This is a genomic window from Sphingobacterium sp. GW821-FHT03E03, assembly GCF_059420745.1.
Window position 1 is genome coordinate 1 of sequence record NZ_JBWKUH010000034.1, and the last position, 52,421, is coordinate 52,421.

Below are 52,421 nucleotides of genomic sequence, written 5' to 3' on the forward strand. Positions count from 1 at the left end.
CCCTTTATCTAACCGCATTTTAAGCGATACAAGCCCTTTGCAGACAACAAGAGCAGCAAGCATGGCTCAAACCAAAAGATGTCTTAAAAACCTTAAAAAATGGGTATACTCCAATCAGCTAGCACGGAGCAAACGATCATCAGCAGCTATCTACCAGCTTGTGTTGCCCCCCACCCTTACGCTAACGACATTTTATAAGTGGTACAAGCCCTTTGCAGACAACAAGAGCAGCAAGACATAGCTTAAACCAAAAGATGTCTTAAAAACCATAAAAAACAGATCTAATCCAAAACAGCTTGTACAGAGCAAACGATCATCAGCAGCTATCCACCAGCTTATGTTGCCCCCCACCCTTACGCTAACGATATTTTATAAGTGGTACAAGCGCTTCATGTGCAGCACCACCAGATTTACCACATGAAAAAACAGCCAGGAAATAATTAGAAAAGACAAAACAAACTATCCTGCAGCAAAATAACACCCTCTAAATAAACAGAAAAATCACATGTATAAAACACAATTCAAATCATAAATTCCAAACAAAAGTGAAAACTACCGCAGAAACTTTAAACACAGAAACATCCAAACAATCTTACTTCTTGTTATCTTTGCTGTACTACATAATTCATTATATGCATAATTATTCCGCTGAAGACAGTTTATTTATACAGATCGAGATCAAGAAAATAAGAAAAGCCCGTAACAATGCCATCGCAGTTTTTATGGTATTTTTTCTTCTCTGCTTTGCTATCTCGTTATATGTTTTTTCGGACAGGTGGCTGGATACTCCAGACAAGTGGACTGTTTACCATAGCCCCACCATATCTCTTTACACAATATTTCTATTCCCTACTATACTATTTACTGGATTAAGTTGGGCCTTGTCTATCAAAAACCAGAAATATATCAGTGCATTACAGCAGCTCGACAGCCATGACTTAGATATCTATCGACTGTACACAAGCATACTTCCTCAGCGATATGCAGCCATTGCGCCCTACATTTTCTGTAAAAATGAACTTATATTCTTTCCTCTTTTTGGAAGTAAAAAGATTCCAATCAATCAGATCAAACGCATAGAAACAAAATGTGTTCATAATTATCGCGACCCATACAGCTACCACATCTATTTTTATAACGATGCTACAAAAATCATCTATCAGACAATAATGCACCAGATAGATGCCTTCGATTTTCTACAGAAACAGCTTCTGGAGGAAAATCCCAATCTAACGATCATCGCACGAAATCAGATACCCTCGTATTTGAGAACAAAAGACAAGCCTACACACTATTAATTTATTATATGGAAAGTTATTCGTCCAACAAAAGTTCATTTTTACAAACGGAGATAAGGAAAATCTGCAAAGTCCGCAATGCCATTATTGGACTATTTATAGCGATGTTTCTTTTTTGCTATGGCTTCTTCTTTTATGTTTTTTTGGATAAGTGGACAGCTGCTTCAGATAAACTGGCATTTTTTTACAAGTCCCTCCCGCTCTTGAGTACATTGTTCGTCTATTTCGGCGTATTATTCGGCGGGCTCAGCTGGGTCGTTTATTCCAAAAATCAAAAATTTATTATTGCCCTACGAGGTCTCAATAGTCGTGACCTTGCTATTTATCAGCGGTACACCCGAAGACTTGTCCGCATCTATGCAACTATTGCGCCGTACCTTTTTCAGGAGCATGAACTTGTATTTTTTCCTTTTTTTGGAAGTAAAAAAATTCCAATCAATCAGATTCACCGTATAGAGACCAAGATTATACAGAATCACCGTGGCCCGAATAGTTTCCGCGTCTATTTTTACAATGAATTCACCAAGATTCATCAGGTGACAATGAACCAAAGAGGTTCATTCGATTTTCTACAGGAACAGCTTTTAGAAGAAAACCCGAACCTCAACATCATTGCGAGAAACCATTAAACACCTCACACACAGTCTACATTTAAAAAGCAATCCTCCACCCTACCCTTCGAGATAGCGGCTATAATCTCCTGACTCGGCAACCAGCTTGATGATATGGTTACGCTCTTCGAGAAACCGCCTCATATAACCTGTAAGGAAAGACCATTCGGCAAACCGCCCCAAAGGCCCTAGGGGCGCCTTAAAATTAAACACATCCCGCATCAGCACCGTACCATCAGCCTGCTCTTCGAAAAGATGCTGATGATCCATCGACTGAAATGCCCCCTGTATCATTTTGTCTTCGAAAAAATAGGGTTTTTCCATTTTTGCGATCCGCACCGTCAACGTTTGATATACACCCAGATGTTTTGCCCGCCACTGAACGGTCTGTCCGGCTTCGATCAGTCCACTGGTCACACCTGCGATCGCCTTCTCATTTGTCTTCCCAGTCGAATACATGTGTAAGTCTATACTGCGGGCCAGATCAAAAACTATCCCTATTGGTGCATTTACAGTGGTGTCTAATACAATTGTTGGCATAAAATCTTGCTATCGATGAATTCGGAACAAATTTCGTAAAAAACATGAATTTCTTAGGAAAGAGTCTAACAATTATCTAATTTAACCCTCCAATCTAATATCAATAACAAGAAGGCTATGATCACATTGCTTCCATTTGAAGAAGCTGACTTTGACCGCTTCAAATCCTGGATCAGATCTCCAGAAGAACTCCTGCAGTTCGCAGGTCCCTATTTTTCATTTCCAGTGACTGACGAACAATTAAAAAAGTATATTGACGATCCCAAACGCCGTCCCTATAAAATTGTCAGTACAGAAACACAAAACGTTATCGGGCATTGTGAATTGAACTTTGAAAGAAGTATACCACGATTATCCCGCATATTGATTGCTGACAATACCGAAAGAAATAAGGGCTATGGTAAGAAAACTATCAATGCGATGCTGAAACTGCTCTTTGTTGATAACAGTTACGATCAAGCGGATTTAAACGTTTATGACTGGAACACGAACGCAATAAAATGTTATGAGGGGGTAGGGTTTCAGATCAATGAAGGCGCCACAACTGAAACGTCAATCGGTAATGAAACCTGGAAGGGCCTGAATATGCAAATCACCAAATCAAACTGGCTAGCCAAAACACAATGAAGAAGAAACGTTTTTTTAAGAAAGCCTTTATTACCCTGACCTTGATCGCTGCTCTGCTCGGCTATTATGCCTGGCAGATCGAACCACACTGGGTCAAATTCGAACAGCTAAAACTCCCCATAAAAAACCTTCCTAGCAGCCTCGAAGGCAAAACGCTCGTTCAGATTTCGGACATCCACATCGGCGACTATGTCAGTAAAGAATTTATCAAAAACAACTTCACGAAAGTTGGTATAACAGATCCGGACATTATTGTTTACACAGGCGATTTTGTCCGATTGGTCCACAATGCCCTCCCACTCGCGGATCTCGACGAAGTCATGCAATTAGCCCCAAAAGGAAAACTACAGACATTGGCCATCTTGGGAAATCATGATTATGGAAGAGCTTTTGGAGACAGTGCTGCAGCGGATTCAATCACTACACTGCTAAAAAAGTATCATATTACTGTTTTAAGAAACGAAAGTGTGAATATAAATGGTCTACAGCTCTATGGTATGGACGACTATTGGGGAACAAACTTTGACCCTGTAAAAACTATGCAGAAGTACGACCGTAACCAAGCGAGCCTTATCCTCTGCCACAACCCCGATGTTGCTGATCTGGATGTATGGAATGGCTATGAAGGGTGGATTTTATCAGGCCATACACATGCCGGGCAAGTACGGATCCCATTCTGGGGTTCACCTATTATCCCCGTCTCAAACAAAAACTACGATCAGGGTATTAAAAAACTACCGGGCAACCGAACCCTTTACATCAACAGGGGCCTCGGTCATAGTATCCCCGTCCGCTTTAATGCACGACCAGAAATAACGGTTTTCACCTTAACAAAGGGCTAACATCAGGGATACGGCCAAGTTTAACGCTTCCATAAACACCTTATGCAATTAAATTAGGTATGGGTAAAAAGCAACCGCTATTGTTTGCCGATAGTCTTCCAGTCCATCCGATTCAAATCGACCGCCCAATACCGCAAAACTCGAATACCAGAAATCTGATATAATAAACATCTGACGTACAAAGCCCTTCAGAATGGCTATTGGTATATCCTGTCTAAACATTCCCAATTTGGAGTAGTGCTCAAAGAGGGAAATAAACTGCTCCTCACGTCGTGCAACAAGAGTCCGGTAGGCATCCCCAATAGCGGGTATCCAAGTACAGATCTCGACGAAATTGGCAAAAATAAACTTATACTTATTGATCAACAGATAAGAGCCCTCCGTAAATTCCTGCAATAACTCCTGAAATCTGGCATCTTTCTGATCAAATAAAACCACCATTTCATCATAGTCCCGCTGGAGCTGCTCAAAAATAGTAAAGATAATATCTTCTGTATGCTTGAAGTGATAATGGAGATTGCCAGCACTAATACCCATTTCCTGCGCAATCTGTCGTGTCGTAACGGTACGTATTCCTTCTCGATTATATACCCCTAACGCTTCCACTACAATTTTTTCTTTCGTATTCATGACACAAAATTAGAACAATTGTTCTAATTTTGTGTCATGAATGATAAATTAAGATAATATGAAAGACGAAAAGAAAGAAAGTTGGCTAAAAAATCAATATCTAGATCTAAAGCAGACGCTTATTCCGGCCCATCCAAATGATGGCCCCTGGAAAAAATTCGGCAAACAGACAGCTTTTTTTATGTTTTTAACGTTGATGGTATGCGGAGCAATAGCTATGTTGATCGCCATTTCCTTTGCGCATTAGTAAAGAATCTTTTTGACGGTATATTTATTTTTTATTGGTTATGCTGGTTCTTTATTCGATTTACACGGCTACAGCATTTTCCTATTCCATTTTTAAACAGCTGGCTTACGGACCTTGTCTTTGTCCCTATTATTGTTCATGTCGCATCTATTACAGGAAGCTTTCTATTCAATAAAGGAAAACCGCATGGATATCCATTGCACCAAATCTGGTTTATATCGGCTATTGTATCACTCTTGTTTGAGTACGTGATGCCTAGCTACACAGACTACAATACGGGGGATACCTATGACATCATTGCTTATTTTATGGGAGGACTATTTTACTTTTTATTCCATCAGCCCCGTTATATCAGAAAAAGTTCCTATGGAACCAATCATGTGACTTGCAGCCAAAATTAAATTACAGCTGATAAAATACGTTCTGGAACAGTATAGCATATACGTTCAGAAAAGTTCCTGCTCAAAATCCCAACAGAATATCTTATTGGTAAACAGACCTTCAAATGGCAAAAGTATATCCTATAATTGGAAATTGTACCGATATTGTAATTAATTAGCAGATATAGGTCACATGACAAGAATCAAAACCAAAAGAACATGTAGTAATGGGCACAGCTTCTATAAGAGTACAGATTGCCCAACATGTTCAATATGCGAAAAGGAAAAGAAACCTGAAGATGGTTTTCTAGCTCTTTTGGGTAGCCCCGCTAGAAATGCGCTATTAAACCATGGTATAGATCAACTTGAAAAGCTAACTCAGTACTCGATGAAGGACCTACTGAAGTTCCATGGCCTTGGAAAGGCTTCCTTGCCGCTGTTAAGTCAGGCTTTAATGGAAAAGGGATTAAAATTTAAGGAGTAAGTGTCCCAAGGATTTTTCTATCAGATAATAACAAAAAAATAAGCCCTCGATTGGCTTCCATATAGTTTCTCGCTACTTAGAAGTGCTTGAGGGCTTTATTATTCAACGCTTTTAACACAAGCGGAATCTTCGTTTACTAGTACTCGATCAAAACTTCAGTTACCTGAGCGCCTTGTTTTGCGCTTTTGAATTTAAACTTAACTTTCTGATTCAGATTCAATTTCTGTCCAACAAGACGATCATTGAAATAAATAGATTGTTGAGTCTCATTATCTCTGATGAACCCATAATTGGAGTCGGTATTGTAATGAACAACTTTTCCAAAAGAATAGTCATCTTGGTGGTTCGAAGACATACTTGGACTCTCCCCTTCTTTCAATTTGATCGCAGGTCTGTCTGAGATATTCCCATGTTCATCAACATAAGCAAACAGTTCTTCCAAAGATTTTCCTTTGTCATTATTTGTTTTGTTGAATTCTTTTTTCTCAATTTTTTGTTGTTTTTTGAGTAATTTCTTTTTTTCTCGTTCTTTTTTGTTAAATGTAATTTGGCTTTTGCTCATTCAATATGGATTAAAATAAAATGTTCCCGAGGAGATGTCGGACCTTTAGAGCTTCGTTGAAAAGATAAAAATGCGAGGTGTTCTAAGGAGATAATTGCAAAGGTACGAAAAAAATAGGAAAAATCAACGATATCCGATAATACATCTAACAGCCACCACAACCTAAATTCGGAGAAGCTCCGACTACCATGATAACAGACATATAGTCCACATAGCAACACAAAATTTGAGCGTTTTTATAAAACAAAAATATCTTTTGGACGTTATTTTGAAAAAACACTATGGAAGTAAAAAATATTGAAAGAGATGACCGAGGTAATTTCATTGCTGAGGTGGAAAATAATGAAGCTGGGATTTTGGAATATACCTGGCAGAGTGAGTACGAGTTTTCCATAGACCATACCGAGGTCTATGACGAATATAAAGGGATGAGTGTCGGTAAAAAGCTTGTTCTTGAGGCCGTAGATTATGCCCGGAAAAACGATGCCAAGATTGTTCCGAACTGTCCTTATGCAAAATCAATTTTTGACAAAACAATTGCCTTTCAGGACGTACTAGCATAAAAAAAACCATTTTATCACTGGGACAAAATGGTTTTTATTTTTGACAACTGTATTAGACTAAGCTACAATATTGATTATTTTCCCTTTTACAAAAATAATCTTCTTAATTGGCTTACCGTCCAGGTGTCTCTGTACATCTGCATGTGTCTTGATCGTTTCTTCAACAGTTTGTTGATCTAAATCCAATGCAAGTGATAGATTGAACTTCATTTTACCATTGAAAGAGACCGGATATGCAAATTCAGACTCGACTAGATATTCTGGTTTGAACGTAGGATAAGTTGCCTGAGAAAGTGTACCTGCCTCATGCCCCAATAAGTTCCACAATTCCTCCGTAATATGTGGTGCATAAGATTGAAGAACGATAACAAGTTGCTCCAATATCTGGCGTTTATTGCATTTCAAATCGGTCAATTCATTCACACAGATCATAAAGGCCGAAACAGAAGTGTTGAACGAGAAACGCTCGATATCATCTTCCACTTTCTTAATAATCTTATGTAAAGCTTTAAACTCGGCTTTTGAAGGCTCTTCATCCGATACATTAAAATTACCTTCGGCATCGTGAAACAAGCGCCATACTTTCTTTAGAAACTTGTAAACACCTTCGATACCATTCGTATTCCATGGTTTGGCTTGCTCCAATGGTCCCAAAAACATTTCGTAAAGACGTAAGGTATCAGCGCCGTACGTCTCAATGATATCATCTGGATTAACGACATTGAATTTCGACTTGGACATTTTCTCCACTTCACTACCACAGATGTATTTGCCGTTTTCCAAAACAAATTCAGCGTTCGCAAAATCAGGTCTGAAATTTTTGAATTTTTCTAAATCCAAAACATCATTTGATACGATATTAACATCTACATGCAAAGGAATTGTATTGTAATCATTTCTCAAGCCATAGGACACAAATTGATTAGTTCCTCTGCCCTCTTCATCGAGTACACGGTAGACAAAATTTGAACGTCCTTGAATCATACCTTGATTGATCAATTTTCGGAATGGTTCTTCCTCATTATGATAGCCAAGATCTTTTAAAAACTTATTCCAAAAACGTGAATATAACAAGTGACCTGTAGCATGTTCTGAACCACCAATATATAAATCAACAGCTTTCCAGTAATCAACAGCTTCTTTTGAAGCAAAGTTACCCTCATTCTTTGGATCCATGTATCTGAACCAATACCATGAAGAGCCTGCCCAACCTGGCATTGTACTCAACTCATATTCATATTGATCCTCATATTTCCACTCTTTAGCACGCCCTAAAGGAGGTTCTCCAGACTCTGTTGGCAAGTATTTATCAACCTCAGGCAATAATAAAGGTAGTTCTTCTTCTTTAATAAGATATGGTAGACCATTTTTAAAGTAGACTGGTACAGGTTCGCCCCAATAACGTTGACGACCAAAAATCGCATCGCGCATACGGAAGTTGATCTTCGCTTTACCTAATTTCAATTCTTCCAGCTTCGCAATCAGCGCAGGCACAGCCTCCTGATAGGTCATACCGTTAATAAAATCAGAATTGATGTATTTTCCATCCTTATTCGGATCAGCCTCTTCTTCAATCTGCTGTGTATCCGAAATCGGAATAATTTCTAAATTAAAATGCTTGGCAAAAACATAATCACGTTGATCGCCACTAGGTACAGCCATAACCGCTCCTGTTCCATATCCTGCCAAAACATAATCTGCAATCCAGATCTGCACATCACGGCCTGAAATAGGATGTTTAGCAAATGAACCTGTAAAGGCTCCCGATACTGTTTTGGTATCGGCCATACGATCTAGTTCAGATTTTTTTGATGTTTTCTCAATATAAGCTTCAACTTCAGCTTTTTGTTCGGCTGTCGTCAACGATGCAACCAACTCATGTTCAGGCGCTAAAACGACAAATGAAACACCGAAAATAGTATCCACACGGGTTGTAAAAACTTCAATAGCAGCACGCAACTGTGGAACTGGGAATTTGACAGAAGCACCAACGGATTTTCCGATCCAGTTACGTTGCATTTCTACCAAAGGCTCTGGCCAATCAATGCTATCCAAACCTTTTAACAGGCGATCAGCATAGGCGGTGATACGCATTGACCATTGCATCATCTTCTTTTGCTCCACAGGATAGCCACCACGTTCAGACACGCCGTTAATCACCTCATCATTAGCCAATACTGTCCCTAAAGCCGCACACCAGTTGACTGTACTCTCACGTAGATAAGCAATACGATACTTTAACAACTCACGTTGTTGTTTTTCTTCATCAAAAGATTTCCATTCTTCCGAAGTGAATTCTAATACATCTTCGTCAGAAACAGCCTGAACAGCAGCAGAACCATTTGTAGAAAATTTCGTAATCAATGTGTCAATGGGTTCAGCTTTATCCGTTTCTTTATTATACCAAGAACCGAATGATTTCATAAAAATCCACTGCGTCCATTTATAGTATTCAGGTTCAGAAGTCCGAACTTCTCTACTCCAATCATAAGAGAAACCTATATTGTCCATCTGCTCGCGGTAACGATTGATATTTGCCTCGGTTGTAACAGCAGGATGTTGACCCGTTTGGATCGCATATTGCTCTGCAGGAAGTCCAAAGGAATCATAACCCATTGGATGCAGTACATTGAAGCCTTTCAGTCGTTTATATCTTGAAAAGATATCCGAAGCAATGTATCCGAGTGGATGACCAACATGTAGTCCTGCCCCAGATGGATAAGGAAACATATCCAACACATAGTATTTTGGCTTCTGATGCGCATCTGATGTTTTATATGTTTGATGATCCGCCCAAAACTTCTGCCACTTTTTCTCTAATGATTTGTGATTATACTCCATTTTTGTTCGTAAGGAATTTTTATGACTTGCGAAATTACGATTTTAATACTGAAATGTGATAAAAGTTTTGTAGTTTGAACAATAAATTCTAGTATTGAAAAGTTATTTAAACATAGGTAGAAAACTAAATTCGAATTGATTTTTATCAAAGTAATTACAAGATAAATTCGAAATCTTCCGCTCAATTAGTTACTTTCGCAAATAAATTTTTGCTTATTATGTCAGAATACGAATTAAGCACACAAAAAAGAAAAACAAAGTCTGTATATGTATCCACAGTTATCAGTATAGCACTGGTGCTATTGGTAACAGGTATGTTAGGCTTATTATTGGTGCACGCTAAAAATCTTTCAAAGTACGTTAAAGAAAACATTGTCCTGAATGTCATTGTAAATGATGGCACCAGTGAAGGCGATGTGCTTTCTTTGCAAAAAGATCTTGAAAAAGACCCTTATGTCCTTCGCTCAGTGTATATCAGCAAAGAAATTGCTGCCAAAAACCTGAAAGAAGATCTTGGTGAAGATTTTGTACAGTACCTTGGGCACAACCCATTATTGCCATCATTGGATGTCTATATGAAGGAGAATTATGCTAATACGGATAGCATCAAGACTTTCATCGAAAAAATCTCTAAAAACAATAAAATAAAAGAGGTTGTCTATCAGGAATCATTGATTGATATGGTCAATAAAAACGTACGTATCATCGGTATGATTGTTTTGGCCTTTGCTGTTATTTTATTGATCATCGCTGTGGCCTTAATTAACAATACCATACGTTTGGCTATTTACTCGCAGCGTTTCTTAATTAAAAGCATGCAATTAATTGGTGCAACCAAAAACTTTATTCGTAAACCTTTTATCACTTATGGTATTATCCATGGTTTACTAGGTTCACTGATTGCGATTCTACTATTGATATTGACGCTCAAATTAGCACAACAACAAATACCTGAATTGGTCTTTTTACGCAACTGGTTTGAGTTTGCGATCATCTTCTTAGGTGTCATCTGCATCGGAATTTTAATCTCAGGGCTTAGTACCTACTTCGCTGTAACGAAATATTTAAAAGCTCAATCTAACGACTTATATAGATAAAAATGGCTCAAATAAAGAAATCTACGGAATCTGTAAATAAAGGTTCCTTCGTATTTTCAAAATTAAATTATCAGCTTTTTATAGCTAGCTTGGTTCTTGTAGTCATTGGCTTTGCGCTGATGTCTGGTGAAACTGATATCTATAGTTTTACCAAAATCACTTTAGCGCCAATTGTAGTCGTCCTCGGCTTTGCATTGGGATTTGTAGCGATCCTGTATCGCCCCAAAACAACTAAAACTGAAGAATAATCTTATTAAAAACTGATGTCTATTATTGAAGCTATAATCCTTGCTATCATCGAAGGATTAACGGAGTTTTTGCCTGTCTCCTCTACAGGTCATATGATTATAGCAACTGCACTGATGGGTATTCAACCCTCAGCCTTTGTTAAATTATTTACGATTGTCATTCAATTGGGAACGATTTTATCAGTTCTCGTCTTATATTACAAGCGATTCTTTAAATCGCTTTCATTTTACTATAAGTTGGTGATCGCTGCTATTCCTGCATCGGTACTTGGATTACTTTTCAACGATTTTATCGATTCACTTTTGGAAAGCCCACTGATGGTTGCGATTATGCTGGTAATCGGCGGTGTTGTCCTGCTCTTTGTCGACAAATGGTTTAATAAACCTACTGTTGAAGATTCGGACAACGTCTCTTACAAGCAGGCCTTTATGATCGGTGTATACCAATGTCTGGCTTTGATCCCCGGCACATCCAGATCTGCTAGTACCATCATCGGTGGTATGGCCGAAAAATTAACACGTAAAGCAGCCGCAGAATTTTCATTTTTTCTGGCTTTGCCGATGATGTTTGGCGCTTCAGCTGTTAAACTCTTGAAATTCTTCAAAGAAGGAAATACATTTACAGGCGAAGAGCTTAATCTTCTTATTGTAGGTAACCTCATTGGTTTTGTTGTCGCAATTGTTGCAATCAAATCTTTTATTGGATTTTTAACCAAATATGGTTTTAAGGCCTTCGGATGGTATAGAATAGTTGTTGGGGTTGTTATTCTCGTACTACTTCTTTCGGGGCATAGTTTACAAATTATCTAATTTTTTTTCATGGAAAACATAGAGGTTGGTGAAAATTCAGCAAGGTTTAATTTTGCTGAAGGTGAAATGTTGTTGATTGATAAACCTTTAACATGGACAAGTTTCGACGTTGTTGGGAAAGTCAGAAACTCACTGAAACCATTAAAATTAAAAGTTGGCCATGCAGGCACATTGGATCCCTTAGCAACGGGATTGCTAATTGTCTGCACTGGTAAGTTGACAAAAAAGATCGACAGCTATCAGGCTGAAGACAAAGAATATACAGGTATAATTACATTGGGCGGAACCACTCCCTCCTATGACCTAGAAACCGAAATTGATGAGCTATTCCCTATCGATCATATTACCGAACAGATGATCTTTGATGCGGCAAAGACCTTTGAAGGCGACATACAACAGTTTCCTCCAGCGCATTCTGCCATAAAGATCAATGGTGAACGTGTCTATGCAAAAGCTCGTCGTGGTGAAGAGGTTGAAATAAAATCCCGCCAGGTACGGATCAATCGCTTTGAAATTGAGAAGATTGAACTTCCTAATGTGTATTTTCGCATTTCTTGCTCAAAAGGCACCTACATCAGATCATTAGCATACGACTTTGGAAAAGTATTACATAGTGGATCCCATTTAAGTTCCTTAAGACGTACCAAAAGTGGTGATTATACGATTGAAAACGCTTGGAATCTTGAACAGCTTATCGCCGAAATAAAAGGTCATAAGGAAATCATTAAATAAACCCATCGGTGCACTTTATTGATTCTTTATCTTATTTTTGCAAAAAATCCAATAAATGAAAATCTACAGAAGTTTAGAAGATTTCTCCCCCGTTGAAAATGCAGTAGTTACCATTGGTACTTTTGATGGTGTTCATATTGGCCATCAAAAAATATTAGTCCACTTAAAAGAGGCTGCTCAAAAAATTAACGGCGAAACCATAATACTTACTTTTTTCCCTCATCCACGGTTAATTATTAATCCAGATGATGATAGTTTACGTTTAATAAATGATATTGAGGAAAAAGTAAGCCAACTCAGCAAGGTTGGTATTGACCATCTTATCATTATCCCCTTCTCCCGAGATTTTTCCAATCAAACTCCTGAAGAATATATTAGCAATGTGCTTGTAGGTAAATTGGGTACTAAAAAAATCGTTATCGGATATGATCACCATTTTGGAAAAGATCGCAAGGGTACATTAGGCGATCTGGAACAGTTTGCGTCCATATTCGACTATAGTGTAGATGAGATCCCAGAACAGGATATCAATGATATCGCAGTCTCTTCCACACGTGTGCGTGAAGCACTCATTAAAGGTGATATCAAAACAGCCAACCTATATTTAGGTTATCCTTTTGAGTTAACGGGAACCGTGATCCGAGGGGATCAAATCGGGCGTACCATCGGATTTCCTACAGCCAATCTACAAGTGCATGAACCGCATAAATTAATTCCTGCTTATGGTATATACGCAGTAGAGGTTTATATATACAATCACATCCAGAATATTACTACAGGCGAGTATAAAGAAGAGAATCCTATTTCTATCGCTAAAGGTATGGGATATATTGGCACAAGGCCCACGGTTGACGGAATGAATCGTGCGATTGAAATCAGTCTATTTGATTTTGATCAGGATATCTACGGCAAGACACTTCGGGTTAAATTCCTGCACTTTATCCGTCATGATGAACGTTTTGACTCACTAGAGGAAATGAAAGCGCAAATCAAAGCAGATGAGATAGAAATAAGAAGTCTTATTGGATAATAACCTAAGGGCGCAGTTAAAAAGAAGAGGCGGGAATTCCCGCCTCTTCTTTTTTTATACCTATCTTATTCTTTGTATCCTCATTGCTCCCGCATAATCTTATTTATTGTCCCTAAGCCCTTTTAATCGGTCACGCTTTAGTCTCTCAGCATTATTATACCAGAAATGAGCAAAATACCAGCTGTAGTTTTTTTAGACTAGAAGTGCTTCGATGCCAAGTCGGTAACTATCTAACCCAAAACCACAGATTACCCCCTTACAGTTTTTCGCCAAAAAGGAATGATGCCGGAATTCCTCCCGTTGATGAACATTGCTGATATGAACTTCAATAACCGGAGTCTGAACAGCAGCAATAGCATCTCCAATGGCAATAGATGTATGGGTATATGCTCCAGCGTTCATGACGATGCCATCATACTCAAAACCGACCTCATGAATTTTATCAATTAACTTTCCCTCAGAATTACTCTGATAATACTCCAATTGAACTGCTGAAAAACGTGTCTTTAATTCCTCAAAATAACTCAAGAAATCTTGACTTCCATAGATTGACTTTTCCCTAACACCCAATAGATTTAAGTTTGGGCCATTTAATACAAGGATTTTTTTCATCGGTATTTAGTGATTGATTCAATATTATCTATTCGATTATGCCTTCAAACTACCCCAGTAGCATCGGTTACATTTTAAACGATATTAAAATGAATATATTAAACAAAAAACATCATGATTATACATTCCTTTATACGGCTTGAATAATCATGATGTTTTCATAAGCTGTAATGCTCAAATATATAAAAACTTCCTATAAATCATTATAGATCGCTCTAAAGCTTGAACGAAGTCCAAATGTGACCACCCCCGATTTATTCACGACAGGTGTGTCGTACTGTGCTTTAGCATAGCGTTGCATGTACCCCAATTCTAAACGAAGGTTATATTTAGGATTTAGTACATATGCTGCTTTCGCATCCGCATAATAGATATTATTTTTTATACCTTGCGCGATATGGTTTCCATACATATTTGGGATGGTATTATAAGATTGAAAGATATTTCCGCCCATATTAGTTCCATCAGGCAGATCCAATCCGTTTTGTGTATACATTCCTTGTAAAGAAAAGTCCCATCTGTCCCATGCATAGTTTACGAGACCAACCAACTCCCTAAAGTTAGCACCTTTTGGGTGCGCCAATGGTTCGGCATTGTTGCTATAATTTGAATAGGATTTAAAGTGTGCATACGTATAAGGTCTAGCCGTATTATACTCTGCAAGGAAGTTTAGGTTTTTGACACCAAACATATCATAGCCCCTTACCCCTAACTGCGCACCCCACTTGTTATGTGCATAACCATTACCCGCAAAAAATTCCTTCGCTGTAAATTCTCCTAATAAAAACTGACCATAAACCGTCAGGTTATAAGGTAATTTATACTTTGAAGTGGCCCCCAAGAACATTTTATCCGGTGAAGATCGACTATTACTTTCAACGGGACGTATAAAGATAATCGGACTTATATAACTGAAGTCAAATCCTCTTCTTCCAGCGTCATCCTGGGCTGCCCAAACAACAGACTGGAAAAACCCAACAGATAATTTATTGGTCACATTCCAATCCAAATATTGGAATGCTCCCCATTTCTTGCCGTCACCCAGACGCTCATAATTTTGTCCTTCCACTGAATAATCCCCAGTCATATTTCTTCTTGGATGTGTCGGATCATTCATGTAAGCCCAAATGGATGTATACTGTACATTGCCGATCGTACCGGTCAGCTTCAGATGTGCATAATTAGATGAAAAGTCAGAAAGCAGCATCGAGCGGTAACCATCTCCAATAAAGTTTTTATCGTATGCTATAGTCGCTTGAATATACTTGTGCGCATCGTAGGTCATACTTGCAGTCGCATACATCCAGTCCATTTTATTTTTCGACTGAAATTTGGTATTTCCCTGACCGGGAATTACTTTATTCGCGACAATATAATCATCCAAATACTTTGGAAAAACAGCTTGGCTTTCAAAGGCCGATGAATTAAAGGTGAATTTATTACCCACATTCAATCCCACTTGAAATCCTCTGCCATTCATCCATGTACGACGTTTATCACCCTGCATATCTTTTCCAATATACATATCCGGCAAAAAGTCCGCATAGAACGTGTAATCGTCTTTTTCGACTTGAACCAAATGTTCATTAAAGATCTTACGCATGAACCAATTTGAGGAGGAAACCGGTTTATTGGATTGAATCGAGTCAAATTTGGCCAACAACAAAGAATCCTTGATGACGAATGGTTTAGCTGTTGTGTGCATTCTCGTCTCGGTAGAATAAACGACATCGTTCATTTTCTGATAGAAATGATACGAATAAGGCTGACTTTTAATTTGTCCAAAACCTGCGAACGAGACACCTACCCCGATGCCTGCCAGCACAATTCGAAGTAAATTATTTTTTTTTGATATATTAAGCCCCATAAAATTATTTCAAAGATTATTTCTTCTAGCAAAATGCATTCCTAACTGCAAATTAACCGAATAAAAATGACTTTATTAACATGCGTAGTCAATTTTATAATGCTAAATCGTATTTGCTGTTCGTTATATTCAAAAATATTTATATCTTGCATCCTAGTAAATAACCTTGTATAACAAAAAATCAGCCCTAATAAGCATGAAACGCAGAACATTTATCCAAAACGCAACCTTATTGACAGCAGGTGCATTTGCAAGCAAATTTTCTTTTGCTCAGGAACATTCTTTTCCTACTGTACGCACAGCCAAAGAAAAACGGCTTTTTTCAAGTAAAGTAATTGAAGATGCCATTACAGAGTTTCAAAAAAATGTCAAAAACAAGGAACTGACCTGGTTATTTAACAACTGCTTTCCAAATACATTGGATACGACTGTATTCCCGTATGTTCAAAATGGCAGAAACTATACCTACGTTATTACAGGGGATATAGATGCAATGTGGCTACGTGACAGTAGCGCACAGGTATGGCCCTATCTTCCTTTCATGAAAAAAGATAAAAAATTGCAGGATCTCATTGTCGGCTTAATACAAAAACAAAGTAAATGCATCAACATTGATCCTTATGCGAATGCTTTTTATAATGACCCAACAAAAAAAGGTGAATGGTTCAGTGACCACACAAGCATGAAACCCGGAATCCACGAACGAAAATGGGAAATTGATTCGCTATGTTATCCTATTCGACTGGCTTACCATTACTGGAAGGAAACAAATGACAGTAGTCCATTTAACGAGGAATGGCTAGAGGCTCAGCACAAGATCTATCAAACTTTTGTTGAACAGCAACGTAAAGATAATTTAGGACCCTATAAATTTGAGCGTACCACGGCAAGGGGTTCAGACACACTACAAGTAGATGGTTATGGCTATCCTGTAAATCCGGTAGGTTTGATCTGCTCAAGCTTTAGACCTTCGGATGACTCGACTATTTTTTCTTTCCTGATTCCTTCCAACCTATTTGCGGTTGTCAGTTTGAGACAATCAGCAGAAATTCTTAAAAAGGTTAAAAACGAACAGACGCTTTCTGCAAAAATGGAATCACTAGCGAATGAAGTTGAGGCTGCCGTCAATAAATATGGAATTATAGATCATCCAACCCTGGGAAGAATATATGCGTTCGAAGTAGATGGTTATTCAAGCCATCTCATGATGGATGACGCAAATATCCCTAGTTTATTAGCTCTGCCCTATTTAGGTGCAGTCAATCTCAATGACGAAGTCTATCAGCGTACACGTAATTTTGTTCTGTCCGACAAAAACCCTTTCTTCTTTAAAGGTACAGCAGCCGAAGGTATCGGGGGGCCGCATATTGGCCGCGATATGATTTGGCCAATGTCCATTATTATGCGCGCACAGACTTCGACAAACGATGAGGAGATCCGCAATTGCATCAAAACTTTAGTTAGTACGCATGGTGGTACAGGTTTTATGCATAAATCCTTCCATAAGAATGATCCGAAAAAATTCACCAGACATTGGTTTGCCTGGACCAATACATTATTTGGCGAATTAATTTGGAAAATATATAAAGAGAAACCATCTTTGCTTCAGTAAAACTGAATCTTATAACGCAATGTTATAGGTGGATGTAACTTATAGCATTGCGTTATGGATAATACACTGACTTCTGGTCCTATTGGAATTTTCGACTCCGGCTATGGCGGCCTTTCTGTATTTAAGGAAATTCAGCAGCTCCTTCCTCAATATGATTATATTTATTTGGGTGACAATGCACGTGTGCCCTATGGCACCCGGCCGTTTGAGACCGTATATAATTACACCAAGCAATGTGTATTTAAATTGTTTGATTTTGGATGTAATCTCGTTATCTTAGCCTGTAACACAGCCTCGGCAAAGGCGTTGAGAACAATTCAACAAAACGATCTTCCCCCTGGAAAAAAAGTGCTTGGGGTCATCAGACCAACAACTGAAATCATCCATAATTATACGAAAACAAACAAGATCGGTATCCTCGCAACAACTGGAACAGTAAAATCTGAATCCTATAAGATCGAGATACATAAATTTAATCCGGAAATTGAGGTTTTTCAACACGATTGCCCTTTTTGGGTTCCTCTGGTTGAAAATAATGAGATCAATACAGAGGGGGCGCATTATTTTGTCCAAAAAGATATCCATGAACTGTTACAGAAATCCGATCAAATAGATACCATTGTATTGGCGTGTACCCATTACCCCTTATTATTACCCGTCATCGAAAAATACGTTCCAAAAAATGTCAATATTATTTCCCAAGGACCTATCGTTGCGAAAAGTCTACAGGAATACCTTCACCGTCATACGGAAATAGAGACATACTGTTCAAAAAATAGTCAGTTGGCCTTCTATACCACAGACGATCCCAGGGATTTTGAAAGCAAAGCAAAAATATTCTTCGGAAAACATGTAGATGCTAGTCATATCACTGTTTAAAAATAAAAAGCTGCGAATTTTTAAAACTTTTGTCGTTTACTTTTCGTTATTCTAGGTAAAGGAGCGTACAATGAAAAAGAATTATGTAACCATTGCATACAATCAAGAGACACAGCATTGTGAGTCAAAAGAGTTTTCGACTTTGCAGGAAAGTGCGGACTATTTTAAGACTTTTGAAACATCTGCTCAACCAAATTATATTCCGGTATGTGTCTATAATATAAGCACAAATGCACTACTAGAGGTAAGCGATTATTATGTCAATAAAGACAAAGAATTACAACAGATACTGACTCACTGTCTGAACACCCCCTAATTTCCCCTTAAAAATACCCAGCAAAAATAGATGAAATTATTATCCCGCCTCTCCTTTCTTAGGCTTATGGCCGGATGTCGATAAATTTATTACATTATATCGGGCAGCATTTCATTAATTTTTAATATCTTCAAACGAACAATCAGACCAAAAAAACAAGTCATTAATAATGAAAAACAAACTGACAATAAGCCTTTTAACGATATCACTTGGCTTGACCGCCTGCAATTCCAATCATGCAAATTCAAACTCCGGTTCAGATAGCACAGCTAACCCTACGGATACCACAAGCTATCCACCGGTAGAAACGCAAAAAGCAAATTCGGACTACAAACCTGCATTTGCTGGGCAGACCAGAATTGCTGGTGCTAAAACGACTACAGCTTTCGAGGGTAAAGTTATAGCTGAGGGACTAAAGTCTCCTTGGGGTATTGTAGCGCTACCAGATGGCAGACTGCTAATCACAGAGAAAGAGGGCGATATGCGTATTGCAAGTGCTGATGGCAAATTAAGCGAACCAATCAAAGGTATACCTGCAGTCAATACAAGTGGTCAAGGTGGTTTACTCGGATTGAGGCTCGATCCGAATTTTAGCTCCAACCGTATGGTCTACTGGGTATTTGCGGACAACACCCCAGCAGGAACGTTAACGGCTGTTGCTAAAGGCAAGCTCTCTGCTGATGAAAAATCATTTGAAGAGGCTAAGGTTATCTATCAAGCTACTCCTGCTCATAAAGGTAATCTCCATTACGGGGGACGTATCGTTTTTGACAAAGAAGGAAATATTGTTTTTAGTACCGGAGAACGTTCCGATTTAGAGACAAGACCCTTGGCTCAGGATCTGAATGCTGCCCTGGGTAAGATTTTGCGCATTACAAAAGATGGACAACCTGCATCGGGCAACCCATTTATCGGAAAAGCAAATGCACGACCAGAAATCTACAGTTATGGACATCGTAATCCGCAGGGGCTTGCTTTCCATCCTGAAACTGGTGATTTATGGGAAACTGAGTTTGGTCCACGTGGTGGGGATGAGCTTAACAAAATCCAGGCAGGCATCAACTATGGCTGGCCAACCATAACTTACGGAATTGAATATAAAGGGGATAAAGTTGGCGCAGGAATACAGCAAAAAGAAGGACTTGAACAACCAGTTTATTATTGGGACCCTGTGCTCTCTCCAAGTGGAATTACATTCTATACTGGACAAAACATTCCTGAATGGAAAAACAACCTCTTTATTTGCGGTTTAAGTAGCACGCATATTGCCAGAATTATTTTGAAAGATAATAAGGTTGTTGGCGAAGAACGTCTATTAGGCAGTGAAGGACAGCGGTTCAGAGATATTACACAAGGGCCGGATGGTGCCTTATATGCCATTACTGATCTTGGCAGACTATATAAAATAGATAAAAAGTAAATAAAAAAACAGCGATGTCCGAAAAGGTCAGACATCGCTGTTTTTTTATTCGTATCCCCTACAATTTTTCTTCAAACATCGACTAAGCTGTGGGTCGTCTTTACTTTTGGAAAGCTTCCTCAATGATGCTTTCAGGGAATTTAGCCATTAACCCTTTAGTTGAAACTCGCGTTTTCCTCTATTTTCTCAATTTTATTACTCCCATTACAAAATACTAAATCACAAAAAGTCACTGGGCACAATCTAAAGTTTGGCTCGATTATTGATCTAATATAATCGAAACAATAAAATATTATATGGTAAAAAAAGAAAAAATGAAAAAATTATTAGAAATTAACCCCTTATCATTCTATGTGACCAACTGGGGATTTATCAACAACACCGAACCAAAAAGAACGCGCAAAACCAACCAACCCTCTCCGAAAAATTAAGCGTTCTCCTCCAAACAATTTCAATCAAATTTATTAAAATCATCTGCTGATATCCTCCATACGGATATTAAGTAAGAGATTTATTCTTTTACTTATTCCGTAATTAGAGGATATCAAATTATGCAAAATAAATTGCCAATAAAATCACAATAACGATACAGGCTATCATGATGTATTTATTCAATTGGCTATTTTTCTCTCCTTCATCACTTTTATAGTGATAATCACGTTTATTCGGCAAATTCATAAGTCTGTTTTTATTAATGATGAAGTTACGGACTTTTTTCCATATTATTCATGATGATAAGGTTCACCTTTCATAATTGAAAACGCCCGATAGAGTTGTTCTGTAAAGAATAAACGGATCATCTGATGCGAAAATGTCATTTTTGACAAGGACATTTTGGAACTGGCACGGTCATAGATCTTTTGATCAAACCCGTATGGACCACCAATAATAAACACCATATGTTGCACACTATTGATCATCATTTTCTCCAAATAAGCAGAAAAATCCAAAGAGCGAAACTCTTTACCAAACTCATCCAGTAGTATGACCATATCCTGTGGCTGTAATTGTTTTAAAATCAATCCGGCCTCTTTGTCTTTCTGCTGCTCCTCAGAAAGACTTTTGCTATTTTTAATGTCCGGTATCACAACGATATTAAAGTTGACATAGAACTTTAGTCTTTTGATGTATTTGTCGATTCCTTCGATCAAGTATTTATCATCTGTCTTTCCAATACAAAGTAACGTTATTTTCATAGTATCAATCAAGTTCCCAAAGTTCCGATTTTATTTAAAATATACGTAAACAAAAAGCCACAAAACAATAAACAAAGATATTCGTTTAGTTATAGAACATTTATTTTCGCAACATATGCACAAAAACCAAATTTTAGTATGAAAAAAAATAAATCAATCTTTCTTATTGCCTTAAGTTTAATTAGCTTTCGAAGTTTCAGCCAGGAAGCTCCTACGGATACCACTAAAACATGGACAATCAAAGGTGAAAACACTTTTTTGATCAACCAGAGTTCCTTCTCCAATTGGGCCGCAGGGGGTGTCAATTCATTTTCGGGAAATCTTACATTAAATTATGATTTCAATTATAAGAAAGACAAATGGTCTTGGGATAACAAAGTATTAGCTGCCTATGGTTTAACTTTCCAAAAGGAATCGGACTGGCGCAAAAATGATGATAGATTAGTATTGAATAGCTTACTGGGACATAAAGCCTCAGAATATTGGCTGTATACCTTTTTTCTGAACTTTAACACACAATTTGCGGATGGATTTGATTATACTAAAACTCCCAAAAAGCCAATATCGCGGTTTTTAGCACCCGCATACTTAAGCTTTGGGCCGGGTTTTGCCTACAAAAAATCTGACAACTTGAGATTTAATCTTTCACCTGCGGCAGTAAGATTCGTTTTTGTCAATGACACCCTCCTTTCTACGAGATACGGACTGGATGCGGGTAAAAAAGTAAGAACTGAATTCGGCGCATCTTTTGATGCCTATTATAAAGTAAACCTAATGGAGAATGTTTCCTTTGAAAATATCTTAAAACTTTATTCAAATTATCTGGATAAACCGCAGAATATTGACATAGACTATACCGCAAATCTCTTCATGAAGGTCAATAAGTTTATCACTGTAAACGCAGGGGTACAGATGATTTACGATGACAATACAGCCATTCCTGTTATCAAAGAAGGAAAAGAAATCGGAAAAAGGAACTCTGCTTTACAGATCAGACAGATCGTCGGCGCTGGGGTGACTTACAAATTCTAGTTGACTCAAGTAAAAATATACAACAATTCGTAGAAGATAACGAAGATAGCTACGATGGTTGATTAAACCTAGGTCAAAAAAAAGCCGAAATATGATATTTCGGCTTTTCCATTTATGGATACTGATGTAAAATTACAGATTAAAAAGGTGCATCGTCAGGCATATCATTCATGCGGGAAGGCATAGTAATGCCTCCGCTAAAGCCTGCTCCACCGAAGTCTTCACCAAAATTTGGTGATGGATTCAATGCCGAGGCAGAAAATGTGGTTGGAGCATCTCCAAAACCATCACCGCCACCCATTCCAGAAAACTCGTCTTCAAGATCGACAAATTTAACGAATTTACCTACGAAACGAAGTGGTACGATCCCTGTTTCACCATTACGGTGCTTGGCGATAATAACTTCACCGACACCAGCTGTTGGGCGTCCCTCTTCATCTTCAGTCAAACCATAATACTCTGGTCTATATAAGAAAAGTACCATATCGGCATCCTGCTCGATAGATCCTGATTCACGCAAATCCGATAGCATCGGCCTTTTACTATTTCCTGGTCTCGACTCCACGGCACGGCTTAACTGCGATAATGCCAGTACCGGAATGCTCAATTCTTTCGCAACGGACTTCAAAGCACGGGAAATACTACCGATTTCTTGCTCACGGTTACCACCGCCCTTGCCTTCAGCTTTACCATGCATCAATTGCAAGTAATCGACAATCACCATCTGGATATCATACTGTGCTTTCAGACGACGGCATTTTGCTCTAAATTCAAATACGTTCAATGCAGGAGTATCATCAATAATGATCGGTGCCTCCGTCAATCGACCGATACGTGAATGCAATTGCTGCCATTCGTGATCGGCAAGATTTCCTTTTTTCAGTTTCTCTTGTTCAATTTCAGTTTCACCAGCGATAAGACGATTAACCAACTGAACAGAGGACATCTCCAGCGAGAATACCGCAACAGCCTTACCATGTTCAACAGCAGCATTTCGTGCTACAGACAATACAAATGCTGTTTTACCCATGGCTGGACGGGCGGCGATAATCACTAAGTCAGAAGGCTGCCAACCGGAAGTCATGCGATCGAGTGCAGTTAAACCCGACGGCACACCTGTCAGACCATCTGTACGATCACGCAACATCTCAAGATTGGATATTGCTTCACGCATAATGTCATCCATCTTACGCGAATCTCTTCTCAAGTTATTTTGCGCAATATCAAACAAGCTCTTCTCGGCATGATCCAAGAGATCAAAAATATCCGATGTCTCATCATATGAACTATTGATAATCTCAGTAGACACTTTGATCAGCTCCCTTTGAATATATTTTTGTGAAATAATACGCGCATGGTATTCGATATTAGCAGCAGAGACAACCCGATCAGTAAGCTGCGTGATATAATAAGCTCCACCTACCATTTCCAGTGCCCCCATTCTACGTAACTCGGATGTGACTGTCAAAATATCAATCGGCGAAGTCTTTTGAAATAAGCCAAATATAGCTTCAAAAATTTTCTGATGTGATTCCTTATAAAAAGACTCTGGTTTTAGAATATCAATAATCTCGCTCAGTGCATTTTTTTCAAGCATCAATGCGCCCAAAACAGCTTCCTCAAGATCTACTGCCTGGGGCGGTAGCTTACCCAAGCCGCTTACAATGTTGTTTAATTTGGTACGGCGCTCACCATAATTACCTCTTTTGTTATTATCCGTATTATTCGCTTCAAAATTGCTCTCGTTCATCATGATATTATATCAGAAATATAGCTTCCCAGCTCTTAAATTTAAGATGGGATAACAAATGTATAAAAAATAAAATTCACAAAGACGCTGAATTACAAACAGCATAATTAGTTCGTCAGACACCAACTGTCAAAACGCTTTGAAGGACACAGTTTTAACGATGCACTTTTCAACATTAAATGTTGAAAACATGTTGAAAATAAAAAACAGGCACTTAAAATCAATACATTAAAAAGTGTTGATAACTTAAGGTATTGTGAATAACCAAAATGATCGAAATTCAAAATGATTGGGTTTAATTCTGCCTGAACACCACGCTAGCATTGCTTTGTTAACGCGGAAAAGGCTTCAACTTTAAATCAAAAAAACAAATCCCATTTTAAGCATTAAAAATATACTTATATTGTATATTTGTAAAATGACGCACGATTCTTCAACATTAAAGCCCTATAAAGATGCCAATGACGGCAAGAAAAAACAGGTAGCGGATATGTTCAACAATATTTCCCATTCCTATGATTTCTTAAACCACTTCATGTCCTTGGGGATTGATATTATATGGCGAAAGAAAGCCATTAATGCCCTAAAGTCCATTAATCCTCAGCTCATGTTAGATGTGGCGACCGGAACAGGTGATTTTGCATTGGAATCCATCAAGATATTGAATCCAAAAAAAATAATTGGAGTCGATATTTCTCAAGGAATGCTTGATGTGGCTAAAAAGAAAATCGCAAACAAAGGACTGGAAAATCAATTTGAAGTACAATTAGGCGATTCGGAAAGGCTTCAATTTGAAGACAATACCTTTGACGCTGTTACCGTTGCATTTGGTGTCCGTAACTTTGAAAACCTAGAAAAAGGATTGTCCGACATTTATCGCGTATTGAAACCCGGTGGTAAGGCCGTTATTTTGGAATTTTCGAACCCAAAAAAATTCCCTATAAAGCAGCTCTACAATTTTTACTTCAAATATGTAACACCGACTATTGGAAAATTCTTCTCAAAAGATGCGAGTGCTTACGAATATTTACCGGAATCCGTTGCTCAGTTCCCAGATGGACAGAAATTTGTTGCAATAAATAAAAAAGCTGGCTTCGACCAAACGATTGTGAGACCACAAACATTTGGTATCTGCACGATTTATATTGCGACAAAATAGGTCTATCAAGGACTCTTGGATTGAGTTTTATCAATAGATGAAATTACAGTCAGCAATGAGATTTACTATTTCAACTAGTTAAAAATATGACAAAGACAGTTTTCATCACGGGAGCAAGTTCAGGTATTGGTCAAGCCTGTGCTGAAGTGTTGGCGAAGGAAGGTTACAATCTTTTGCTTTGTGCCCGTAGACTAAATCGGCTAGATATATTGAAGGAAAAATTGAATTCAATCTATCCCCACATCAAAATTCATACATTTGAATTGGATGTCAGAGATTCAGAACAGGTTCAAAACCAAATGAACGGTTTACCAGAGGAATGGAAAACAATCCATGTATTAATCAATAATGCAGGGCTTAGCCAAGGTCTGGATCCAATCCAGGATGGTGATATCGGTGACTGGGATAGAATGATCGACACCAATGTCAAAGGACTACTTTATGTCAGCAAAGCAGTCATCCCATTAATGGATACCGCAAATGGAGCACATATTGTCAATTTGGGCTCTATTGCAGGCAAAGAAGTATACCCAAATGGTAACGTATACTGCGCTAGCAAACATGCGGTAGACGCGTTAACAAAAGCGATGCGTATAGACTTACTTTCCAAAGGTATCAAAGTAACTTCTATCGACCCCGGTATGGTTGAAACAGAATTCTCTGAGGTTCGCTTTCATGGAGATAAAGAAAGAGCAAAAAGCGTGTATACAGGTGTGCAGCCCCTTACCGGTACTGACATTGCCGAAACTATCCTTTTCGTCATCACCAGACCAGCTCATGTTAATATCAACGATCTATTAATAATGCCGACAGCACAGGCTACAGGCACGATTGTCAATCGAAAATAATTTAAATATCATGTCATTAGAAACACAAATAAATCAAGACATTAAAGCAGCAATGATTGCAAAAAATACGGCAGCATTGCGTGGATTACGTGCGATTAAAGCAGCTATTCTCCTCGCGAAAACGGAGAAAGGCCATGCAGAAGATCTGAATCAAGAAGCTGAAATTAAAGTTTTACAAAAACTGGTAAAACAAAGACGTGAATCTGCTGAAATCTATAAGACTCAAAATCGTGAGGATCTTTACCAAATCGAGGTAGAAGAAGAAAAAGTAATTGAAGCTTACCTTCCTAAACAAATGAGCAAAGAGGAAGTAGAGTCTGTTATCAAAGCGATCATCGCTGAGACCGGCGCTTCATCCATTAAAGAAATGGGAAAAGTAATGGGTGCTGCGAATCAAAAATTAGCCGGACAAGCTGACGGAAAAACAATTTCCGAAGTTGTAAAAAGCCTATTGGCATAATTTTCCCTTTTAATAATACAAATTGAGTTACCGATCAATCTGTTTCAGTTTATGGTCGGTAACTCAATTTCCCCTCTTTATTCGCTATCATGCAATATAATTGGAAACTTAAGAATTTTGAAGAGCTAACAAACCGTGAATTGTACCGTATTTTAAAATTACGTACAGCGGTTTTTGTATTGGAACAAGAGTGTCTATACCCTGAACTGGATGATAAAGATTACGTCTGTCTGCATCTTTGGGCTGAGCAGGATGGAGAAATTGTCGCTTACTCCCGTTTAGTCCCAGCTGGAATTTCATATCCACAACCTTCCATCGGGCGTGTTATTGTTGTGAAAGAAGGCAGAGGAACAGGCCTAAGTCAACTGCTTATGCATAAATCTATTGAAGCTACTTTAGACGCTTTTGGACCTCAGGATATTCAAATCGGTGCGCAATTTCACTTAAAGTCATTCTATGAGAAATTAGGATTTGAACAAAACTCTGAACCCTATCCAGATTACGGAATCCTTCACATTGACATGACTAAATCTATTATCAAATAGACTATTTTTATGAATAACATTGTAATCATTACTGCTGCCCTATTAGGTGCGTTGGCAATTATACTTGGAGCCTTTGGAGCACACGCATTAAAAAAAATTCTATCACCAGAAAAACTGGATTCTTTTGAAGTGGGTGTTCGCTATCAAATGTATGCGGCGATCACCTTATTGGTTCTCGGGCTAAACCTATCCTTTGAATATCAATCTGAAAGAGTTGCCTATTATTTAATTACATCGGGTACCCTTTTGTTTTCCCTAAGTATTTATTTTCTTTCCTTTGCAGAATATTGGAAAAAAAATCTAAAATTTCTTGGACCAATCACTCCGCTAGGTGGATTATTGATGATCCTCGGCTGGATTGCAATTATCATTCGTTTTTTATAACTTTGTTTTAGCATATGGCAATGATGTCTGCCTTGAACCGCCCCAATAAGCTGATGACGTCTACTTTTTAGTATAAAAACAACAAATTTTATATAAAGTGTAGACTTATGGCTATCAGAATTTCAAATCAACCACCTCAAATTAATCTCCATTTTATTTCTAAATGGCTTATTACTTGCTGCATAATAGGCTCTAGTGTTGGATCAATCTGTGCATTTTTTCTTTTTTCGCTAAATTGGGTCACACAATATAGAGAAAACAATTCTTGGATAATCTATGGATTACCACTTGCTGGTTTGGTTATTGCCCTATCCTATAAGCGCTGGGGCAACCCTTCAAGCAAAGGGAATAATCTCCTAATCGAAGAATATCTTCGTCCACAACGCAGGATACCGCTTGTTATGGCACCACTTGTACTATTCGGGACTTTACTTACTCACCTATTTGGCGGATCAGCCGGACGAGAAGGAACAGCAGTTCAGATTGGCGGAGCAATAGCCGATCAGCTCAACCGCTGGTTTGATTTCGACAAAACCGAACGACGCATCCTGATATCTATCGGTATTACAGCCGGTTTTGCTGCCGTCTTTGGTACCCCACTAGCTGGAACTATCTTCGGCCTTGAAGTCCTGCTCATTGGTAAAAAAAGATATTTTGGTATCCTCCCCTGCCTTCTCACAGCCTATATCGCAAATTTTAGTTGTCAATTATGGCATGTACCGCACACACATTACCCAATACATGAAATGATCCCTGCGCTTTCTTTAAGCACTATAGGATTTAGTTTGATTGCTGGAATTTTATTTGGCTTGGCAGCCTGGTTGTTCTCCCTCACTGGAGACTTCTTCAGTGCTCAATTTAAAAAGATCAAATCTCCTCTGCTCAGACCTGTTATCGGTGGTATCATCATTGTGATTACGGTGGTATTGCTAAAAAGCACAAAATATATCGGCTTAGGTATTCCAATGATTCAGGAGGCTTTCAGTAATCCCTCGGATTACTATGATTTCTTAATCAAATTGGTCTTAACCACATTTACCCTTTCTGCCGGTTTTAAAGGCGGAGAAGTGACCCCTTTGTTTTTTATCGGAGCTACACTTGGCAGTGCACTCAGTGGCCTTATCCCACTTCCGCTTGGATTATTAGCTGCGATGGGCTTTGTTGCCGTATTCTCTGGTGCTACAAATACACCCTTGGCTTGCATCATTATGGGCTATGAACTTTTCGGCGTCCAACCTGTTGTTTTTATAACAATTGCTTGTATAACCGCATTTATATTCTCCGGGAAAAAAGGAATTTATGTTGCCCAGAAAGGTGGAATTAAAGAAAAATTGTATCGAAAATTGAATTTGTAATACACTCAATATAGAAAAAAGCATAAAACCAAGCTGTGGTTTTATGCTTTTTTCTATATTTTTTCTGAAAGGCTTACAATAATTTACCTTGCAAAAAGAATGCTGCAACGGTAAAATAAATAATCAATCCCGAAACGTCCACTAACGTTGCTACAAAGGGCGCAGATGCCGTGGCTGGATCCAATCCAAATCGACGCAAGATAAATGGAATAAATGAACCAGACAGCGTTCCCCACAACACGATAAACACCAATGACACTGCTACTGTAAGACCTATGGCAATCCAATAAGGACCGTAGTCATACAGACCAAGAAAATGCCAGGCCAGTATCCGTAGGAAACCAATAGTACCTAATATCCCGCCCAAAATCAATCCGGAAGAAACTTCCCTTTTCATCACATACCACCAATCTTTGAGTTTCAATTCCCCCAAAGCCATGGCACGAATAATAAGTGACGCAGCCTGTGAACCTGAATTTCCACCACTGGAAATAATTAGAGGGACAAACAATGCCAATACAACTGCCTTTTCCAGCTCTCCTTCAAAAAATCCCATGGCTGACGCCGTAAGCATCTCACTGAAAAATAGTATAATAAGCCATCCGGCCCGTTTTTGTACTAACTGAAGCAATGGTGTCTTAGTATAAGCCAGATCCAATTCCTCCATCCCCCCAAATCTTTGAATATCTTCGGTGTCACGGTCTTCGATCCGGTCCAACACATCATCAAATGTCACAATCCCGACCAATACACCAGCTTCGGTAACAATCGGTAAGGCACTTCGGTCGTATTTTTGGAAAATTTCGAAGGCTTCCTCCATGGGGGTGGAGGCTTTAATAGCCGCAAAATTATAATCGATTAAGTCCGAAATCTTTGTAGATCCATCAGATAATAGTAACTGACCGATTTTCAAATCATCAATCAACACATTTTTCTCGTCAACGACATAAATGAAATTGAGCGTTTCAGCTTTTCTTCCAAAGACTTTAATGTGCCGAAAGACATCATCCACCGTATAATAAGGACGTACCTGCACATACATTGGTGTCATCAACCGGGCAATACTATCCTCTTTATATCCGATCAGCTCCAGAGCCATCTGCTTTTCACGCTCGTTCAAGAGATTAATCAAATATTTAATTAGATCATCCGGCAATTCAGAAAGCAATTCGTTTCGCGTATCCGGCTTTAGATTATTCAGCAATTCGGACAACTCCTGCTCGGTCATTGATTTAATCAATGTATATTGGACATCTACTTCCAAAAAAGAAAAAATCTCCAATCTATCCTCTAACGGATAGTCCATAAAATATTGATGTTGCTCACCTTTATTAAGACGCGATATTTCTTCCGCAATATCGGCCGGGTGTAATGCTGAATTTTGTTCCATTGGAAGAAAGTTTTAATGGATTTAGCGCAAAAGTACCTTATTTTGTATGATATCCAATCATCTACAAAAGTATTTTTTAACGAAGAAAGACCCAATATTTATTTAAATAGGTTGCAAACTGATTTTACTTTATTATTAAGCTACAAAAAGAGTGCAGATTTTACAAAATCTTAAAAATTAATTAATCCAGGATCAAGTTCCACAGCGTCCATATTTGGTCTGAATAATCGGGCAGTTAACGTTCCTTCAAGTTTTATTTCACCTTGACTTACTTTGAGCCAGCTTCCTTCCCGAAGTCCGACGACAGGTTGCGAATTAAATTGATGAAACTCTTGGATACGGGTTTCCCGGGTTTCTCCTTTATGTGTCGAATTCATATCCGGATCCAAAAAATGTGGATTAATATTAAAAGGCAAAAATCCCAAAGCATCAAAACTAGGTGGATAGACAATAGGCATATCGTTCGTTGTACCAATTGTCAATCCTGTCAGATTAGATCCAGCGGAAGTACCTACATAGGGAGTTCCATTCCCTACCTGTACACGTAGTTGATGCACAAGATCCAGATCATATAAGGTCTTCAACAACAAAAATGTATTTCCCCCACCAACAAAAATTGCCTTTGCTTCCTGAATAGCCTTTTTCTTGTTCTCAAATTCATGTAATCCGGTTACCTTTATATTCTTATCGCGGAGAGCCTCCTGAACTTTCCCCGTGTACGCATCAAAAGAAATTCCGGATGGTCGAGCAAAAGGAACAAATAGCAGCTCATCCGATGCAATAAACTTTACAAAATCCTCTTTAATATATTCCAAGAATTCACTACCATGGACGGTACTTGTACTTACGACCAATAAATTATAAACTGGATTGATCACCATATCTTATTTCTTAATATTATTAAACAAAAAAATGCACCTTTAGCTTCATTTATAACGAAGCCAAAGGTACATTTTTAGTTCCTGATTCTTTATTTTTTATCTGCAGACTTTTTCTCCGTACTCAATCTTTTATTTTCTTGCAGCGCTTTATGTAAAAGATATTCTATCTGCCCGTTAACACTCCTAAACTCATCCGCAGCCCATTTTTCCAATGCTTTGTACATTTGGTCATCGAGCCGCAACATAAAGTTCTTTTTATCTGCCATTTTATTCAGTTTATTGATACAAAGTACCGGTATTTACAATTGGGGTTGCAGCCTTTTCTCCACAAAGTACGACCATAAGATTACTGACCATAGCTGCTTTTTTCTCATTGTCCAATTCTACTATATCTTTTTCGGACAGTTTTTTTAGGGCCATTTCAACCATTCCTACCGCACCATCTACAATCTTGGAACGTGCAGCAACGATTGCAGCCGCTTGCTGCCTTTGTAGCATCGCCCCAGCAATTTCGGATGCATAAGCCAAATGGCTAATTCTAGCTTCTTTAATAATAACTCCCGCAGGAGCTAGACGATCGGCCAGCTCCTGCTCGAGGATATGATTAACGGTATCCCCTCCCTCACGCAAAGTGATCTCAGCCCCTTCATCCTCGAGGTTATCATAAGGAAAACTTCCAGCAAGATGCCGCACAGCAGCCTCACTTTGCGTACGTACGTAGGAAGTATAGTTACTAACATCATAAGCGGCTTTATAGGTATCCCCTACCTGCCATACAATGACCGCACCTATCTCAATAGGATTTCCCATCTTATCATTTACTTTCAACGTTTGCCCCTGTAAGTTGTCCGAACGTAGACTGATCTTAATGGTAGAATATAGTGGATTGACAAAAAACAATCCGTTTTCTTTTACTGTTCCAACGTATTTACCAAAAAAATTCAAAACACGCGAATGATTTGGATTAATAATCATCAATCCCTTCAGGATAAAAAATGTCCCGATCATCAAGAAGACGCCAAGTACAACATAAAGCGAACTTGTATCGACATTGGCAAACGAAAATATGGCAGCTATAAAAGAAGCTACCGCAATTAACAAGGCTAAATAGCCCGACATAGGTTTAATCAACTTTTCCATAATTTATTAATATATATTTGATATCATTTTAATATCATAAATATAGCAAAAAATAATTCATATTTCAAAGCCAAAATTTTTATTATTATTTTTGATTATGCTCAAAAAGTCTTTTTTACCACTTGTGAATACCAATACCAAAACGCTTATCCTTGGATCATTGCCGGGTGACCGATCATTGGAGCAAAATGAATATTATGCACATCCGCAAAATCGCTTTTGGAAAGTGATCCGGCATTTATATAATAGCCCAGATGCGACAAACTATGCTGACAAAGTAAACCTGCTAGTGGACAATGGTATTGGCCTTTGGGATGTATGTGCTGAAGCTTCTCGTCCCGGCAGCATGGATTTAGCCATCAAAGACGAAAGTCCCAATCCAATTATAGCTCTGCTTGAGGCAAACCCCAGGATCAAACTGGTCGTTTTTAATGGACAGAAGGCCTACAACTTATACCTAAAGTATTTTGAAAAAAAGGATAATATTACTTATATATGTCTCCCCAGCACAAGCCCTGCTAATGCAAAAACCAACCTCGAAAAACTCATCATACATTGGCGAGCGATCATAAGTGATTAAATTACGTAAATAAGGTTCGTTAATTCAGTGCTATTGCTTATTTTTGCGCTAAGATGTCAGATTTAAAATACAATCAACGAGGTGTATCCGCTGGAAAAGAGGATGTGCACAATGCGATAAAAAATATCGACAAGGGTCTGTTTCCCAAAGCATTCTGTAAAATCATTCCCGATATTTTGGGTGGAGATCAGGACTGGTGCAATATTATGCATGCTGATGGTGCTGGCACCAAATCTTCTCTAGCTTATGTCTATTGGAAAGAAACAGGAGATATTTCGGTTTGGAAAGGCATTGCACAAGATGCAATTATCATGAATATTGACGATTTACTCTGTGTTGGAGCAACCGATAATATTCTGCTATCATCCACAATCGGACGGAATAAAAATCTTATTCCTGGCGAAGTTATCGCAGAAATCATTAATGGTACAGAAGAAATATTGTCCGAACTTCGTGATTTAGGTATCGGTATTTATTCAACCGGCGGTGAAACTGCAGACGTTGGCGATCTTGTACGTACAATAATTGTTGATAGCACAGTGACATGTCGTATGAAACGTGAAGATGTTATTTCAAATCACAAAATCAAAGGTGGCAATGTAATTGTCGGTTTGGCATCCAATGGAAAAGCGAACTATGAGAAAGCCTATAATGGTGGGATGGGTTCCAATGGTTTGACCTCAGCGCGTCATGACGTTTTTAACAAAAAAGTAGCAGAGAAATATCCAGAAGCATATGACCCTGCAGTTCCATACGAACTTGTTTTTGCAGGAAGCCAAGACTTAACCAGTGACATCGTAGTTGAAACGGGCGAAAAAGTGACAGCGGGTAAACTCGTACTTTCGGCGACACGTACCTATGCTCCTATTATTAAAAATATATTAGATAAGTATCGTTCTCAAATTGATGGAATGGTACATTGCTCGGGGGGAGCGCAAACTAAAGTACTTCACTTCGTTGACAATGTACATATCATTAAAGACAATCTTTTCCCGATCCCGCCGCTCTTCGAATTGATACAGAAAGAATCTAATACAGACTGGAAAGAGATGTATAAGGTATTCAATATGGGACACCGCATGGAATTGTATGTACCTGAAGCTATTGCTGCGGACATTATTGCCATCTCTGAGTCGTTCGGTGTTCCAGCGCAAATTATCGGTCGTGTGGAAGAGGCAACTTCTAAAAAAGTAACGATTACATCTCCTTTTGGAGAATTTATTTACGAATAAAATAGGAATGCACCAACCTCTATTGAAGAGATTGGTGCATCTATTCCATTTGGTTTAAATGAAAGAAAAACTTCTCGTGGGTTGGAAAGAGACCCTGGATTTACCTGAATTAGGAATATTTGGCATAGAAGCAAAAATCGATACCGGTGCCGCTTCATCTGTTTTGCATTGTAATTCCTATAAAATCGTGAATGAAGACGGTCAGGACTGGATTCTCTGTGAACTCATTACCAATTTCGAGACCGAAGAAACCAAAGTTCTAAAATTACGGCTTTACAAAACTAAACTGGTTAAAAGTTCATTTGGTCAGGAGGAAAAGCGTTACTACATCCGAACCACAGCGAAACTTTATGATCAAGTTTTCAGTATCAAGATTTCATTTCGAAATCGCTCGAAAATGACTTACCCGATGCTTTTAGGAAAGAACTTTCTATATCGAAGATTTTTGGTCGATGTCTCCAAAGAAAATCTCTCCTTGAAGTCCCCGTCAAAATAAAAACAAATAGCAAAGCTATTTTGTTATCTTAGCACAAAAATATATTCAATATACAAACCGTGAAAATTGCCGTATTATCGACAGTAAAGAGTTTATACTCAACTCGTCGTCTCGTAGAAGCTGCCCAACAAAGAGGACACGAATGTGTTGTCATCGACCACAGTAAGTGTTACGTTGGCATTCAACAAGGTAAACCAAGTATTCATTACAAAGGACAGGATCTCAGTGGTATTGACGCTATTATTCCCCGAATAGGCGCTTCGGTTACCTTTTATGGTTCGGCTATTGTTAGACAATTTGAGGTGATGGATGTAATTTCCGCAAATCCAAGTCAAGCGATTACCAGATCCAGAGATAAATTGAGATGTCTGCAGATCTTGTCCGGTGCAGGTATTGGACTTCCGATTACGGGTTTTGCTCGTACAGCATCCGATGTCGACGATCTGATCAGTATGGTCGGCGGCGCTCCATTAGTGATTAAACTATTGGAAGGTACACAGGGGATTGGTGTTGTTTTAGCAGAAACTAAGAAAGCAGCTTCGTCTGTTATAGAGGCCTTCTACGGCCTTGGAAATAATATTTTGATCCAAGAGTTCATCAAAGAGTCGAAAGGCTCTGATATCCGTGCTTTTGTGGTTGACGGAAAAGTTGTGGGAGCGATGAAACGTACGGCTAAAGAAGGTGAATTTCGATCAAACATACACCGGGGTGGCACAGCGCAGGTTATACGCCTAAGTAAGGCCGAAAGAGAGACTGCAATTGCTGCTGCAGCCCAATTGGGGCTTACGGTATGTGGTGTGGATATGATTCCTTCAGATCGCGGACCGCTGGTCCTGGAGGTGAATTCCTCCCCTGGGCTGGAAGGTATAGAAAAAGCCACAAAAAAGGATATTGCTTCTGAAATCATTCAGTACATCGAAAGACAATATGAAATGAAGCAGGCACAAATGCCTAAAGTGGTGAAGAAAAAGAAAAAGAGAGAGAGTAAACTATAATATCTCCGGATTAAAAGATAAAAGGGTTGACTGTGTACGCAGGCAGCCCTTTTATCTTTTTAGACAGCCAGATTTTTACTCCATAAAGATTATTAATGATCCTTAAATTAAGCTACAGTTAAGTCCAAATTTTACTTATCTTAGGTTAAATTATTAATTGATGAAAAGATTTAGCCATCTTCTACTAGCTTTTGTACTCGTACTAGCTGCATTCTCTTGGTCATTTAGCCAAACATCCATACAAAAAACAGCATCACCAACTTGGCTTCGGTCCGTCACAAAAAAGCCCCTAAAACCAAATTTGGATGATATTAGTGATGGGTATTACTATGAATTAATCGAGCATCAAATAAACTTAGCCAGCCAAACAAAATATTATAAGGACATAAAAGTATTATTTGATCAAAGTGGAATCGAAAATCTGGGACAAGTTCAGGTAACTTTTGATCCGCATTTCCAAAAACTTCAATTACATGAGTTGAACATCATTCGTAACGGGAGAGATATTAACTTATTACCGCAAGCAAAATTCAATCTCCTGGCATCCGAAACGGAGCTTTCGAGGTCTATCTACAATGGAAGTCAGATGGCCCATTGTGTCCTGGAGGATTTGCGTAAAGACGACAAGATTGTATTTGCTTATTCAATAATTGGTGCAAACCCTGTATTTGAAAACAAATTTTTCGACACCTATTATTTACGCGGCTATGAGCCTACCGGCTTGGTTCATCTCAATTATATTGTACCTCAAGGTCGTAAACTTCAATTCAAAAGTTTCAATGGGGCTCCAGAAGTACAACAACAATCCACAGGAAGTACGACCAATTTCTTTTGGGAATTGACCGAAGATAAAACAGTACAATACGAAAATTATAGTCCGGCTTGGTATAGCCCTTTAAAATATATCCAGTGTTCAGAATTCAATACTTGGCTGGAGGTAGATCAATGGAACAATAGAATCAATCCCATCCCACAGATTGCTCCGTCAAGCGCACTTCAAACTTTCGTTAATCAACTGTGGAAAGAGTCAAACGGGCAACCCTATATGTACCTAAAAAAGGCCTGTGACTTTGTACAAAACGAAATACGCTATATGGGTATTGAGATGGGCGAATATTCACACCGGGCAAATGTACCTGAAAAAGTATTTTCTCAGCGCTACGGCGATTGCAAAGATAAGTCAATGCTGCTGGCGACAATACTTAAAAACAAGAACATTGGCGTAGGACTGGTATTAGCCAATACCTATAAGGATCGCGGGCTACAAGAAGAACTCCCATCGCCTTATGCTTTCAACCACATGGTTATTGAGGTGAATGTCGACGGACGTTACCAATATATAGATCCAACCATCACCAATCAAGGTGGAAATATCAAAAACAGATATTTCCCTGCCTATGGAAAAGTACTCTCATCGATGGGTAAAGGGAAACTGACAGATGTACCGCAGAATATTACCGGAAATATTAAAGTCAGGGAAACATTGACACTTGAAGGCAAATTCGAAGCTACCCTTGATGTACAAACTATCTATCTCGGCAACGAAGCGGACAATATGCGTACTTATTTTCAAAGTAGTGCCAAAAACGATATACAGAAGCAATACCTGGAGTACTATGCGAAAACCTATCCCAAAATCAATAAAATCACCAATGTCCAATACAAAGATGATATTGAAAACAATCGTGTGGAGATCATCGAAAAATACAAAATAAAAAATATCGGAAAAGCAGAAAACGGATCTTCTAAAAAATATATTTCTTTACTAGGCACGAATATCAATGAAAAACTTCCAGAAATTACCGAAGACCGTATTGCTCCGCTCAGCCTATCCTTTCCCTCAGATATTGAATATGAGATTTACATCATTAACAAAGGAAAAAATGCATTTGGTAATTATAGAGACAATATCTATTTTGACCGTAGCGCGTATGTTTTTGGCAAAACACTGGAGATAAAACCAGATAGTATTAAAATTGCCTATACCTTAGGTTTTCATGAACCCTTTGTCGAGCAAAAGGATCTGAAACAGTATTATACAGATTTTGCTGATCGCGATCATATCTTTTACAATGGCTTTTATCTTGATGCTAACGGGTATGTAATAGGTGGAACACAAAATTTAGGTACACCTAATTCCGTAGGTGAGGTGAATTGGTTTGCTTTGGCACTATTTCTTATCTTGGTACCAGCGATCATCTGGTATATTGTCAAAAAGTATAATAAAAGCAAACCCTTCTTCATCAAGCCATACGACGAAGTTTATCATGAACAAATTGGCGGATGGATGATTGTATTACTTATTATACTGTTTATAAATATATTAACCAAATCTACCTTGTTTTTCAGCGAATCCTATTTTAATCTCAATACATGGCGGGCAATAGATCAAATTGAAAAGGGTTCAGTTTTATTATACAAAACAATGATTCTAGTGGAAATGTCTATTAATCTGGTGATCCTGATTGGACTGATTTACAGCTGTGTCCTTTTGATCAAGAAAAGAGATATTTTTGCTCAGACATTTTTTATGGTCGCACTATTGATGGCTATATTCTATACAATTCACGGAATAGGATCTTATTTTATGGCCAAACAGTATATGGATGAAGTCGATATTCTCCTCTATAGGGATAATATAAGAGGTCTTATCTTTTTCTGTGTCTGGGGGGCTTACATATATAATTCCGAACGTGTCAAAGGGACCTGTCTTCGAACATATCACGATGACAATCCTATGCAGCGAGCTGTTACTCCTCATCCTTTTGATCAAGATTTTCTACAACCCTATCCCATACAAGAACAAAATATAGAAATTACGTCCGCGGATTATAAAATACAAAAAAACGAAATAGATCACAAGCAGTCTAAGGACGATCAAACTAAAAACTAAATACTATTTTTCAACAAAAAAGGGTTTTGCATGATATCATGCAAAACCCTTTTTTGTTGATGCCTTTTCAGCTATTTCATCTTCATCACCATATTATCAGCTCCCTCGGTAGATACCTTTGCTTGGCCTGATTTGTTTTTAGTCGACTTGTAGTGAACGTGATTTTTAACACCTTCAATTTGCACTGTCTCTAAAGAGCCAATATTAACCATATTGTCTGCGCCCTCTATTGTAACAGTTGACACGTCGTTTCCAGTTACTGTATTACCTTTACCCTCAATAATAACTTTACTAACATTACCACGTATCACAACCTTATTATCGGCACCTTCTATTTGGATTGTCTCTCCTCCCTTGGCCTCTATTGTCCGGGTGTTACCCACACCCTCAATTGAAATAACTTTCCCTTGTTGATCAGATACAACTTTTATTGGAGCTTTATAACCTGGCCCCTTAGCCATAACCATACCACCTAATAAAAGAAGTGAAAATCCAAATGCGATAGTTCTTGTTTTCATAATTTTATATTTATAGCTACTTGTACAAAAATCAAACCTAACATTGAGGGAGAATGGTTATTACATCTAGTTTGATAATTTCAGTTGTTCAAAGGAGGCTATAAGGCCACCGACAAATAAAATACGATGAGCAGCTCCTCGCTATACATACAAGCATCGTCCAAAAAAGACTACAGTGATCGAAGAGGTAACAAGTGACAACAAAAAAAGGAGCCCAAAGGCTCCTTTAATATCTCTAACAAATTGACAGCGGATTAAAAACTCTATTTTACTGCGTCTACAACTGCTTTGAAAGCTTCTGGGTTATTTAAAGCTAAATCAGCTAAAACCTTACGGTTCAAACCAATGTTTTTAGCGTTTAATTTACCGATCAATTGGGAATAAGAAATTCCGTGTTGACGAGCTCCAGCGTTGATACGTTGAATCCATAAAGCTCTAAACTCGCGTTTTTTGGTTTTACGATCGCGGTAAGCGTATTGTAAACCTTTTTCTACTGTATTTTTAGCAATAGTATAAACTTTGCTACGTGATCCAAAGTAACCTTTTGCAAGGCCTAGGATTTTTTTGCGTCTTCTTCTTGAAGCTACTGCGTTAACCGAACGTGGCATATTTTTAAAATTAGTTTGGTAAAAGGTGCCATGTATTTCAATGAACTTACGACCCTGTACCCGGTTAAAAAATTATTATTAAATAAAATCGAATAAAACTTATTTACCGATAGCAAGCATACGTTTTACGTTGCCCATGTCGCCATCAGATACATAACTTGTTTGTGTTAAGTTACGTTTACGTTTTGTGCTCTTTTTTGTCAAGATGTGGCTTTTGAAAGCGTTTTTTCTTGCAATTTTACCTGTTCCAGTCAATTTGAAACGTTTCTTTGCGCTGGAATTGGTTTTAACTTTTGGCATAATACTTATAAATTTTATATCAATCTGTTAGAATTCTTATTATTTTTTAGGAGCCTTTGGAGCTACTGTTAAAAACATACGTTTCCCTTCTAATTTTGGTAAAAGTTCTACTTTACCGTAATCTTCTAGTGCCTGAGCGAAGCGTAACAACAAGATCTCACCTTGATCTTTGTGTACGATAGCACGACCTTTGAAGTGTACGTACGCACGTACTTTCTCACCACTTTCAAGAAACTTAATCGCATGTTTCAATTTGAAATCAAAATCATGTTCACCAGAGTTAGGTCCGAAACGAATTTCTTTGATAACAGTCTGTTTTGCATTAGCTTTGATTTCCTTTTGTTTCTTCTTCTGTTCGTAAACAAACTTACTGTAGTCGATAATCTTACAAACCGGCGGTACAGCATTTGGCGAAATCTCCACTAAATCAAGTTCCAACTCATCAGCCAACTCTAACGCTTTACGCGTAGGGAAAACTCCTTGTTCCACATTATCTCCTACCAAACGTACCTCAGGTACCTTGATTAACTCATTAATGCGGTGATCTGGTTCTTTCTTTCTCATTGGTGGTCTTGGACCACCGGGTCTTTTTAATGCCAAATGTTTAAAAATTAAACGGTTATTTCCTTAATTAATATATCTCTAAATTCGTCAGCAGTCATAGTGCCTAATTCTACTGAGCCATGTTTACGTACAGAAACTGTGCCATTTTCCACCTCTTTTTCCCCTACAATCAACATATAAGGAAGCTTTTTCACTTCGGCGTCTCTGATTTTTCTGCCTACCTTCTCGTCACGTAAGTCTATCAGTCCGCGAATATCGGAATTATTTAGCGAATTCAAAACATTTTGCGCATATTCTTCGTATTTTTCTGACACTGGCAAGACGATAAATTGCTCAGGCGCAAGCCATAACGGAAATTGTCCCGCACAATGCTCGATCAATACAGCCACAAAACGCTCCAACGATCCAAATGGCGCACGGTGAATCATCACTGGACGATGTTTCATATTGTCACTTCCAGTATACTCTAATTCAAAACGTTCCGGCAAATTGTAATCAACTTGAATAGTACCCAACTGCCATTTACGTCCCAGGGCATCTTTTACCATGAAATCCAATTTCGGTCCATAGAAAGCTGCTTCACCATATTCCACAACTGTCGGCAAACCTTTTTCTTCAGCAGCCTCAATAATTGCAGATTCGGCCAAAGCCCAATTTTCATCGGTTCCGATATATTTAGTACGGTTTTCAGGATCACGCAACGATACCTGTGCAGTATAGTCATTAAATCCTAAAGCACCAAATACATAAAGAACGAGGTCGATTACTTTTTTAAACTCATCTTTTACCTGATCCGGACGACAGAACAAGTGTGCATCATCCTGAGTAAACCCACGCACACGAGTTAAGCCATGCAACTCACCAGATTGCTCGTAACGATATACAGTACCAAATTCAGAAAAACGAACAGGTAAATCTTTATACGAACGTGGTTTAACTTTATAGATCTCACAGTGATGTGGACAATTCATCGGCTTCAACAAAAATTCTTCACCTTCGATAGGTGTTTTAATCGGCTGAAATGAATCCGCACCATATTTTTCATAGTGACCAGAAGTCACATACAATTGTTTATGACCAATATGTGGAGTAACTACAGGCTCATATCCTGAGTTCAATTGCGCTTTTTGCAAAAAATCAATTAATTTTTGACGTAGCGCAGCCCCTTTTGGTAACCATAAAGGCAATCCTGCACCAACTTTTTCTGAAAATGCAAAAAGTTCCAGTTCCTTACCTAACTTACGGTGGTCACGTTTTTTTGCTTCTTCGATGAACTTCAGATATTCAGTGAGTTCCGATGCTTTTGGAAAAGTTACCCCATAGATACGCGTTAACTGTTTACGAGATTCATCACCTCGCCAATACGCACCAGCGACGTTAGTTAATTTTATGGCTTTAATAAACCCTGTGTTTGGAATATGAGGACCACGGCACAAATCTGTAAATTCTCCTTGAGTATAGAATGTAATCTTTCCATCCTCCAAATCTTTAATCAGATCGAGCTTATACTCATCCCCTTTTTCAGTAAAATACGCTAAGGCATCTGACTTCGAAACAGCTTTACGCTCAAAAGTCTCTTTACGTTTGGCAAGTTCCAACATCTTGTCTTCAATAGCCTTAAAGTCATCCGAAGAAAATTCGCGATCGCCAAAATCAACGTCATAGTAAAATCCAGTTTCAATAGCCGGACCAATACCGAATTTAATCCCTGGATATAAAGCTTCCAAAGCCTCAGCCAATAAGTGAGCCGAAGAATGCCAAAAAGTAGATTTTCCTTTTGTATCATTCCAGGTTAACAACTTAACACTAGAATCTTCTTCAATAGCACGGGCAGAATCCCATACCTCACCATTCACCTCAGCCGCAAGAACATTTCTCGCTAACCCTTCAGAAATTGATAAAGCAATTTCTGCTGCAGTGATTCCTTTTTGATATTCTCTAACGGAACCATCAGGTAGTGTAATTTTAATCATTTACAACTATGATTTTTATATTGTTAAAAAATAGAAAACACAAAACAACATGTACAATTATGTTATTACACTTATGTTTTCAATAAATAAATTGTGAAACAAATTTAGCAAAAATTCTGGTAATAAACAGTTTTTTTATGATCTCTTACCCCTTTTGAACAATCCATCCCTTTTTATGTCCAAGTTTATTTTTTAAACAAAACACCTATCTGCTGTTAATGAAACCTAAGATCGTCATTAATTTTTCAACCCAATAAAAATGACACGAATTCTACCGAAAACAACAAGAGAAATTGAGCATATCATTAATATTTGCTACTTTTGCAGACTCAAATTTTAACTATGTCGAATCAAGTACCAGAAGACGGAACACGATTACCTTTGATGGAAGAATTTTACACCATTCAAGGAGAAGGTTACCACACCGGGACTGCTGCTTATTTCATCAGATTAGGTGGTTGCGATGTTGGATGCCATTGGTGCGATGTAAAAGAAAGCTGGGATGCATCTATCCATCCGCTTACAGCTGCAGATTCAATTATTGAAAATGCAAAAAAATATCCTGCTAAAACAGTTGTTATCACAGGAGGCGAACCTCTTATCTATAATCTGGACTACCTCACAAAAGGTCTCCACGCTGCGGGCATAAAAACTTTTATTGAAACATCTGGCGCTTATCCTTTAAGTGGAGAATGGGATTGGATATGCCTGTCTCCGAAAAAATTCAAAGCCCCAAGAAAAGACGTCCTCGATGCCGCAGGTGAACTCAAAGTTATTGTTTTCAATAAAAGTGATTTTGCCTGGGGAGAAGAATATGCACAATTAGTTGGACCAAATTGCAGATTATACCTTCAGCCCGAATGGTCCAAATCCAAAGAAATGACCCCGTCTATTATTGACTATGTCAAGGAAAATCCAAAATGGGATATCTCCCTACAGACACACAAATTTCTAAATATTCCGTAACCAGAATATAAAAATAATCAAAGCAAAAAAGCATTCAATCTGCTTAGATTGAATGCTTTTTTTTATGGTGACTTATATTAGTCTTCTATTCAACAAAATCTAAATCACTTTACATATTCCTTTATAAACGTATCAAGTTCAAGTGTTTTGGTCTCCTCCCCTTCTTTATCTCTTACCAAAACTTTACCTGTACTATCTACATCCAAAAATAATAGACTAGGATTAATAATAATTTTCCCATTCTCATCCAACAAACCTATTTTCCCATCTTCCGAGAACATCAAATAATTATTTAAAAACTTACTTATATTTTCCTTCTTATCGAGCAAAACCTTTCCCTCTTGTGTGACCAATCCAAAATTTCCATCTTTTTGAAAAATAGCCAATCGTTCAGTCGCTGGAGTAAGCCAGTCAAATCCTGTTTTATTTAGCTTGTTCCCCTTTTTGTCTAACAACCAGAAGTAATTATCCTTGTCTGAAACGATGGCAATCCGATCATTAAAATAGGCCAATGAAAAAAGTGAACATGACAAAACCTCTTGTCCCGTTGAGCTCTTTATTCCATAATATTCATCATTCGTATCATTATCTTTCACCATCACCCATTTAAGTGACTTATCCAGGGGAAAAGTATCCTCAAACAAACTTACATCCTCGCCTTCTTCCGTATGACTACTCCCTGATATATCCACAACTTTAACATCCTGAGGCAATTGAAAGCCTTCCACAGTTGAAACATTCGATACTTTAGTTGTCTCAAAACCCAATTCTGTATTTTGGCCCAACGACAGTTTAAGCACCGCTCCCGGGAGATCATTTACAAATGAAAAAGCAGTCATGTAGTATGTTGGCACCGCCTCAGAATACCAAACAGTTGCTTCCGCAGAATCCGCCTGATTTTTGATAAATAATTTTGCTTTTTTACAGGTCACACCAGCGACATCTTCAATCTCTCCTAAATCCTGTATCCATACATATGGCCCTTCAGATTCTTTTAGTCTATTACTAACGATTTTATAAGAAGGGTGATAAGATTCTGCTGTTACAATATCATCTCCTGCTGAGAAAGAATAGGTTTTTGCCAATTTTCTATTCAAAATAGCATGCTCTTTCTGATTAACAACAGCCGAAGAATAATTGGCATCTGCTAAGACTTCAACATTCTTATAGGCCGTCTTTCCTTTCAGAAAAGGCTCGTAAAATTCTTTTGCAAACTCTGGAATCTCATTTTCAAATTTTTCGGGTGAAATCTCACCTTTAAACACAAATTCCATCTGCCATTGTTTATCTTGCCCATGCACTACAGGGATGGACAATCCAAACAACAACGCCACTTTGAATAAATTCTTCATAAGAATGATAAATATGTAGCTAAATAACAAAAGATAGACCAAAAAGCCTATCCTTCTGCTATATTTTTTATTTAATTACTTTTTTCCCGCCCAATTTTTCATAAAAGAGACAAAAAAAAACAGTAAATCTTATATGAACTAGAATTACAATAATACAGTCTGTTTTGTTTTCACGGCTTCGTCACAAGCAAGCGCTATACGTAAACTATTGACCGCATCTTCCATGGAAGAAGACAGATCAATATCCCCAAGGATGGCCTGCTGAAAAAAGCGTTGTTCCCTGTTACACAACTCCTGATGATCTGGCTCATCGGCCAAGTTCACCCACTCATCTTTTTTAAAAAATTCATTATTCGCGTCTAAATCAGCATAGTGTACACGTAGACTTTCTGTTTGTGTATGCGCCGCCACAGAATCCGATTTACCCTCGTTGCCTGCTTTGTCAGCAACAATGGATACCGAACCCTTGGGACCGAAAACATCTTTTACAAAAAAGGCATTTTGACTCACCATAGGTCCCCAGCCCGCTTCGTACCAACCTACAGAACCGTCCTCAAAATGCAACTGAAGCTGACCATAATTATAGTTCCAATCTGGAATATCGTCCGTAAGCCGGGCGCCTATCGCCGAAACACGTACCGGCTTGACACCTACCATCTGACACATGACATCGATATAATGTACACCACAATCAACTATTGGACTTAGGCTAGACATCAAATTGCGATGGACATTCCACATGTAACCATGGCTTTGTTGATTAAGATTCATACGCATAACCAAAGGTTTCCCCATAGTCTTCGAAAGCTCAATAAATTTCATCCATGAGGGATGATAACGAAGAATATACCCTACAACCAGTTTTTTATTATACTTTATGGCGGCATTCACAACCTCTTCTGCCGATGTAACATCCTCAGCTAAAGGTTTCTCAATAAAAACATGAGCCCCCGATTCGAAAGCCTTAATTGCATAATCTTTATGTGTATCAGGATAGGTCGCAATACAGACAGCATCAGGTTTCGTTTGCTCCAATGCCTCTTCGTATGATTCGAAAAGCGCATAATCAGCACCTAACTCCGCATTAAGTTTATGTTTACTATTCCCTCTAGCGACCAAACCAACGATCTCAAATCCATCCAAATCGTGGTAGGCCTTCGCATGGGAAGCTCCCATATTACCACAACCTACAACCAATATTTTTATCACTTGCATCAATTATTCATTTAAACTTATTTTTATTTTCTTAACCCATCCAATGCAAAGGCCGACCCAGCCCCCAATACCGCCCCAGCGAGTACATCCGTTGGATAATGCACACCAAGATACATTCTGGAATAACCAACACTACTCGCCCAAAGTAAAGACGGAGCAACAACATACCATTTTGAGTACGCACGGGACAAGGCTGAAGCTGTTGCAAAAGCTGACGACGTATGGCCTGAAGGAAAAGAATAGCCACCAGCCGTACGAACAGATATAAAGTTCGGATATTTTTTAAAGGGCCGACTCCGCTTGATCAGATGTTTTATTCCGACATTAACCAATGCTGTCACAGCGGTACTACTCGCCACATACAGTGCATTTTGACGCATTGCCTTATCGTTATTGATAGCACCAGCAACTAATAGACCAACAGGCACAGCAACCTGCACACAGTTGTTGATATCAGAGAGTACTTTAAAAGTCTGTGTCTGGGAGTCAGATCTTGTCTCAGCTATAGATTCCAAAATACGAATATCTAACGTAGAAGCCGGTTTTTCCTGAGCAATTGCAGTACCCGTCAGGCATGTCACCCAGCTCATTAAAATAAATACTATTCTTTTCATCTACTATAGATTATTTTTGACATGATATTTGACTTTTTCAACTGCTTAATATTTTAATCAATAGAAGCTGTTACGAACAATGTATTTTCCGAGAGCTCCAACAGATGCAGTTTATGAGCAACATTAAGCTAAAAAAAACTTCACTTCCTAAAAATAAGGAAATTTCCAATAGTTGCCAGTCTATGTCTCAAACTTTATAGAAAATAATACGAAATTTTAAAAATCTGACGCCCCAACAGAACTAATCTTTTAACTTTTTAAAATGATAATTTTGTATTTCCCATTAATTTACTATACATTTGCTATCAGTTATTAATACAAACATGATCTATACCTACGTATATCATTTTCATTTGCATCATCGCCATGTGGCGATATGTTAATTTAATGTGTTCTTACGTAGAATACCCTCCCTCTAGTTTGATTTCTTATTATTAATAATTTACTGCTAACATTTATAAAGCGTTGAAAAATCTTAAAATTGCTATCCAAAAATCGGGTAGGTTAAACGAAAAATCTGTTCAATTACTGAAAAATTGTGGTTTAGATTTCGAAAACTACAAAAGCTCCTTGATTACTACTGTAGGCAACTTCCCTTTAGAAATATTATTTCTTAGAGATGATGACATCCCAGGCTATGTCGAACAGGGAATAGCCGACCTTGGTATTGTTGGTGAAAATATCATCGACGAAACAGAATCAAAAGTGGAATATATCAAACGACTTGGTTTTGGAAAATGTACCTTAAAATTAGCTATACCAAAAGATAGCTCTATTCAAGATATCAAAGACCTTAATGGCAAAGCGATCGCAACCTCCTATCCCAATATCCTTAAAAATTTTCTCGACGATTACCAAATCAATGCGGATATACGATTGATATCTGGATCAGTGGAAATTTCGCCTGGATTAGGACTTAGCGATGCAATATGTGATATCGTTTCCACAGGTGGAACATTGAAAAGTAATGGTCTAAAACCCTTTGCTGATGTCAAAAATTCCGAAGCTATTCTGGTTGGTAGAAAGGGACTCGAAGGAAATGAAATCCTTGCCGAATTAGTTCAGCGTATAGAATCGGTTCTATTGGCTAAAGAAACCAAATATGTGGTATTGAATGTCGAGAAAAAGAACCTTCCTGCCATCACTTCTTTATTACATGGGGTAAAGAGTCCAACTGTAGTTCCATTAGCGGAAGAAGGCTGGGTAGCAGTACACACCGTAATTACAGAAGACGATTTTTGGGACAAAATCAATAAATTAAAAGCAGAGGGTGCCCAAGGTATCGTTGTGATGCCGATTGAAAAAATCATTCTCTAAACTTGACCGATTCTTACGATCATGCTAAAAAAATACGAATACCAATCTTTAGGAAAAACGGAACTGCAACAATTGGTTGCTCGGAATACAGATCCGAACAATTCAATCCAGGAAGTCGTCCAAGATATTATTCAGCAGGTACGGGTGCAGGGCGATACTGTCTTGCGTGAATATGCTGCAAAATTTGACAAAGTACAACTTGAAAAACTCTTTTTGGACGAAGAAGATATTGATGAATTAGCAACTACCATACACCGTGACCAACAGCGTGCTTTGGAAATAGCATTCCAAAACATACACAGATTCCACAGCACACAGCTTAAAAGAGAACGTACAGTAGAGACTATGCCTGGTGTGAAGTGCTGGCGGGAAATACGTCCGATTGAAAAAGTAGGGCTTTATATTCCTGGCGGTTCTGCCGTTTTACCTAGCACGCTATTGATGTTAGGTATACCTGCCAGAATTGCAGGTTGTAAAGAGATTGTAGTTTGTTCTCCCCCACAATCCAATGGAAAGATTAATGGTTTTGTTGCGTATTGTTTAAAATTGCTCAACATTAAACGTATCTATCTTGTTGGAGGCGCACAAGCAGTTGCTGCCATGGCCTTTGGCACCCAATCTATTCCTAAAGTTGACAAAATCTTCGGTCCGGGTAACCAGTTTGTCACGAAGGCCAAATCAATTATACAGGGGCTCACTAACGTTAGTATAGACATGCCTGCGGGACCATCTGAAGTGCTTGTGATTGCTGACGAAACAGCCAATCCGGCATTTGTTGCAGCCGACCTTCTGGCGCAAGCAGAGCACGGCATAGACAGTCAAGCCGTTTTAGTCGCAACCTCTACGGTTATAATAGATGCCGTTAATACACAACTTGAAACACAACTTGCTGTATTGCCGCGGAAAGAACTTGCTTCAAAAGCAATCGAAAACTCGTATGCAGTCACGGTTGGAAACCTCCAAGAGGCCATCCAATTTTCAAATGAATATGCTCCGGAGCACCTTATTTTAGAAACAGATCAGTGGGAATCCTTGACACGCCATATCAGCAACGCAGGTTCGGTTTTCTTAGGACACCTTACACCGGAGAGTGCAGGCGACTATGCATCAGGAACCAACCACACTTTACCGACATCCGGATATGCTCGTTCCTATTCTGGTGTTTCAGTCGATTCTTTTGTAAAGAAAATAACATTTCAGCATATCAACGAAAACGGACTCCAACAGATTGGATCCACAGTTGAAATACTCGCTGAACTTGAGGGCTTACATGCACATAAAAATGCTATATCCATCCGAAATAAATAAGTTAGTTCAGTCGAAACCAAACAAGGCATAAACTCAACGGGGTCTCTAAAAAAATTGGAGACCCCGTTGAGTTTAATTCTATTCGTACCCCCTATTACCTTTTTTTATTATTCGATCTTCAGGGTCCGTTTTTACCTCTTTTCCGTTCCTTTTTCTATCAGTTGTAACGCAATACAAAAAACAAATGCAGATTACCTTCCAAAGGTATCGTAATTGTCTGTCGCATACTTCTCAAATCTTGTAAGAAGCGCAATATTATCTTTCTCCAACGGGCTCAGATCCGAACTTACATCTTTCGAAACCGGTACATACCAATCTACTGGATCGAAAAACTGACGAATAGAGGGCTTCGTAAAAGCATAACCATGCCGTGCAAAAATTGTATTTCGAATAATCTCTAGATCTAATTTTTTCAGGTTTTTCAAGTCTTTCTCCGCCAATTTCTGCTTAGAAGCATTTATACTGAACACAGCCGGCGATGCGGACCGATAATATTCCATCACATAAGTATAAGTAGAATCACCATCTTGATCTGTCGCTTCTTTCTTTTTCGCGTTGATCCAATCGACCAAAGTTCCATATTCTTCATCTTGATTATTTAACATCAGATTTGGATTATAGGCAAATTGCTTTTTCAATAATTTGAAATTTCTTTTCTTAATCTTCACCCCTTGGTCGTAAGCGACCCAACTCCCAATTAATGTATCATTCTTCAATTTTATTTCAAAACGACCATCTGATTTCTTATCACCTGGCTCATCCAACAATAGTTGCATCGCATTCCCGTCGCCCTCAAGTTTTCCTGTCAACGAACGTAGATTTCCTTTGACCACATTTTGTCCAAAAACTTTCCCTTTATCTGTTATTTTTTTGATGGTCAGGTTTATTTTTGGACTATAATCCGTATTTGGCAGCCCCTCACCATCTTCAAGGGAATTTTCATCAATCACAAAATTCCCCACCCAATTGCCATAAAGCTCCTTATGAGTCTCCTGTTCAAGCAAAACAGAATCTTGTGCTTTGGGCTCAACAGCCTTCTTATTTGTTCGTTCTTTACAGCCGATCATGGCGGAAAGCACTAATAATAAATAGATATTCCTTTTCATATCTCTGAATTTATCCCATTTATGATCTGGATAGATCATGATGGTTTCTTAAATTATGATTTTTTCGATAAATAATAAACTCAATAAGTAATAAATTAGGCACCCAGCCCAGCCAGGCAATAATCTGATAAAGATCCATCGGATTCGGTTGAAATAGGTAAACCAAAATCACTTTCCAGAAACGCAATGTGAGGGCTGAACAGGTTAGTGCAAAACTACGCAGCATAAAATCTTGGTGTACATTAAATTTCTTCTGAACGGCCAGACGAACGGCCTGAAATGTAAAATAGAACCATCCCAAAGCAAGCAGTTCAAAGGAAATGACCGCAAAGAAGCCTCCATTAGCGACAGATCCGATCAATACCCCTGAAGGTGCAGCAAAGCCCAAAATACTAAATACATAAACATAACCAATCCTCCGATGCAGTTGCGGATATTTCTTCAGAAGCCCCGAATTAAATTGAGTAAAACCAGCAGGTAAGGCGAGTATCGCTGTACAGACATGTAAATAGAAAGCATATTTATACCACCAAAACGCCTCAATTTCCGTTTGTTTTATCATCAGAAAATTAGCATCCAATGCAAAACTATGGTACCGCCATGTAATCTCTGCCATCAATACACAGCTGTAAGCAAAAAGCAAAAGCCAAAATCCTTTCAATATCGAAAATTGAGCTTTTTTAACCATAGTTAGTTTATTTACTTCGAATAGCTTCGACTGGATCTAACCGAGAGGCCATCAAAGCAGGTACGATACCTGATATCAGGCCAATGAAGGTAGAAAGTGATACCGTAAGAATAACCATTTTTACACTGACAACAATTGCGACACCCGTTGCTAGTTGGACGATAAAAGCAAGAAAATAGACTACAGCAAGACCAATCCCACCACCCAGTAAACAAAGCACAATAGATTCGATAAGGAATTGCGATAAAATAAAGAAATTTTTAGCACCCAAAGCTTTTTGGATACCGATAATATGTGTCCGTTCCTTGACACTTACAAACATGATATTGGCGATACCGAAACCGCCAACTAAAATTGAGAAAATACCAATAGAAAATCCAGCAAGATTAATAATACCAAAAAGCTGATCTAATGCACCTGTAATCATTGTTGTCTGGTTGATAGAGAAATTTTCTTCACGTTGGGGAGAAATACGACGGATCGACCGCATCAATGTCTTTGCCTCACTTTCAGCTTCACCCAATGTATAACTCGACTTGATGACCATGGCTATACTTGGAGAAAAATTATCATAATTGACAAGATTTCTAGCCAATTCAAATGGAATAAAAGCGGTATCATCGGGTGAAGTATTAATTAACACACCATTGCCCTCTTTTTTTAAGACACCGATAACCTGAATTTTCCTACCCAACATACTAATATACTTACCGACTGGTTCCTCATTCGGAAAAAGTCCATCCGCGATATTAGCTCCCAGTACTGTGACTAGCGCTCCACCTCTGGATTCACTTTCCGCAAAATATCGACCGTCAACAATATTTAAGTTTTGGATATATAGATTTTCATAGGTCGCAGCATTTACCGATGAACCTTGGGCAGAATTGTTTTTATACTTAATCGTTGTGTTACCGATATTAATCATATAAGCCATATACTCCGCTGTTGTCATACGGCTTCTTAAGTCCTGGTAATTATTATACGTAGGTTCAGGTCTGTTCAAATACTTCCACCAAGGATAATTTGGGCCACCATCCCAAGGCCATTTCTCTATGTAAAGTGTCTTACTTCCTATCTTTTTTACAGATTCCTCAATGTTATTTCGTAAGGTATCCACCGCCGAAAACACACCTATAATGGTAAAAATACCAATAGTCACGCCCAGCAAGGAAAGCATGGTACGTGTACGATTGTCCTTTAATGCAGAAAACGCAAACTGACAACTTTCCAATATCAATCTAAGGAATAACATAATTGCATTCTAAAATACAATATAGTTTTGATTTAATGTCAAAATCAATAAAAATA

The 52,421-nt window shown here is 38.3% G+C and carries 57 protein-coding genes and 1 riboswitch; of the genes, 33 read left to right on the top strand and 24 right to left on the bottom strand.

The window, feature by feature from the left end:
- The 3 genes from AC07UV_RS23335 to AC07UV_RS23345 all read left to right on the top strand — a co-directional run.
- A partial coding sequence (locus AC07UV_RS23335; RefSeq protein ID WP_495185486.1) for a hypothetical protein occupies positions 1 to 241 on the top strand: 241 nt, incomplete at its 5' end.
- A gap of 391 nt (positions 242 to 632) precedes the next feature.
- Positions 633 to 1,298 carry a hypothetical protein gene (locus AC07UV_RS23340; RefSeq protein WP_495185487.1) on the top strand — a complete coding sequence of 222 codons (666 nt, stop codon included), beginning with the start codon at positions 633 to 635 and terminating at the stop codon, positions 1,296 to 1,298.
- Positions 1,299 to 1,306: 8 nt separating this feature from the next.
- Positions 1,307 to 1,927: a hypothetical protein gene (locus AC07UV_RS23345; RefSeq protein WP_495185488.1), complete on the top strand. Its 621-nt coding sequence runs from the start codon at positions 1,307 to 1,309 to the stop codon at positions 1,925 to 1,927.
- A 42-nt stretch (positions 1,928 to 1,969) separates the two neighbouring features.
- On the opposite strand, the gene AC07UV_RS23350 is transcribed toward AC07UV_RS23345, so the two are convergent.
- Positions 1,970 to 2,449, bottom strand: a complete 480-nt coding sequence (locus AC07UV_RS23350) for an SRPBCC family protein (RefSeq protein WP_282255389.1) — start codon at positions 2,447 to 2,449, stop codon at positions 1,970 to 1,972.
- A 117-nt stretch (positions 2,450 to 2,566) separates the two neighbouring features.
- Here AC07UV_RS23350 and AC07UV_RS23355 point away from each other — a divergent pair, with 117 nt between their 5' ends.
- Together AC07UV_RS23355 and AC07UV_RS23360 are read left to right on the top strand one after the other, a co-directional pair.
- On the top strand, positions 2,567 to 3,076 hold the full coding sequence (locus AC07UV_RS23355) for a GNAT family N-acetyltransferase (protein ID WP_495185489.1): 510 nt from the start codon (positions 2,567 to 2,569) through the stop codon (positions 3,074 to 3,076).
- Positions 3,073 to 3,918, top strand: a complete 846-nt coding sequence (locus tag AC07UV_RS23360; RefSeq protein ID WP_495185490.1) for a metallophosphoesterase — start codon at positions 3,073 to 3,075, stop codon at positions 3,916 to 3,918. The genes AC07UV_RS23355 and AC07UV_RS23360 overlap by 4 nt, the downstream gene beginning before the upstream one ends.
- A 48-nt stretch (positions 3,919 to 3,966) precedes the next feature.
- Here the strand turns inward: AC07UV_RS23360 and AC07UV_RS23365 are convergent, their stop codons facing one another.
- On the bottom strand, positions 3,967 to 4,548 hold the full coding sequence (locus tag AC07UV_RS23365; protein ID WP_495185491.1) for a TetR/AcrR family transcriptional regulator: 582 nt from the start codon (positions 4,546 to 4,548) through the stop codon (positions 3,967 to 3,969).
- A gap of 58 nt (positions 4,549 to 4,606) precedes the next feature.
- Here AC07UV_RS23365 and AC07UV_RS23370 point away from each other — a divergent pair, with 58 nt between their 5' ends.
- From AC07UV_RS23370 to AC07UV_RS23380, 3 genes are all read left to right on the top strand, one after another.
- Positions 4,607 to 4,795: a hypothetical protein gene (locus AC07UV_RS23370; RefSeq protein ID WP_120258344.1), complete on the top strand. Its 189-nt coding sequence runs from the start codon at positions 4,607 to 4,609 to the stop codon at positions 4,793 to 4,795.
- Positions 4,750 to 5,196 carry a hypothetical protein gene (locus AC07UV_RS23375; RefSeq protein WP_495185492.1) on the top strand — a complete coding sequence of 149 codons (447 nt, stop codon included), beginning with the start codon at positions 4,750 to 4,752 and terminating at the stop codon, positions 5,194 to 5,196. The genes AC07UV_RS23370 and AC07UV_RS23375 overlap by 46 nt, the downstream gene beginning before the upstream one ends.
- Positions 5,197 to 5,368: 172 nt before the next feature.
- Positions 5,369 to 5,659, top strand: coding sequence for an RNA polymerase alpha subunit C-terminal domain-containing protein (locus tag AC07UV_RS23380; protein ID WP_495185493.1), 291 nt, complete (start codon positions 5,369 to 5,371; stop codon positions 5,657 to 5,659).
- Between the two features lie 136 nt (positions 5,660 to 5,795).
- On the opposite strand, the gene AC07UV_RS23385 is transcribed toward AC07UV_RS23380, so the two are convergent.
- On the bottom strand, positions 5,796 to 6,221 hold the full coding sequence (locus AC07UV_RS23385; RefSeq protein ID WP_223578826.1) for a cold-shock protein: 426 nt from the start codon (positions 6,219 to 6,221) through the stop codon (positions 5,796 to 5,798).
- A gap of 281 nt (positions 6,222 to 6,502) precedes the next feature.
- Here AC07UV_RS23385 and AC07UV_RS23390 point away from each other — a divergent pair, with 281 nt between their 5' ends.
- Entirely contained in the window at positions 6,503 to 6,784 is a 282-nt protein-coding gene (locus AC07UV_RS23390; RefSeq protein WP_120258347.1) for a GNAT family N-acetyltransferase, read from the top strand.
- A 57-nt stretch (positions 6,785 to 6,841) separates the two neighbouring features.
- Here the strand turns inward: AC07UV_RS23390 and leuS are convergent, their stop codons facing one another.
- Positions 6,842 to 9,625, bottom strand: coding sequence for a leucine--tRNA ligase (gene leuS / locus AC07UV_RS23395; RefSeq protein WP_495185494.1), 2,784 nt, complete (start codon positions 9,623 to 9,625; stop codon positions 6,842 to 6,844).
- A 218-nt stretch (positions 9,626 to 9,843) separates the two neighbouring features.
- Here leuS and AC07UV_RS23400 point away from each other — a divergent pair, with 218 nt between their 5' ends.
- Genes AC07UV_RS23400 through AC07UV_RS23420 form a run of 5 tightly spaced genes read left to right on the top strand, consistent with a single transcriptional unit; the run spans position 9,844 to position 13,542 of the window.
- Positions 9,844 to 10,722 (top strand): cell division protein FtsX, encoded by an 879-nt coding sequence (locus AC07UV_RS23400; RefSeq protein ID WP_120258349.1) that lies wholly within the window; start codon positions 9,844 to 9,846, stop codon positions 10,720 to 10,722.
- A 2-nt stretch (positions 10,723 to 10,724) separates the two neighbouring features.
- Positions 10,725 to 10,970, top strand: a complete 246-nt coding sequence (locus AC07UV_RS23405) for a DUF3098 domain-containing protein (protein WP_282255399.1) — start codon at positions 10,725 to 10,727, stop codon at positions 10,968 to 10,970.
- 15 nt (positions 10,971 to 10,985) lie between these two features.
- On the top strand, positions 10,986 to 11,780 hold the full coding sequence (locus tag AC07UV_RS23410) for an undecaprenyl-diphosphate phosphatase (protein ID WP_223578820.1): 795 nt from the start codon (positions 10,986 to 10,988) through the stop codon (positions 11,778 to 11,780).
- Between the two features lie 9 nt (positions 11,781 to 11,789).
- Positions 11,790 to 12,512: a tRNA pseudouridine(55) synthase TruB gene (gene truB, locus AC07UV_RS23415; RefSeq protein WP_495185495.1), complete on the top strand. Its 723-nt coding sequence runs from the start codon at positions 11,790 to 11,792 to the stop codon at positions 12,510 to 12,512.
- Positions 12,513 to 12,567: 55 nt separating this feature from the next.
- Complete coding sequence (locus AC07UV_RS23420) at positions 12,568 to 13,542, top strand: bifunctional riboflavin kinase/FAD synthetase (protein ID WP_282255402.1); 975 nt, start codon at positions 12,568 to 12,570, stop codon at positions 13,540 to 13,542.
- Positions 13,543 to 13,734: 192 nt separating this feature from the next.
- Here the strand turns inward: AC07UV_RS23420 and aroQ are convergent, their stop codons facing one another.
- Positions 13,735 to 14,154: a type II 3-dehydroquinate dehydratase gene (gene aroQ, locus AC07UV_RS23425; protein WP_495185496.1), complete on the bottom strand. Its 420-nt coding sequence runs from the start codon at positions 14,152 to 14,154 to the stop codon at positions 13,735 to 13,737.
- A 193-nt stretch (positions 14,155 to 14,347) separates the two neighbouring features.
- Positions 14,348 to 16,021, bottom strand: a complete 1,674-nt coding sequence (locus AC07UV_RS23430) for a gliding motility protein RemB (RefSeq protein WP_495185497.1) — start codon at positions 16,019 to 16,021, stop codon at positions 14,348 to 14,350.
- 196 nt (positions 16,022 to 16,217) lie between these two features.
- Here AC07UV_RS23430 and AC07UV_RS23435 point away from each other — a divergent pair, with 196 nt between their 5' ends.
- The 4 genes from AC07UV_RS23435 to AC07UV_RS23450 all read left to right on the top strand — a co-directional run bounded on the left by AC07UV_RS23435 (position 16,218) and on the right by AC07UV_RS23450 (position 20,248).
- Positions 16,218 to 17,633: a glycoside hydrolase family 125 protein gene (locus tag AC07UV_RS23435; protein ID WP_495185498.1), complete on the top strand. Its 1,416-nt coding sequence runs from the start codon at positions 16,218 to 16,220 to the stop codon at positions 17,631 to 17,633.
- 54 nt (positions 17,634 to 17,687) lie between these two features.
- Positions 17,688 to 18,512: a glutamate racemase gene (gene murI / locus AC07UV_RS23440; RefSeq protein WP_495185499.1), complete on the top strand. Its 825-nt coding sequence runs from the start codon at positions 17,688 to 17,690 to the stop codon at positions 18,510 to 18,512.
- A 70-nt stretch (positions 18,513 to 18,582) separates the two neighbouring features.
- On the top strand, positions 18,583 to 18,828 hold the full coding sequence (locus AC07UV_RS23445; RefSeq protein ID WP_495185500.1) for a hypothetical protein: 246 nt from the start codon (positions 18,583 to 18,585) through the stop codon (positions 18,826 to 18,828).
- A gap of 169 nt (positions 18,829 to 18,997) precedes the next feature.
- Entirely contained in the window at positions 18,998 to 20,248 is a 1,251-nt protein-coding gene (locus AC07UV_RS23450) for a PQQ-dependent sugar dehydrogenase (protein WP_282255408.1), read from the top strand.
- A 549-nt stretch (positions 20,249 to 20,797) separates the two neighbouring features.
- Here the strand turns inward: AC07UV_RS23450 and AC07UV_RS23455 are convergent.
- Entirely contained in the window at positions 20,798 to 20,926 is a 129-nt protein-coding gene (locus AC07UV_RS23455) for a hypothetical protein (protein WP_262507815.1), read from the bottom strand.
- 44 nt (positions 20,927 to 20,970) lie between these two features.
- The gene (gene rlmH, locus AC07UV_RS23460; protein ID WP_077435332.1) at positions 20,971 to 21,444 is read right to left on the bottom strand and encodes a 23S rRNA (pseudouridine(1915)-N(3))-methyltransferase RlmH; all 474 of its coding nucleotides are present in this window, start codon (positions 21,442 to 21,444) and stop codon (positions 20,971 to 20,973) included.
- A 138-nt stretch (positions 21,445 to 21,582) separates the two neighbouring features.
- Between rlmH and AC07UV_RS23465 the strand changes: the two genes are divergently transcribed.
- Entirely contained in the window at positions 21,583 to 22,476 is an 894-nt protein-coding gene (locus AC07UV_RS23465) for a DUF3078 domain-containing protein (RefSeq protein ID WP_495185501.1), read from the top strand.
- Between the two features lie 139 nt (positions 22,477 to 22,615).
- Here AC07UV_RS23465 and dnaB read toward each other — a convergent pair whose 3' ends face one another.
- Positions 22,616 to 24,229 (bottom strand): replicative DNA helicase, encoded by a 1,614-nt coding sequence (gene dnaB / locus AC07UV_RS23470; RefSeq protein WP_495185502.1) that lies wholly within the window; start codon positions 24,227 to 24,229, stop codon positions 22,616 to 22,618.
- 415 nt (positions 24,230 to 24,644) lie between these two features.
- Between dnaB and ubiE the strand changes: the two genes are divergently transcribed.
- The 6 genes from ubiE (at position 24,645) to AC07UV_RS23500 (ending at position 28,977) form a co-directional block, all read left to right on the top strand.
- The gene (gene ubiE / locus AC07UV_RS23475; RefSeq protein WP_282255413.1) at positions 24,645 to 25,385 is read left to right on the top strand and encodes a bifunctional demethylmenaquinone methyltransferase/2-methoxy-6-polyprenyl-1,4-benzoquinol methylase UbiE; all 741 of its coding nucleotides are present in this window, start codon (positions 24,645 to 24,647) and stop codon (positions 25,383 to 25,385) included.
- A gap of 86 nt (positions 25,386 to 25,471) precedes the next feature.
- Positions 25,472 to 26,233, top strand: coding sequence for an SDR family oxidoreductase (locus AC07UV_RS23480; protein WP_223578794.1), 762 nt, complete (start codon positions 25,472 to 25,474; stop codon positions 26,231 to 26,233).
- Between the two features lie 10 nt (positions 26,234 to 26,243).
- Complete coding sequence (locus AC07UV_RS23485; RefSeq protein ID WP_259182937.1) at positions 26,244 to 26,693, top strand: GatB/YqeY domain-containing protein; 450 nt, start codon at positions 26,244 to 26,246, stop codon at positions 26,691 to 26,693.
- Between the two features lie 89 nt (positions 26,694 to 26,782).
- Positions 26,783 to 27,238 (top strand): GNAT family N-acetyltransferase, encoded by a 456-nt coding sequence (locus tag AC07UV_RS23490; protein ID WP_495185503.1) that lies wholly within the window; start codon positions 26,783 to 26,785, stop codon positions 27,236 to 27,238.
- A 9-nt stretch (positions 27,239 to 27,247) separates the two neighbouring features.
- On the top strand, positions 27,248 to 27,622 hold the full coding sequence (locus AC07UV_RS23495; RefSeq protein ID WP_495185504.1) for a DUF423 domain-containing protein: 375 nt from the start codon (positions 27,248 to 27,250) through the stop codon (positions 27,620 to 27,622).
- A 7-nt stretch (positions 27,623 to 27,629) separates the two neighbouring features.
- Positions 27,630 to 27,692: riboswitch (Fluoride riboswitch) on the top strand.
- A gap of 37 nt (positions 27,693 to 27,729) precedes the next feature.
- Complete coding sequence (locus tag AC07UV_RS23500) at positions 27,730 to 28,977, top strand: chloride channel protein (protein ID WP_495185505.1); 1,248 nt, start codon at positions 27,730 to 27,732, stop codon at positions 28,975 to 28,977.
- A gap of 73 nt (positions 28,978 to 29,050) precedes the next feature.
- Here the strand turns inward: AC07UV_RS23500 and mgtE are convergent, their stop codons facing one another.
- The 4 genes from mgtE to AC07UV_RS23520 all read right to left on the bottom strand — a co-directional run bounded on the left by mgtE (position 29,051) and on the right by AC07UV_RS23520 (position 32,388).
- Entirely contained in the window at positions 29,051 to 30,367 is a 1,317-nt protein-coding gene (gene mgtE / locus AC07UV_RS23505) for a magnesium transporter (RefSeq protein WP_120258367.1), read from the bottom strand.
- Between the two features lie 170 nt (positions 30,368 to 30,537).
- Positions 30,538 to 31,248 carry a dipeptidase PepE gene (gene pepE, locus AC07UV_RS23510; protein WP_495185506.1) on the bottom strand — a complete coding sequence of 237 codons (711 nt, stop codon included), beginning with the start codon at positions 31,246 to 31,248 and terminating at the stop codon, positions 30,538 to 30,540.
- An 89-nt stretch (positions 31,249 to 31,337) separates the two neighbouring features.
- Positions 31,338 to 31,514: a type II toxin-antitoxin system antitoxin gene (locus tag AC07UV_RS23515; protein ID WP_282255419.1), complete on the bottom strand. Its 177-nt coding sequence runs from the start codon at positions 31,512 to 31,514 to the stop codon at positions 31,338 to 31,340.
- A 10-nt stretch (positions 31,515 to 31,524) separates the two neighbouring features.
- Positions 31,525 to 32,388, bottom strand: a complete 864-nt coding sequence (locus tag AC07UV_RS23520) for an SPFH domain-containing protein (RefSeq protein ID WP_495185507.1) — start codon at positions 32,386 to 32,388, stop codon at positions 31,525 to 31,527.
- A gap of 97 nt (positions 32,389 to 32,485) precedes the next feature.
- Here AC07UV_RS23520 and AC07UV_RS23525 point away from each other — a divergent pair, with 97 nt between their 5' ends.
- The 5 genes from AC07UV_RS23525 (at position 32,486) to AC07UV_RS23545 (ending at position 38,584) form a co-directional block, all read left to right on the top strand.
- Complete coding sequence (locus AC07UV_RS23525) at positions 32,486 to 32,968, top strand: DNA-deoxyinosine glycosylase (protein WP_495185508.1); 483 nt, start codon at positions 32,486 to 32,488, stop codon at positions 32,966 to 32,968.
- A gap of 53 nt (positions 32,969 to 33,021) precedes the next feature.
- Positions 33,022 to 34,200 carry an AIR synthase related protein gene (locus AC07UV_RS23530; protein ID WP_495185509.1) on the top strand — a complete coding sequence of 393 codons (1,179 nt, stop codon included), beginning with the start codon at positions 33,022 to 33,024 and terminating at the stop codon, positions 34,198 to 34,200.
- A gap of 58 nt (positions 34,201 to 34,258) precedes the next feature.
- Entirely contained in the window at positions 34,259 to 34,696 is a 438-nt protein-coding gene (locus tag AC07UV_RS23535) for an ATP-dependent zinc protease family protein (RefSeq protein WP_120258373.1), read from the top strand.
- A gap of 59 nt (positions 34,697 to 34,755) precedes the next feature.
- Complete coding sequence (gene rimK / locus AC07UV_RS23540; RefSeq protein ID WP_077435364.1) at positions 34,756 to 35,691, top strand: 30S ribosomal protein S6--L-glutamate ligase; 936 nt, start codon at positions 34,756 to 34,758, stop codon at positions 35,689 to 35,691.
- 160 nt (positions 35,692 to 35,851) lie between these two features.
- The gene (locus AC07UV_RS23545; protein WP_495185510.1) at positions 35,852 to 38,584 is read left to right on the top strand and encodes a DUF3857 domain-containing protein; all 2,733 of its coding nucleotides are present in this window, start codon (positions 35,852 to 35,854) and stop codon (positions 38,582 to 38,584) included.
- 71 nt (positions 38,585 to 38,655) lie between these two features.
- Here the strand turns inward: AC07UV_RS23545 and AC07UV_RS23550 are convergent, their stop codons facing one another.
- The 5 genes from AC07UV_RS23550 to thrS all read right to left on the bottom strand — a co-directional run bounded on the left by AC07UV_RS23550 (position 38,656) and on the right by thrS (position 42,547).
- Positions 38,656 to 39,102, bottom strand: coding sequence for a DUF3060 domain-containing protein (locus tag AC07UV_RS23550; protein WP_495185511.1), 447 nt, complete (start codon positions 39,100 to 39,102; stop codon positions 38,656 to 38,658).
- Between the two features lie 263 nt (positions 39,103 to 39,365).
- Positions 39,366 to 39,710, bottom strand: a complete 345-nt coding sequence (gene rplT / locus AC07UV_RS23555) for a 50S ribosomal protein L20 (protein WP_046674462.1) — start codon at positions 39,708 to 39,710, stop codon at positions 39,366 to 39,368.
- A 99-nt stretch (positions 39,711 to 39,809) separates the two neighbouring features.
- Positions 39,810 to 40,010, bottom strand: coding sequence for a 50S ribosomal protein L35 (gene rpmI, locus AC07UV_RS23560; protein ID WP_002993964.1), 201 nt, complete (start codon positions 40,008 to 40,010; stop codon positions 39,810 to 39,812).
- 39 nt (positions 40,011 to 40,049) lie between these two features.
- On the bottom strand, positions 40,050 to 40,610 hold the full coding sequence (gene infC, locus AC07UV_RS23565) for a translation initiation factor IF-3 (protein WP_120258375.1): 561 nt from the start codon (positions 40,608 to 40,610) through the stop codon (positions 40,050 to 40,052).
- Positions 40,611 to 40,621: 11 nt separating this feature from the next.
- Complete coding sequence (gene thrS, locus AC07UV_RS23570; protein WP_495185512.1) at positions 40,622 to 42,547, bottom strand: threonine--tRNA ligase; 1,926 nt, start codon at positions 42,545 to 42,547, stop codon at positions 40,622 to 40,624.
- Positions 42,548 to 42,889: 342 nt separating this feature from the next.
- Between thrS and AC07UV_RS23575 the strand changes: the two genes are divergently transcribed.
- On the top strand, positions 42,890 to 43,513 hold the full coding sequence (locus AC07UV_RS23575; protein ID WP_121121488.1) for a 7-carboxy-7-deazaguanine synthase QueE: 624 nt from the start codon (positions 42,890 to 42,892) through the stop codon (positions 43,511 to 43,513).
- A gap of 104 nt (positions 43,514 to 43,617) precedes the next feature.
- Here the strand turns inward: AC07UV_RS23575 and AC07UV_RS23580 are convergent, their stop codons facing one another.
- From AC07UV_RS23580 to AC07UV_RS23590, 3 genes are all read right to left on the bottom strand, one after another.
- A complete protein-coding gene (locus tag AC07UV_RS23580; RefSeq protein WP_495185513.1) occupies positions 43,618 to 44,865 on the bottom strand; it encodes a hypothetical protein in 1,248 nt (415 codons plus the stop codon).
- Positions 44,866 to 45,009: 144 nt separating this feature from the next.
- Positions 45,010 to 46,080, bottom strand: coding sequence for a Gfo/Idh/MocA family protein (locus AC07UV_RS23585; protein ID WP_495185514.1), 1,071 nt, complete (start codon positions 46,078 to 46,080; stop codon positions 45,010 to 45,012).
- A gap of 23 nt (positions 46,081 to 46,103) precedes the next feature.
- A complete protein-coding gene (locus AC07UV_RS23590) occupies positions 46,104 to 46,694 on the bottom strand; it encodes a phosphatase PAP2 family protein (RefSeq protein ID WP_495185515.1) in 591 nt (196 codons plus the stop codon).
- 465 nt (positions 46,695 to 47,159) lie between these two features.
- Between AC07UV_RS23590 and hisG the strand changes: the two genes are divergently transcribed.
- Together hisG and hisD are read left to right on the top strand one after the other, a co-directional pair.
- Positions 47,160 to 48,011 carry an ATP phosphoribosyltransferase gene (hisG, locus tag AC07UV_RS23595; protein WP_120258380.1) on the top strand — a complete coding sequence of 284 codons (852 nt, stop codon included), beginning with the start codon at positions 47,160 to 47,162 and terminating at the stop codon, positions 48,009 to 48,011.
- A 21-nt stretch (positions 48,012 to 48,032) separates the two neighbouring features.
- Entirely contained in the window at positions 48,033 to 49,319 is a 1,287-nt protein-coding gene (hisD, locus tag AC07UV_RS23600) for a histidinol dehydrogenase (protein WP_495185516.1), read from the top strand.
- A gap of 191 nt (positions 49,320 to 49,510) precedes the next feature.
- On the opposite strand, the gene AC07UV_RS23605 is transcribed toward hisD, so the two are convergent.
- From AC07UV_RS23605 to AC07UV_RS23615, 3 genes are all read right to left on the bottom strand, one after another.
- Positions 49,511 to 50,425 (bottom strand): YARHG domain-containing protein, encoded by a 915-nt coding sequence (locus AC07UV_RS23605; RefSeq protein ID WP_282255441.1) that lies wholly within the window; start codon positions 50,423 to 50,425, stop codon positions 49,511 to 49,513.
- Between the two features lie 19 nt (positions 50,426 to 50,444).
- Complete coding sequence (locus AC07UV_RS23610) at positions 50,445 to 51,041, bottom strand: DUF2306 domain-containing protein (protein ID WP_495185517.1); 597 nt, start codon at positions 51,039 to 51,041, stop codon at positions 50,445 to 50,447.
- 79 nt (positions 51,042 to 51,120) lie between these two features.
- Positions 51,121 to 52,365 carry an ABC transporter permease gene (locus AC07UV_RS23615; protein WP_208642463.1) on the bottom strand — a complete coding sequence of 415 codons (1,245 nt, stop codon included), beginning with the start codon at positions 52,363 to 52,365 and terminating at the stop codon, positions 51,121 to 51,123.
- Positions 52,366 to 52,421: the final 56 nt, after the last annotated feature.

Bases quoted from the DNA above. Each gene is read 5' to 3' on its own strand.
- AC07UV_RS23605 (WP_282255441.1), bottom strand. From the start codon at position 50,425: ATGAAAAGGAATATCTATTTATTATTAGTGCTTTCCGCCATGATCGGC.
- leuS (WP_495185494.1), bottom strand. From the start codon at position 9,625: ATGGAGTATAATCACAAATCATTAGAGAAAAAGTGGCAGAAGTTTTGG.
- AC07UV_RS23520 (WP_495185507.1), bottom strand. From the start codon at position 32,388: ATGGAAAAGTTGATTAAACCTATGTCGGGCTATTTAGCCTTGTTAATT.
- AC07UV_RS23370 (WP_120258344.1), top strand. From the start codon at position 4,607: ATGAAAGACGAAAAGAAAGAAAGTTGGCTAAAAAATCAATATCTAGAT.
- AC07UV_RS23430 (WP_495185497.1), bottom strand. From the start codon at position 16,021: ATGGGGCTTAATATATCAAAAAAAAATAATTTACTTCGAATTGTGCTG.
- AC07UV_RS23405 (WP_282255399.1), top strand. From the start codon at position 10,725: ATGGCTCAAATAAAGAAATCTACGGAATCTGTAAATAAAGGTTCCTTC.
- AC07UV_RS23615 (WP_208642463.1), bottom strand. From the start codon at position 52,365: ATGTTATTCCTTAGATTGATATTGGAAAGTTGTCAGTTTGCGTTTTCT.
- AC07UV_RS23545 (WP_495185510.1), top strand. From the start codon at position 35,852: ATGAAAAGATTTAGCCATCTTCTACTAGCTTTTGTACTCGTACTAGCT.
- thrS (WP_495185512.1), bottom strand. From the start codon at position 42,547: ATGATTAAAATTACACTACCTGATGGTTCCGTTAGAGAATATCAAAAA.
- aroQ (WP_495185496.1), bottom strand. From the start codon at position 14,154: ATGAAAAAAATCCTTGTATTAAATGGCCCAAACTTAAATCTATTGGGT.
- AC07UV_RS23340 (WP_495185487.1), top strand. From the start codon at position 633: ATGCATAATTATTCCGCTGAAGACAGTTTATTTATACAGATCGAGATC.
- AC07UV_RS23495 (WP_495185504.1), top strand. From the start codon at position 27,248: ATGAATAACATTGTAATCATTACTGCTGCCCTATTAGGTGCGTTGGCA.
- AC07UV_RS23385 (WP_223578826.1), bottom strand. From the start codon at position 6,221: ATGAGCAAAAGCCAAATTACATTTAACAAAAAAGAACGAGAAAAAAAG.
- AC07UV_RS23350 (WP_282255389.1), bottom strand. From the start codon at position 2,449: ATGCCAACAATTGTATTAGACACCACTGTAAATGCACCAATAGGGATA.
- AC07UV_RS23380 (WP_495185493.1), top strand. From the start codon at position 5,369: ATGACAAGAATCAAAACCAAAAGAACATGTAGTAATGGGCACAGCTTC.
- hisD (WP_495185516.1), top strand. From the start codon at position 48,033: ATGCTAAAAAAATACGAATACCAATCTTTAGGAAAAACGGAACTGCAA.
- AC07UV_RS23360 (WP_495185490.1), top strand. From the start codon at position 3,073: ATGAAGAAGAAACGTTTTTTTAAGAAAGCCTTTATTACCCTGACCTTG.
- murI (WP_495185499.1), top strand. From the start codon at position 17,688: ATGGATAATACACTGACTTCTGGTCCTATTGGAATTTTCGACTCCGGC.
- AC07UV_RS23530 (WP_495185509.1), top strand. From the start codon at position 33,022: ATGTCAGATTTAAAATACAATCAACGAGGTGTATCCGCTGGAAAAGAG.
- AC07UV_RS23355 (WP_495185489.1), top strand. From the start codon at position 2,567: ATGATCACATTGCTTCCATTTGAAGAAGCTGACTTTGACCGCTTCAAA.
- AC07UV_RS23435 (WP_495185498.1), top strand. From the start codon at position 16,218: ATGAAACGCAGAACATTTATCCAAAACGCAACCTTATTGACAGCAGGT.
- AC07UV_RS23575 (WP_121121488.1), top strand. From the start codon at position 42,890: ATGTCGAATCAAGTACCAGAAGACGGAACACGATTACCTTTGATGGAA.
- AC07UV_RS23485 (WP_259182937.1), top strand. From the start codon at position 26,244: ATGTCATTAGAAACACAAATAAATCAAGACATTAAAGCAGCAATGATT.
- AC07UV_RS23585 (WP_495185514.1), bottom strand. From the start codon at position 46,080: ATGCAAGTGATAAAAATATTGGTTGTAGGTTGTGGTAATATGGGAGCT.
- AC07UV_RS23500 (WP_495185505.1), top strand. From the start codon at position 27,730: ATGGCTATCAGAATTTCAAATCAACCACCTCAAATTAATCTCCATTTT.
- ubiE (WP_282255413.1), top strand. From the start codon at position 24,645: ATGACGCACGATTCTTCAACATTAAAGCCCTATAAAGATGCCAATGAC.
- AC07UV_RS23610 (WP_495185517.1), bottom strand. From the start codon at position 51,041: ATGGCAGAGATTACATGGCGGTACCATAGTTTTGCATTGGATGCTAAT.
- AC07UV_RS23400 (WP_120258349.1), top strand. From the start codon at position 9,844: ATGTCAGAATACGAATTAAGCACACAAAAAAGAAAAACAAAGTCTGTA.
- dnaB (WP_495185502.1), bottom strand. From the start codon at position 24,229: ATGATGAACGAGAGCAATTTTGAAGCGAATAATACGGATAATAACAAA.
- AC07UV_RS23365 (WP_495185491.1), bottom strand. From the start codon at position 4,548: ATGAATACGAAAGAAAAAATTGTAGTGGAAGCGTTAGGGGTATATAAT.
- AC07UV_RS23375 (WP_495185492.1), top strand. From the start codon at position 4,750: ATGCGGAGCAATAGCTATGTTGATCGCCATTTCCTTTGCGCATTAGTA.
- AC07UV_RS23420 (WP_282255402.1), top strand. From the start codon at position 12,568: ATGAAAATCTACAGAAGTTTAGAAGATTTCTCCCCCGTTGAAAATGCA.
- AC07UV_RS23410 (WP_223578820.1), top strand. From the start codon at position 10,986: ATGTCTATTATTGAAGCTATAATCCTTGCTATCATCGAAGGATTAACG.
- rlmH (WP_077435332.1), bottom strand. From the start codon at position 21,444: ATGAAAATAACGTTACTTTGTATTGGAAAGACAGATGATAAATACTTG.
- truB (WP_495185495.1), top strand. From the start codon at position 11,790: ATGGAAAACATAGAGGTTGGTGAAAATTCAGCAAGGTTTAATTTTGCT.
- pepE (WP_495185506.1), bottom strand. From the start codon at position 31,248: ATGGTGATCAATCCAGTTTATAATTTATTGGTCGTAAGTACAAGTACC.
- AC07UV_RS23345 (WP_495185488.1), top strand. From the start codon at position 1,307: ATGGAAAGTTATTCGTCCAACAAAAGTTCATTTTTACAAACGGAGATA.
- AC07UV_RS23535 (WP_120258373.1), top strand. From the start codon at position 34,259: ATGAAAGAAAAACTTCTCGTGGGTTGGAAAGAGACCCTGGATTTACCT.
- AC07UV_RS23390 (WP_120258347.1), top strand. From the start codon at position 6,503: ATGGAAGTAAAAAATATTGAAAGAGATGACCGAGGTAATTTCATTGCT.
- rpmI (WP_002993964.1), bottom strand. From the start codon at position 40,010: ATGCCAAAAGTTAAAACCAATTCCAGCGCAAAGAAACGTTTCAAATTG.
- mgtE (WP_120258367.1), bottom strand. From the start codon at position 30,367: ATGGAACAAAATTCAGCATTACACCCGGCCGATATTGCGGAAGAAATA.
- AC07UV_RS23450 (WP_282255408.1), top strand. From the start codon at position 18,998: ATGAAAAACAAACTGACAATAAGCCTTTTAACGATATCACTTGGCTTG.
- AC07UV_RS23550 (WP_495185511.1), bottom strand. From the start codon at position 39,102: ATGAAAACAAGAACTATCGCATTTGGATTTTCACTTCTTTTATTAGGT.
- AC07UV_RS23480 (WP_223578794.1), top strand. From the start codon at position 25,472: ATGACAAAGACAGTTTTCATCACGGGAGCAAGTTCAGGTATTGGTCAA.
- AC07UV_RS23455 (WP_262507815.1), bottom strand. From the start codon at position 20,926: ATGAATTTGCCGAATAAACGTGATTATCACTATAAAAGTGATGAAGGA.
- AC07UV_RS23445 (WP_495185500.1), top strand. From the start codon at position 18,583: ATGAAAAAGAATTATGTAACCATTGCATACAATCAAGAGACACAGCAT.
- AC07UV_RS23525 (WP_495185508.1), top strand. From the start codon at position 32,486: ATGCTCAAAAAGTCTTTTTTACCACTTGTGAATACCAATACCAAAACG.
- AC07UV_RS23465 (WP_495185501.1), top strand. From the start codon at position 21,583: ATGAAAAAAAATAAATCAATCTTTCTTATTGCCTTAAGTTTAATTAGC.
- AC07UV_RS23580 (WP_495185513.1), bottom strand. From the start codon at position 44,865: ATGAAGAATTTATTCAAAGTGGCGTTGTTGTTTGGATTGTCCATCCCT.
- AC07UV_RS23490 (WP_495185503.1), top strand. From the start codon at position 26,783: ATGCAATATAATTGGAAACTTAAGAATTTTGAAGAGCTAACAAACCGT.
- rplT (WP_046674462.1), bottom strand. From the start codon at position 39,710: ATGCCACGTTCGGTTAACGCAGTAGCTTCAAGAAGAAGACGCAAAAAA.
- AC07UV_RS23590 (WP_495185515.1), bottom strand. From the start codon at position 46,694: ATGAAAAGAATAGTATTTATTTTAATGAGCTGGGTGACATGCCTGACG.
- AC07UV_RS23515 (WP_282255419.1), bottom strand. From the start codon at position 31,514: ATGGCAGATAAAAAGAACTTTATGTTGCGGCTCGATGACCAAATGTAC.